Raw genomic sequence first — 57,671 nt, 5'->3', positions numbered from 1 at the left:
AGATTGATTTTTGCAGAAGGAAATCCTTGTGGAATTAAAGTGATTTTAACAGAAAAAGGAATCATCAAAAATTATTTGAGACTTCCTTTAGTTGCTGCTTCGGAAGGTCTTTATGCTAAGATCAAAGCGGAAATGGCGAAAATTTAAAAAGTCAATTGGGAAAATGTGAATGGTGAATTTTGCTTCGCAAGTGAATAGTCAATTTTTGAGACTTAATTAAAAATTCACCTTTGACCATTACCATTAAAATACCAAAGGTGAAAAGTTCCGGCTTTTCACTTTTTTTAATCATAAAAATTATGAAATTAATAGAAGCAACAGAAAAAGACATTCCCCTTATTCAGGATCTGGCGAGAAGATCCTGGGAAAATGCTTACGCAGATATTCTTTCCGGTGAGCAGATGGAATATATGCTTTCAGAAATGTATTCCGCAGCCGAAATCGGGAGCCATTTTCAGCATATGGATTATCATTATTATTTGATTCAGGATGAAAATACCGGGTCTTATGAGGGGTTTATAGGGTACCAGCATCATTATGAAGAGGGAACAACGAAACTTCACAGGATTTATTTAGTTCCTGAAAGTAAAGGAAAAGGTTTTGGAAAAGGGGCTTTACAGTTCCTGAATGAAAAAGTATCTGAAAACGACGACAGAAGAATTATCTTAAACGTCAATAAATACAATGCAGCCCGAAACTTCTACGAATCCCAGGGATACAGGGTTTATGATGAAGGTACTTTTGATGTTGGACGTGGTTTTGTCATGGATGATTACCTTATGGAATTCTTAATTCACAAATAATTGACTTAAAATTGTGTAACATTTAATTTTAATTCTATAACATGTGACGTTTCTTTTTGGTTCATCTTTGTATCAGAACCAAATCACTTTCAATAATACATTCATATGCTTGGTTTTGAGCTTTTGCAGCTTTTTATCAGTATATTTTTTTCATCCTTAGTGTTTAATTCCTGTATTCAATATGCAGGAGTTTTTTGTTTTTATACACTGTGTTAAAAATATTAATCGCTATTTCACTTTTAAATGAAATAAATTATTATATTTACTTCGAAATTTGACACACTTATATCAGGATGAAAATGTATGTAAAATTTGATTTCAATGCTCTCTGTAAGAAAGTGTTGGATGAAAAGCTAAAAGAGCATGGGCTGAAATACCGTCTGCTGAACTTTGGCGAAGTGGAATTCTATGAACCCATTACGCAGGAGCAGCACAATCTTTTTAAGAAGAATCTTGAAGATTACGGTATAGAGATTATTGAAAGCCAAAAGACGGCTTTAATACAGAAAATAAAAGATGCCATCGTAGAACTCGTTTTTTCTGAAAATGCTGTTCCCGTAAAAGCATCTATTTATATTGCTGAAAAACTGAACCATAGTTATGGGTATCTTTCCAATCTTTTTTCGGAGGTAGCATATACTTCGATAGAAAACTTTATTATCCAGCAGAAAATTGAGTACGCCAAGGAACTGATCTTAAATAATAAGCAGAGCCTGACAGAAATTGCCCATAAACTGAACTATTCCAGTGTGGCGCATTTGAGTACCCAGTTCAAAAATACGACAGGGATCACACCGTCCCAATTTCATAAGATCATTATAAAGAGGAGAAAGATTCAAACGTTGGCTGTAAATTCCAAAATGTTGTATGAATAAAGAGTATTTGAATGTAATAGCAGTAGATAATGACGAGGGCAATATACTATTTTTTAAAAATATTTTCAAGGATTTAAAGATAGGAGTGAAGTCTCAGTGTTTCCCGGATGGTGATAATCTTATGCAATATCTTACCAGCGACGGAGCGATCATTCCGGAAGTTGTTTTCATCAAATATGATATTCCCGGAAAAAACTGCATGGAATGTCTGGATGAGATAAAAGCAGATCCAAGGCTCAGTAATATAATAATTGTGGTATACATGGATCAGATTTCGGAAAACGAAATAGAAGAGATATTTGTTAATGGAGCTAATATTTTTATGAGAAAGCCGGACAGTTATGAAGGCTTAAAAAAATCACTTACAGAAATTATTACGATAAGCTGGCAGTATCATACTTCAGGACTCAATAAAGATAATTTTATTATGAAAGTATGATGAATAAAGACTTTTTTAGTTTTTATTCCTGAAACTAAAAATTGTATTTAACGCATACTATTCACAGAAAGGTGAAAATTGTATAACTAATAATTAAAATGATATAAGAGAGAATCCGCGTAATATCATCAATTTTGTAAATGTAAACATTGCAACACAAATTAGTCATATAAAAAGCAATGGATGATAGAGAATAGATTATTTCATTTTAGAAATCAAGATATAAGTCACAATGTTAGTTTTAACAAAATGAATTATGTTTATTTCCAGCTATAAAGCATAGAAGATCTTTAAACAAAACGGTACAATCATGAAAACTTAAAAAGTTGAAGGGTATTTATTCGTTTCATTCCCACTTCCTTCAACTTGAAACAGTTAGTTTTTATAATAAGCAAGTTGGAAAAATAATTCATTTTGTTTTTTTTAATTTATTTTAATAGTCAGGACTGAAGATTCAAATAATATATAAATATTTTCACACCAAATCACAAGATATTAAGTTCTGACTACTAGAATAAATTTTTTTAAACAGACCAAAAGTAATTTCTTCTAAATAACAGTTTTATAAGGGGGCCGCGGAAAGATTTTCTTTTCGCGGTTTTTTTTATGAAATTTTACTCCACTTATTCTTTCCTTTGTAGTATCTCAGGTAGTAGTTTTTGATGATCAGATTGTCCGGATTGGCCAGGAGAGGATCTACTTCCAGTATTTTATCAACTGTGTTTTTTGTCGTTTTAATAATGGCGGAATCATTGACAAGATCCAGTCTTTTAAAATCTACAACTCCGCTTTGCTGCGTTCCTAAAATATCTCCCGGGCCTCTGAGTTGCATATCCACCTCTGAAATTTTAAAACCGTCATTGGTCTCTGTCATCGTCTTGATACGGGTTCTGCTTTCCTTCGATAACTTATCAGAAGTCATAAGGATACAGTAGCTCTGCTCGGCGCCTCTTCCCACACGTCCCCGCAACTGATGAAGCTGCGAAAGCCCGAATCTTTCCGAACTTTCAATCACCATTACAGAAGCATTCGGTACGTTGACACCAACTTCGATCACGGTAGTTGCCACCATAATTTTCGCTTTCCCAGAGGCAAAATAATTCATAGCTGCATCTTTTTCTGCAGGCTTCATTTTTCCGTGAAGCATTGTGGTGTTATAGTCGGAGAATGCATCCATAACATGATCCAGACCTTCCATCAGGTTTTTATAATCCAACGTTTCAGATTCTTCGATCAGGGGATACACAAAGTAAACCTGTCTCCCTTTTTTGATCTCGTCCCTACAGAAATTGTACACATATGTCCTGTCTTTTTCACGTCTGTGGGCGGTAATGATCGGTTTTCTTCCTACCGGCATTTCATCAATCACAGAAACGTCAAGATCAGAATAAAAGCTCATGGCCAGCGTCCTTGGAATAGGCGTTGCTGTCATCACCAGAATATGCGGTGGGATTTTATTTTTCGCCCATAATTTAGCTCTCTGTGCCACACCAAATCTGTGCTGCTCATCAATGATAGCCAGCCCAAGGTTTTTAAACTTCACCTTATCTTCAAGAACAGCGTGTGTTCCTACCAATATAGATAACGTTCCGTTTTCAAGTTCTTCATGGATTATTTTTCTTTCCGAAGTTTTCGTGGAACCGGTCAGAAGGCGTACATTGATATCTGTGGCCTCTAAAAGCTCTTTAATGCCATTATAGTGTTGCTGCGCCAGAATTTCAGTCGGAGCCATAATACAGCTCTGAAAACCGTTATCCATAGCAATCAGCATGGTAAGCAAAGCCACCATTGTTTTTCCAGATCCTACATCGCCCTGCAGAAGTCTGTTCATCTGAACCGGTCTTTTCATATCCAGACGGATTTCCTTTAAAACCCGTTTCTGTGCACCGGTAAGATCAAAAGGAATATGATGATTATAAAAATTATTAAAATGATCACCCACAATAGGAAACGGATTTCCGGGGGAATGGCTTTTATGATGAAGCTTTTTAAGGGCATATCCCAGCTGAAAAAAGAAAGATTCTTCAAACTTCAGCCTGTTATCCGCCTTTTCATAGTGCTCCATGTCCTTTGGAAAATGGATATTTAAAAAGGTGTGTTGTCTTGATAAAAACTTAAAAGCCTTGGTTAAATAATCCGGAAAATTTTCCTCCACGACATTGGGAATCTCTTTGCAGATGTTCCTTAAAACAACCTGGAAAAACCTTTGATTCAATCCTCTTTTGGTTAGCTTTTCAGAGCTTGGATAAATCGGTTTCAAACGGTTTTCACCTTCTTTTTTTTCCTCAATTTCTATTTCAGGATGAGGCATAGAAAACTGACGGTTAAAAACATTGATCTTCCCGAAAATATAAACTTCCCGGTTAATCGGGAGCTGTTCTTTCAGCCATTTTGAATACTGGAACCATACCAGATCCATCGTTCCGGTATCATCATTGAATTTGGCCGAAAGCCTTTTCGTCTTTCCGGTCTGAACCTCCTGTACCTGAGTGATTCTTCCTTTAAGCTGTATTTCAATACTGCTCTCCTCAAGCTGAGAAATTTTAAATACTTTACTCTTATCCAGATAGCGGAGAGGATAGAAGTTCAGAAGATCATCAACGGTTGAAAGACCCAACACACTCTTGATGAGTTTAGCTCTGTCAGGACCAATTCCTTTGACGTATTCTATTGATGTGCTAAGTTCCAGATGATAATTTTACAAATGCGAATATCGTTAAAACTTAGTATAAATAAAAACCTCTTAAAAAAAATTAAGAGGTTTTTCGTTGGAATAATGGCTTTTTCACAAGAATGTTATTCCAGAAAAGCAGCGATTTTTATTTTTATGGCCATGCATAATTCCTTTTCTAAAATATATTTGTTAACCTTGAAATTACATCCTACAGTAGATGTATTTCCGTTTGAAGGCGATCCGCCGGGATTGAAACCTCCGCAATTACAGCCTGTAAGTTCATTTTGGGGACCATATTTTACAATGGAGCAGTCATTGGGACAGCCTATGATATTAATACAGGTAACAACATGCCCCGGACCGGGAACAAAGAAATAATCAGGAGAATTTCCGGTACTACCTAAAGGAAGAAAGATAGTGGCTTTTTCCATAGAATTGTTACCTGCTACAATCCCTAAATAGTAAGTGTCTATATTGGACTTTACAATTTTAATATCTTCTACCGTAATATTTGGATTGAATCCATTTACCGCTTCCTGTACTGCTGTTTGAAGCGCCTTTTTGGGTATTGAAAAAGCCATATTACCGTCCATGTATTTTGCAATGGGAACGTCTGTAAGTTGATTTTTTGATAACTTCATAGCTGTAGGTCTACTAACAGATGAAACGGTTTCTACTTTTTGTGCGATTGAAAATTGATACATAAAAATAAACAGAATCAATTTCAGGATGTTTGAATTTTTCATGATGTCTTTGTTTTTTAGTTAAGTGAATATTATTTGGAGTATTTTAACTCTTAACAAAGATTAAAATTTGTCAACACATGAGTTAGAGGGTTTCTATTGAATTTGCAGGGTGAAAACACTGTATTTAGAAGGTAAAGGAAAAAAGGCTTTCAGATGATTCTGAAAGCCTTATATTTTTAAGAAACCTGTGAGGTTTAAAGTTTAATCTTTTATTTTAGATTTGAATTTCTTCTGATAATCTTCCCATTGTTCTCTGGAACGGATCTTTTTGAAGAGATCTTTTGATATGAATTCTAAATAGGGTTCAAGTTCTTTTGCTGATAATTCTCCCTGAAGAATGGTGATAGGACCACCTTTCTCATCCAGAAACACGGTACTTGGAACAGCACCTACATTCATATATTGAGTGAATTCATGCAGAGAATTTTTACCTTTTTTATGTTCAGTGTTATCATTGGAAAATGTTCTCCCGAAAACCTCAATAGAATTTTTTTCTTCAGCATTAAACTTGACAGGGTAATAATTTTCATTTAAAATCTGGGCAATTACAGCGTGGCCATAAGTCTTTTTATCCATGATCTTACATGGGCCACACCAGTCAGCATAAAAATCGATCAGGATTTTTTTTGGATTTTCCTTTTGAGCTTTTAAAGCTTCTTCAATAGTCATCCATTTGACCTGGGCGAAACTAAAACTTACTAAAAGTAAAAGTATTATGCTTATAACTTTCTTCATAATTTGTTATTTTACGTAAAAATAAGCATAATCTCGCTTACCTTATTTTACATCTTGCATTAATTTTTTCACAAACGGAGATATCAAAATTAATACCACACCGGCAATTACCGCGTATAATCCCAATTGTTTATATCCATCAGTATAAGTGATTAAAACATCATAGTTGGTAGAACCTTTTTTTGCCGTGGCAAGTCCCGCTCCGATAATTCCAGCCACATACTGTCCGTAAGCCGAGGCCAGGAACCACATTCCCATCATCATTCCCTGAAGATTCTTGGTGGAAAGTTTCGTCATAATCGATAATCCGATCGGTGACAGACACAATTCTCCAAGAGTGATGATCAATAATGCCAGCGTGAAAAAGTTCAGAGATGTAATTCCCTGAAGGTCTGCAAAAAGTCTGGTTGCAAATAAGACATAATATCCAATACCCAGGAAGATAAATCCTAAACCGAATTTAACGATGGTATTTGGCTCAATTTTTCTTTTGTTCAGCCAAATCCATAGAAGACCAATAATTGGGGCAAGGAAAATAATAAAAAATGCACCTCCGGAGTTATTTACCCCATTCGGATCTAATCCGAGAAGATCTTTATTGAGGTTTTTAGCCGCGAAAATACTTAAAGAACCTCCGCTCTGTTCGTAAATCCCCCAGAACACAATAGAGAAAATGATAAAAACTAAAGCAGCCCAAAGTTTTTTACGTTCTGATGCGGTTACTTTTGACATTTCATAGAACAGATAAATCAGTGTTAATGGCCCGATGGTCCACATAAAATAGTCTGTGTATTCTGTTTTGGCTACCATTTTCATGATAATTGGAACGAAAATAAGAGATAAAACATATACTCCGTATTCTTTCCATTTTGGAATCGGTGCAGCTTTTACTTCCGCCAAAGGATGCCCCGGCTGAAGACCGATAGTTCCCATTCTTTTCTGTGTAAAAATGAAATTGATAAGACTTATTACCATAACCACAGAAGCCAGACCAAAGGCGACATTCCATCTCATGGCTTCTGAAATAACACTGCCTAGAATTTCTCCTTTACCGATCGCAATACATAGATACCCACCCAGTAAAGCACCCAGATTGATCCCTGCGTAGAAAAGAGAAAAGCCCGCATCTGCTCTTGAGTCGTTTGGTTTATAAAGCTGCCCTACCATAGATGAGATATTAGGTTTAAAGAAACCTGTTCCCACTACGGTAAATGCTATTCCTAAGAAGAAGAATTTATGCGGATCGGCTGCCAGGATTAAACTTCCCACAATCATCAGAAGTCCACCCCAAAAGAGTGATTTTCTGAATCCAAGGATTTTATCGGCAAAAAGACCGCCGACAAATGTAAAGGCATATACGAATGCTTGGGTAGCGCCATATTGAAGATTAGCTTCTTTTTCATGGAAATTCAGCTGTGAGATCATGAAGAAAACTAGCATTCCGCGCATTCCGTAGAAACAGAAACGTTCCCACATTTCAGAGAAAAACAGGCTCCAGATCTGTCTGGGATATTTTCCTTTGAAATTTTGTATTTCATCTAGAGTTAAGCTCATAATTGTATATGATTGATTTTATTAGGGTTGTTTATTGTTGTTTTGGTCCAGTTCAAAACGGATTCTGTCCTGATCAATGATTTCTTTTAATTCTTCTTCTTTTGGAAGGTAAAGGAGGTACTTGCTGGCAAAGAGATTGTTTTTGTCATTCAGAACGGAATACTTTACAATGGTCTCATCTTTTTCGGAACAGAGTAAAATTCCTATCGTTGGATTATCTCCTTCTCCGCGTTTCAGATCATCATACATCCGTACATACATATCGATCTGCCCGATGTCCTGATGGGAGAGTTCTCCTGTTTTAAGGTCTATAATGACAAAGCACTTTAGGATATAATTGTAAAAAACCAGGTCAATATAAAAATCTGAAGTATCCGTGGAAATATGCTGCTGTCTTGCCACAAAAGCAAATCCTTTTCCGAATTCCAGAAGAAATTTTTGAATATGGTCGATGATGGCTGTTTCAATTTCCTTTTCAGAAAACTTTTGATCCGGTGTTAAACCTAAGAATTCAAAAATGTAAGGATCTTTTAAGATGCTGTGAATATTTTCTGCCGGAGATTTTTTGTGTTCCAACACTCCTCTTTCGTAAGCGAGTGAATTGATCTGTCTTTTCAAGTCTCTGTAATTCCAGTTATTTTGGACGGCTTCATTGATGTAATAGTTCATTTTATCAATGTGATCAAGTCTTATCAGTAATCTGTAATGGGTCCAACTCAATTCGTGACGCAATGCGTCGCAAATTGGAAATGCCTGATAAAAAGACCGCATATTTCTTAAATTACTTTCATCAAAACCTTTTCCAAATTCCAGAGAAAGTTTTTTAGAAAGATTTTTTAATGTTTGCTTTCCGTATTCAGCGCGTTCTTTTCCCTGTTGCTCATCTTCTACGATCAGTTGTCCGATCTGCCAGTAAGTAAGCAGTAAAGTAGAATTCGCTATCCGAAACACTTTTTCGCGCGACTGCCTAATAATTTCCTTTACGGATTGAAATAAAGAATCTTCGGAAATTTCCATCATACGAAAATAAAAAAAACCTCCGACTTAGCAGAGGTTTTATTGTATTTTATTGATGTGGTTATTTTACACCGTGCATCATTTTCTTTAAGATTGGAGAAAGTAACGCCAAAATGACAGCTGCGATACCACAAAGTACTACGAATACCATAAAGAATTCGAATAGGTTGTGGATCTCAAATCCTGCAAATGTAGGATTTTGCAATGGTAACTGAGCTTTCTCAAATGCTGCTGCCTGATCAGCAGTCAATGTTACTTTTTTATCTAAAACATCCTGAAGATTAACTCCTATTTCTTGTGCTTTAGTGAATTTATCACCTGTAGCCGGAATAAGTGCTCCTAATGAACCTGCCAAAGCATAACCTGCAGCATTGGAAATAAAGAAGACACCATATAATAAAGAGGCAAATCTCTTTGGTGCAAGCTTACCTACCAATGATAAACCGATTGGAGATAAACATAGTTCACCACAAGTCTGGATGAAATAAAGAAGCATTAACCATTTGATGGCCAATAATCCTGAATTTCCAAGATCTTTTACGTTGTGTGCAATGATGAAATAAGAAAGAGCAATCAATGCTAATCCCATTGCCTGCTTGAAAGGAGACACGGGCTCTCTTCCTTTTGTTCTCAATTTATCCCATGTTAAACTGAATGGAACTGCTAATAAAACAACGAAAATACCGTTGAAGATCTGAACCATTGAAGGCGGCATATTCCATCCGAAAATATTTCTGTCTGTTTGATTATCTGCGATAAAGGTTAATGAAGATCCTGCCTGCTCGAAAGCTGCCCAGAAGAAAATGATAAAGAAGGATACAATATAGATTACCCAGATTCTTTGTCTTTCAATCTTGTTTTCTGCAGAACTCATGATAAGGAAGGCTAAAGAAATACCAGCCGCATAGATGAAAGGATAAATGATTCCCTTGATCATTTGCCCCATTTCAACTGCTTTAAATCCAAATTCTCCTACCAGCAGGTATCTGAAGACAAAGAATAAAACGACAAATAAAAATCCGGTAATCCCTAAAGATGTTCCTGAGAATTTTGCTGTCTGAGTTTCACCTTCTTCAAAGTCTGCACTTGTATTATTCTTAGGCAACCCACCGATAGGTCTTCCTTCCGGTGTTACCACATATTTATTTTTAAGAATAAAGAATGTTATCGTTCCAATTATCATTGCAATTGAAGCCGCTAAGAATCCCCATTTAAAAGCAAAAATATCTCTTACTCCAGTGGCTGCATCTTTCACATCTCCCACGTAAGGGCAGATGAACTGTCCCAGGAATGCTCCGATGTTGATCCCCATATAGAAAATCGTAAAAGCTGAGTCTAATTTAGATTTCTCCTGCTTAGGATAAAGACTTCCCACCATTGAGGAAATGTTAGGCTTGAAAAATCCATTACCGAAAATGATAACGAATAAAGCCAGCCACATGATCATTTTAGAACTGCCCAGATCGGCAGAGAAAGTAGAGGCACTGATAAATAGGAGAAACTGGCCGATAGCCATTAAAGATCCACCGATTAAGATGGCATTTCTGTTTCCGATATATTTATCCGCAATAAATCCTCCTAAAAGAGGAGTTAAATAACATAAAGCTAAAAATCCACCGTAAATGATTGCCGCATCAGCTTCTTTTATTAATAAGGAATTTACCATAAAGAGCGTCAAAAGGGCTCTCATCCCATAAAAGTTGAAACGCTCCCACATTTCTGTTCCAAAAAGAACCCACAATCCCTTTGGATGCCTTGAATTCTTATTCTCTACAAATTCATCCGGTTTCGGACTTAATGCTTCAATATTATCCATTCTATTGTTAATTTTTGTTAAGACTGACAAATATAGTTTTTTTTGAGTTTTTGGCAAGGTTTTAATTTTATATTTAAATAAAAAAGCTGCAGAGTGATTCTGCAGCTTGCTATTCTTTATGATAATTAAGGATTAGTGTCCTTTTTCCTTCATAATCTTGTTTAATCTTTTTAACATAGACAGTCCTAAAAGGGTTGCAAATATTAACAAAGCGAAGTTGACCAGGAAGTAATTCATTTTGTTGTCGTAATTGTACCATGTACTTGCCAGAATTCCCGAAAGCTTGTTTCCAACCGAGTTGGCCAGGAAGAAACCTCCCATCATCAATGCTGTAATTCTCGCCGGTGAAAGCTTGGAAACAAAAGAAAGTCCCATTGGAGAAAGGCATAATTCCCCGACCGTAATGACTCCATAGCCGGCAACGAGCCACAACGGAGAAACTTTTACAGCACCGTTGTTCCCAGCCATAACGGCAAGAACCATGACCAGGCATGATAATCCGGAGATGAATAATCCCAATACAATTTTTGTAGGGGTTAACGGTTCTTTTCCTTTCCTTCTTAATAAAGCCCAGAATCCTACCACCAGTGGAGTAAGAGCGATTACCCAGAATGGATTGATAGACTGGAATAATTCTGTATTGTATAAATAGACTTTAGTTTCAGGATTTTTCTCTAAAACGGCACGTTGCTCAGGAGAAATATTTCTGAAGTAGATATCTTTTCCGGTTTCCTTAATACTTTTTCCATCTTTGTCTTTTTGAGACTGGAACTGTTTATCATACACAGAAACTTCTTTGTCTTCGTAGCCCTTTCCTTCCACCATATAAATATCTTCAAGAGGTTTTTCCAAAGAAGCAGGAACACTTCTGTCCGTATAATAATTAGCCCATCTTGTAAGAGCTGTACCGTTCTGTTTGAAAACAGCCCAGAAAAACATACTGATCAGAAATACTGAAAGTAAAGCTCCGATAGAAGGCTTTTCTTCCGGCTTAGCTTTAAAGTAAAGAGAGGCATAAAAATAAATTACAGGGACACACGCAAAAATAAAGGCGTCTGTACTGTCACTTCCGAAAATGTTTCCGGGAATGAACCATCCTATAGCTCCAACTGCAATGGCAGGGACAAAAACCTTCATTAAAATTTCAGAAAGTTTGGTGTCTCCTTCTTCTACAGGTTTCATCTGTGCCGCATGGATATAGTGTTTTCTTCCGATGGTAAAGATAACAAGACCTACCAACATTCCTACTCCTGCCGTGATGAACGCTTCACCCCATCCGAATTTATTACGCATGAAAGCAGCAATAATATTACAAATGAATGCCCCGATATTGATTCCCATATAGAAAATATTGTATCCGGAGTCTTTATTGGCTTTATAAGGTTCCTCAGAATAGAGGTTTCCTAAAAGTGTAGATATGGTAGGTTTAAAGAAACCATTTCCAATGATGATCAATGCCAGGGAACCATAGAAAAGAGGAAGTTCTTTGAAAACGCCCATTCCTATATATCCGGCAGCCATTAAAATTCCACCCAGATAAATAGATTTAATATATCCTAAAACTCTGTCAGCCAAAAATCCTCCAAGGAATGGCGTTAAGTAGGTCAAAGCGATATATGTTCCGAAAATATCATCAGCTGTTTTGTCCGGAAGTCCAAGACCTCCTTTTAGTCCGGTGGGCTCAATGACATAAAGAACAAAGATTCCAAGAATCAGATAGTACCCAAAACGCTCCCACATTTCTGTGAAAAAGAGAAAGGGTAGGCCTTTAGGATGTTTAGTCTTCATATATTCAAATTTCAAATTTCCCAAAAATAAGTTTTTAATTTTAATTGATAAAATAAATAATACGCTCAAAAATGATTAATGAAATGAATATAAAAACCTCTCAAATCGAATTGAGAGGTTTTAAGAGTTTTATTTAAAAAAGGATTATAAATTATTCAAAATAAAATCCGTCATTTTCTGATACAGCTGCGGCCTTGTCTGGCCACCATAAATTCCGTGGTTTTTATCAGGATAAGCCATGAAATCAAACTGTTTTTTATTCTGGATCAATGCTTCAGAGAATTCCATAGAATTCTGGAAATGTACGTTATCATCAGCTGTTCCATGGATCAACAGGAATTTACCTTTTAGTAGGTTTGCATATTCCGTTGGAGAGTTTTTATCATAGCCATCAGGGTTTTCCTGCGGTGTTCTCATGAATCTTTCCGTGTATACAGAATCATAATATCTCCAGTTGGTTACCGGTGCCACAGCGATTCCTGCTTTGAAGACATCAGCTCCTTTGGTCATTGCAAGACTGGTCATATACCCACCGAAACTCCATCCGAACATTCCGATTCTTGTTTTGTCGATATAAGACTGGTTTCCAAACCATTTTGCAGCGGTGATCTGATCTTCAATCTCGTATTTACCTAAGTTCATATACGTCACTTTCTTGAACTTAGTGCCTTTGTATCCTGTTCCACGACCATCTACACAGGCCACGATGTAACCTTTCTGAACCAAATGATTAAACCACAAAGTATTCCCCGTGTCCCAGGAATTGGCCACCTGCTGCGATCCCGGTCCGGAGTATTGGAACATAAACAGCGGGTATTTCTTATTGGGATCAAAATTCTTTGGTTTTATGATCCATGCGTTCATCTGATCGCCTGCACCGTTTGGAATGGTGATGAATTCTTTATCTGAAAAGTTATCTGCTTTTAATTTCTGAAGCTGATCATTATTATTCTGAAGTTCTTTTACCATTTTACCGTTCCCGTCCTTTAATACAAACGTATAAGGTTTTGAAGCAGTGGAAGACGTTTCGATGAAATAATTATAGTTTTTGCTGAAGTTGGCAGAATTGTTTCCTTCCGCATTAGAGATCAACTGGGATTTTCCGTTTTCAATATTCACCTTAGAAACCACTTTGTTGATGCTTCCTTTTTCAGTGGTTTGAACGTAAATTTCCTTAGATTTTGGATTAAATCCGTAAAAGTCAGTTACTTCCCAATTTCCTTTTGTAATCTGCTTTTTAAGCTTTCCATCCTTGTCGTACCAATATAAATGACGGTTTCCATCTCTTTCTGAAGCCCAAAGGAAAGAATCATCCTCAAGGAATTCAAGAGTCGGGCTATCCGTATCGATCCATTGATCATCCGTTTCTGTGAATAATTTCTGAATAGCTCCCGTTTTGGTGTTGACTTTCAGAATATCAGAAGCATTCTGAATTCTTTCAGAAGTAACCAAAACAATTTCGTCCGGTTTTGCGGTCTGAATAACATTGGGAATATAATAGTTTTTGAATGAGCTTAAATTAAGCGGCATTGTTTTTCCGGAATCAAGACGGTACAATTGGGCAGAAACGATAGAGTTTTTTTCTCCCGCTTTAGGATATTTGTAACGCATTTCCGCAGGGTAAAGTTTTTTTCCGTAGATAGGAATGTAAATTTCCGGAACCTGGCTTTCATCAGATTTTACAAATACAACTGCATCTGAGTTTTTTGTCCACTCAAACTGTCTTGCATGCCCGAATTCCTCTTCATATACCCAGTCCGCAAGTCCGTTGATAATGGCATTTTTCTTACCGTCATTCGTAATCTGAGTGATTTTTCCTGAGCTCAGATCCTGATAGAACAAATTATTTTCTGCGATAAATGCTACTTTGGTGGCATCAGGCGAGAATCTTGGTTCCTGAAGTGTTTTTCCATTATTTAAACTGATTGTTTTTCCTGATTTCAGATCTTTTACGTCAAATTTCCCAAGGAAAGAATGTCTGTAGATCGGTTGGCTTTCTGTTAAGAGAAGAATTTTTGACTCATCATCGGAGAATTCATAGCTCTCAAATTTACCGTCTACAATATTTCCTTCTTTTTGTGAAGTTTTGTAAGAATACTTGGCAATTCCCGTTGGTTCTATAACCAAATAGTTCTCTCCGTTTTTCATGGATGCAATACCAGCAATGCCTTTGCCGCGGTAATATCCCGAATATATTTTATCTAAAGTGATTTCCTGTGCAGATACATTATGGAATGCCACAGCTACAATAAGAGTTAAAAATATTTTTTTCATTTCTAATTTTAATGGATCTCAAAGATAATAATTTTATTAAATGCATAAAAAAGCTTTTTTAATACGAGTTTTGGCAAAAAAATTGAATGTATTAGTATACAATCAAATTAAATAATAATTATGGAAACGAATGCATACAACCAGAAACTGAATCGCTATGTTTTAGCTGATCAGATTGTTTATACTGGATTTTCAAGTTTTAAGGATGCTGAAGAATATGCAAGCAAAAAAGGCGGAACTTTAGTAGAGGTGAGTTTTAAAGACGGAAATGATAATCCGCAGATCACGGATGAAGCCGGACTTATTGAGAAAAAACTTCATTATTATGTGTATGCGGGAGATGAATATAAATTTATCCACTCATCGGATCCTGGATTTAGAAAATATGCTGATGAACTTCAGAAAATTAAAGCCAACAATGATAAAACAAGCCCGGACGAAAGGTATTTTGCCAATTTTGAAATCGAAAATATAGAAGACCCGATCATTGTGATCAAAAACGACCATTTTGAATCGGTAACTTCCAGAGAACGCTCAAAATATCTGAAGCATGCTGAAGTTTATGAATTAGGGGTATCCCTGCCAAAATCTTAAAATTTTTTATCATGAGCAAGACCAAATATTCAGAAAAAGCTCAGGACAAAGTAGGAAAGGTCATGCACGAATTCAAGGAGGGGAAGCTGAAATCCTCTTCAGGCGAAAAAGTGACCAACAGAAAGCAAGCGATAGCCATCGGGATTTCCGAAGCCAAAGAAAAAGGCTTAAAAGTTCCGAACAAGAAAAAAGAATAATTGGCAAAAAAAATTCCGTGAAAACTTTTCACGGAATTTTTTTTAGAGAAGTCTCTCATCTATTTATAGAGTACTTTATAGTATTCATCTGCCATTCTATCACTGTTGAAGTGTTCCTGAACATCATTCATCGCATTATATTGAATCTTTCTCCATTGATCCGGATGATCGTAATAGGTTGGAAGAATTTCGTTTTCTAGGATCTCATACAGCTTATTCAGGTCATAAGTATCCTGCTCGTAGATACTCATATTCATATAATCTGTTTTCGGAACTACAAATGAATTTTCTCCTGGTTTAGCAAATTCCGGAATCCATCCGTCATCGGTAGAAAGATTGACAGAACCATTCATTGCTGCCGTCATTCCGGAAGTTCCCGATGCTTCCCGCGGTACCCTTGGATTGTTGAGCCATAAATCTGAACCCTGTTTCATCGACTTACTTAAAGCAAGTTCGTAACCTGTAAGAACTGCCATATTTTTATGATTCTTACTTTCTTCAACCAGTGTATTAAAAGTAGAAATTGCAGAATAGTCCATGGGATAAGGTTTCCCAGACCATATGATCTGTACCGGATATTTTGGATTATTCAATAATCTATAGAATCTTTCTTTATCATGCAGCAATAAGTCTGCACGTTTATAGCCTGCAAACCTTCTGGCCCAAACAATGGTGAAAATATTGGGATTGAACAGATTTCCTGTCTGATCGGCAACGATCGTGAAAAGTCTTTTCTTTAAATGTTTTTTGCGGAAATCGAAAACGGTGTCGTCATTTTCATCTTTGGCATTGTAAAGCGGTTTGTCTGCCCAGTATTTGAATTCCTGAGCATTGGTAATGGAAGTAATTTCACATATTCCCGGATATTTGCTCCACATCGCTCTGGAAACTACGCCATGCAGCTGGGAAACGCCATTGGCCATTCTTGCCATTTTCAAAGCACATAAAGAATGATTGAAACGGTCGTCATCCGATCCTTCAATGCTTTTTACGTCCTGCATGCTGAATCCGGAAAAATAAGACATATCATAACACAGTTTCAGATTGTGTTTTTCATTTCCTGCTTCTTCGGGAGTATGGGTGGTGAAAACCAATTTTTCTTTTACCCTGTTCAGGTCTCCGTTGTATTTTTTCAGAAGGTAGAATGCTGCCGGAAGTCCGTGAGCTTCATTAAGATGGTAAACATCTCTTTCGGCGTTCATTTCATCCAGTAATTTGGCGCCTCCTTTTCCTAAGAGAATATATTGGGCCAGCTTTGTAGATTCGTTGGCATCATATAGTTTATGACAGATGGTTTTGGAAACATGATCGTTCTCAGGAACATCTGTTGAAAGGAAAAACATCGGTGCTGTATTGAAAATTTCAGGATCAAGGTACCAAACCTTTACCCATACCGGGGCACTATGGATCTCGATCTGGAATTTTATTCCGGTGTCTTCAAGAAAGCTGTACATTTTTTTTGTCCATACGGGCTGAAGGGTCTGGTCATGGTTTCTGGCCTGATCATAATAGCCAAATTTCCAAAGAATTCCGATCCCGATAAGATCCTGTTTCAAATTGTAAGCACTTCTCATATGAGATCCTGCCAGGAATCCCAAGCCTCCCGAATATATTTTTAAAACCTGTTCGATAGCAAATTCCATCGAAAAATAGGCGGCTTTTTTAGAATATTGTGGATTGATGCTGTAAGGTATTTTAAAATTTTTAAAATCCATAAATCGCAGTTTTATAGTTAAGGGGCTAAAGGTATTGATTATGAAAATAAACTTTACATTAATTATTTGATAAATTAATTTAAAAGTATCTTATGAATAGTTTTTTTACCTACCTTTAATAGGTAAATTTTTGAAAATCAAAAACTTCTAACGGTGAGAACCATTATGGCATGTGTTCTTTGGTCACATAAAAAAATCACCCATGAAAAAGACATTTTCTGATGAAGATTTAATAAAGAATCTAAGCCTCTACTATATGAACCGGCATTTGAAAAAAAAGCCGATGGAGAAGTATCACCGTAAAATAGACGAATCTCTGCTTCATGACCGCGAAAAATACAGAAAAAAGTCTGAGATTCTACTGCTTAATTCTTTCATGCATCATTTTCCAGATGTCAAATTTGAAGACCTTACCTGCGAAAGTCCGGACTTTATCGCCAAACTCAACGACAAAAAGATCGGAATAGAGCTTACCGAGGTAATTAATCATCTTGAAATGAAAAAGGTAGAAAGTACCTTGAATAAGATGTTCCGTCAGGCAGAAATACTATTAGAACAGGAAGACACCGCGAAATACCGTGGTGTTTATTTTTTAGAATTTCACCCATATATCAAGTTTGACAATATAGAAGAGCAGGAGGAAAATATCATCAGCATCTATAAAAGCATCAAAAAAAACAAAGCGGTAGGCTGTGTAAAGGGAATGAGAAAATCTTTTCACCGCAGGAATGTTTTTATTACTCATGAATACAGTATGAATCTTTTTGATGAGCTCTGTTCTGAAAAGATCCTTGAACTCATCGATAAGAAAAATGAAAAGTTCCCCTATTATGATACTTCCGTAGATGAATGTTGGCTGGTGATTGTTTCTGATATGAATTCCATAGCCTCAAGATATACGTTTATTCAGGATAAAGAGCATCTTCAGGAAGTGAAAAGCCCGTTTCATAAGATTTTTCATCTTGAAAACCTCTGTGGGAATATTACAAGCATAAAATAGTTGCTATTTGTTGGGGTATATCGTAATTATTTTACGTTTTTAATTAAAATAATTTAAGATTTTTAAAAATCCATTGTTTGTGATTAAAATATAGGTATATTTGTTGTATGTGTTGTAAATCAACATATACCATGTGGTTTTCAAATCATATTCACCAAAAACTATATATCTATGAAAAAACTTTTACTTCTTATTTTTTTCGGTATATCCCAGACTTTTTTTGCTCAGGCAGATTGTGCAACAGCCCTTGCAGTCTGTGGAAACTCAAATATTACTTACAGTCCCACTGGATACGGTGATATCCGTGAATTAGTCAATTCAGGAAGTTGCATCGATGCGACCGGCGAGCACAATTCGATTTGGTACAAAATTACAATTGCTACAGGAGGAACACTGACTTTTAATCTGGTTCCGAATAATGCAGATGCCGACTATGACTGGGCTATTTTTGGTCCTAATGTTACCTGTGGAAGTTTGGGAGCACCCATTCGTTGTAATGCGGCAACAGTTATTGGTGTTGGACCATCTACAGGATTGAATATGACAAGCACTATTACCAATGCACTTGGAGGTTCACTCACGCCTTACTGCAAGTATATGGATGTTCTGCCGGGTCAAACTTATTATTTATTTATCGACAATTGGGTGAGCAGCACCAGTACTACAACAGCACCATTTTCTTTAACCTGGGGAGGAACTGCAACATTAGCGTCTCCGTTTACGGATCCTGCTACACAGCCTTATCCGTTTAATCCTCCGGGGGTTCCCGCTGCCAATCCGGCAGATCCCAGAGAAGTGATTATATGTGTTAATCCTGCTGTATTTGATTTTAGTACTTTATCTACAGGAATTCTAAACGGAAATCCTAATTTTAGTGTAAGCTATCATACAAGTCAGAATGATGCATTAACAGGAAATAATGCCATTACTGTTCCTACAATTGTAAATACTACTTCCACGTATTACTACAGCATAGGGTATACAGACCCAGCCAATCCAAATAGTCCGCTCAATAAATGTAAACAGATTGGAACCTTTAAGTTTAAGGATGGTAAAATCACCGCGAAAAATGCAACATTAACTCAATGCAACAACAATAATGCGGGAACAGCGGTATATGATCTGACAACCGCAGATGTGTTTGCAGATCCAACAGCGACCAAGAAATATTACAACACGCTTTCTGATCTTAATGCAGGAATCAACGAAATCACAAATCCATTAGCATTTACTTCTGCTGAAGCAACGATCTATGTGAAAGTGACCTCTTCATTTGGGTGTACTTCTATAGCGCAGATTATGTTGAAATTTCACCCGGTTGTGGTGGTAAATGATACGACGTTACGAGCCTGTTCTATTGAGAGCAGTCCGTCTACCGCTTCTTTTAATCTTTCCGGAGCCATTGTAACTTCACAGAATGGCGTTGTAAAAAAATATTATCCTTCAGCAACAGATGCTGCGAATCAGACCAATGAAATTTTAACAACGGCAGCTTATGTCGCTCCTAGTGGAGTGGTTTACGTAAGGGTTTCCAATGCACAAGGCTGTTTTAACATCGCTAAAATTACTTTAGTGGTAATTCCACCGGTTTATTCCAGTATCCTTAAAGATAAAACGATCTGCGTAGAAGATAAAACAACCCTGGATGCAGGACCAGGCTTCAACGGTTACGAATGGAGTACCGGAGCAACGACCCAGACCATTACGAATGTAGGAGTGGGTACCTATTGGGTAAAACTTAAAACAGGAGATTGTACCGTAGTACAGAATGTGAAAGTATATCCATCTGAGCAACCTGTTGTCTCCAATATCGAAATTTCAAACACTACCGTTACAGTATTTGTGATAGGAGGTACACCAGCTTACAAATATTCTATGGATAATGTAGTCTGGCAGGATTCCAATGTATTTAATAATGTCAAAAGAGGGGATGCTACTATATTTGTAAAAGATGCCTATGACTGTGATCCGATAGACATCAGCATAGTCGTTCCTAATCTTGTGAATGTAATCACGCCAAACGGTGACGGTTACAATGATATTATCGATTATTCTGCCTTAGCGAATAAGAAAAATTTAGTGATGAATATTTTCGACCGTTACGGAAATATGATCTTCCAGGTAGATAAATCTACTGGCTATAAGTGGGATGGAACAAGCAGAAATGGAGCAAAAGTACCTACCGGAAACTATTGGTATTCCGTAGGCTGGAATGAAAATGATAAAATGAGCACACCAATCAAGTATTCAGGTTGGATTGTGGTCAAAAACAGAGATTAAGCTTTTTAATAATAAACTATTGAGATAAAACCATTTCGAAAGAAGTGGTTTTATTTTTAATGTTAGTGAAGATAGCATATAGCAATTTATCTTTTATATACTGGAAAATTACTAACTTGATTTTTATTTTAAATATCATGAAAGACCTTTTTATAAAACGCTTTAAGTACTATAAATCTCTCGGTGACAAATCATTCGGACAGCTTTCTGATGAACAGATTTTCTGGCAGTATAATGATGAAAGTAACTCAATTGCTATTCTTGTGAAACACATCGCCGGAAATATGCTGTCGAGATGGACCAATTTTCTAACGGAAGATGGTGAAAAGCCTTGGCGGAACCGTGACGATGAATTTGTGAACACCTTTAAAACAAAACAGGAAGTTATTGAGTATTGGGAAACGGGCTGGAAATGTCTTTTTGAAGGATTGGATCAGATTAATGATGAAAATTTACATCATACAGTTTATTTAAGAGGCGAGGCACATTCAGTTATTGATGCAGTCTGCCGCCAGCTGGCCCATTATCCGTATCATATAGGACAGATCGTTTATATTGCGAAAATGGTGAAGAATGATGACTGGAAAACACTTTCTATTGAAAGAAATAAGTCTCAGGAATTTAATAATGAAATGAAAAATAAATTCTCAGAAGAAAAATTAGGTGAATAAAATAAAGACTTTTAAAATAGATGAAAATAAAGGGGTAATTTCAAAAAAATTGGTTGAAATAAATATTTCTCAATTTCATATTGCGTGTGAATTTATATCTGAATTGCCTTATAAAAGAAATTTAGATAAAAATAATATAAAATGTGTGTTTGAAGATAATGGCGGAACTTGTAGTACAAAGCATGCGGTCTTAAGAAAATTGGCACTTGAAAATAATCAGGAAAATGTAAAATTAATTCTTGGAATTTTCAAGATGGATCCCGAGTATGCCCTTTCAATAAAGGATACATTGAATAGATATCAACTTAAATATATTCCTGAAGCACATAATTATTTAAAAATTGAAAATCAATATTGTGATTTTACAACTCCTGGCTCAAATTATGAACAATTCGAAAATAACATTTTGCAGGAGATTGAAATTGAATTTAACCAAATAAATTCTGAAAAAATCTCATTTCACAAGAAATTTCTTGAAAAATGGATAATTGAAGAGAATATTGAATATAATTTAGAAGAAATATGGAGTATTCGTGAACAATGTATCGAGGATTTACAAAAGTCGAACCAAGAACAAATATGTACAAATTACTCAGAAGAAGATGTAGATTCCAATTCCTCACCCATTTGTTATCAAAACAGCCCTGAAGTAAGGGATGAATATAAATAATAGACTGAATCGATTTAGAATTCTTATTAAAATTACTATCTTTGCACCCAGAAAATTCAGGAGTAATAAAATGTCTACTTTTCACGGAACTGCCGCATTTCATACACTTGGCTGCAAATTAAATTTTGCGGAAACATCTACTATTGCCCGTCAATTGACAGATGCAGGTTATGATAAAGTAAGTTTTGATGATAAAGCAGACGTCTATGTAATCAACACCTGTTCAGTAACTGAAAACGCTGACCGTGAGTGTAAGCTCCACGTGAAGAGAGCCATGAAGGCTAATCCGGAAGGATTGGTCGTTATTGTGGGATGTTACGCACAGCTGAAACCTGAAGAAATTTCACAGATCGATGGGGTAGATCTTGTCCTGGGAGCCAAAGAAAAATTCAATATCTTAAGCTACCTGGACGACCTGGAAAAAACAGACAATGAAGGAATTGTTCATTCATGCGAAATTGAAGAAACCGATTTCTTTATCGGAAGCTACTCAATCGGCGACAGAACAAGAGCTTTCCTGAAAGTACAGGACGGATGTGACTATAAATGTACCTATTGTACCATTCCATTGGCAAGAGGAATTTCCCGTTCAGATACCATTGAAAATGTTCTTAGAAATGCCAAAGAAATTGCCGGAAGAGACATCAAAGAAATTGTTCTTACAGGGGTTAATATCGGTGATTATGGTAAAGGCGAATTCGGAAATAAAAGACACGAACATACTTTCTTGGATTTAATTTCAGAGCTTGATAAAGTAGACGGCATTGAAAGAATACGTATTTCTTCCATTGAACCGAATCTTTTGAAAGACGAAAGTATTGATCTCGTTTCCAAAAGCAAAAGCTTTGTTCCCCATTTTCACATTCCGCTACAGTCGGGATGCGATGATCTGCTGAAAAAAATGAAGCGCCGTTACCTGACGAAACTCTATAACGACAGAGTAAATAAAATCCGCAAGGTAATGCCCGATGCTGCTATCGGTGTAGACGTTATCGTAGGATTTCCCGGTGAAACAGAAGAGAAATTTATGGAGACCTATAACTTCCTGAATGAGCTTCCGATCACTTACCTTCACGTATTTACCTATTCTGAAAGAGAAAATACGGAAGCTGCCGATATGGATGGAATTGTTCCTATCCCGGAAAGAAAAAAGCGCAATAAAATGTTGAGAATACTTTCTGAAAAGAAAAAAATGGCATTTTATCAGACCCAGCTTGGGAAAACACTTCCTGTACTTTGGGAGCACGAAAATAAAGACGGCAAAATGTATGGCTTCACGGAGAACTATGTGAGAGTCCAGAAAGATTTTGATCCCGCATTCGTTAATCAGATTGAATTTCTAAATTTAGAAAAAATCCTGTCAGATGGCACGGTTTCTGTGCAGTCATCATTCGAAAGTTTTTTAGCAAAAGCATAGTCTCTTTGCAAAATTTCTACTAAATTTATTTTAACTTTAAATAACTACATTCATGAGAGATAAGTTTTTATCTTGGGGAATTGTATTAGTAACTGCTACATGGATCGTCGCATTACTGATCAGAGCGCATTATTGGATACCCATCCTGTTATCCGCCATCTATGCACTGGGTGTTTACAATGCTTACCAGTCCAAACACGCTATTTTGAGGAACTTCCCGGTATTGGGGTACTTCAGATACTTTTTCGAAAGTATTTCACCTGAAATGCAGCAGTATTTCATCGAAAGAGAGACAGATGGGAAACCATTTCCCAGAAACCAGCGTTCAGCAGTATACAGACGTGCCAAAAACCTAAGCGATACCGTCGCTTTTGGAACACAGTTAGAAGTTAATCACAGAAAATATGAAGGGATCAAGCATTCTATTTATGCAAAATCGCCTGTAGAAGAACTTCCGAGAGTATGGGTAGGAGGAGAACAATGTACACAGCCTTACCACGCATCTTTATTCAATATTTCGGCAATGAGTTTTGGAGCATTAAGCGACAGAGCCCAGATTTCATTAAATCGAGGCGCTAAAAAAGGAAATTTTTATCACAATACAGGAGAGGGAGGTATTTCTCCTTATCACTTGGAAGGAGGAGATCTTTGCTGGCAAATCGGAACCGGTTATTTCGGATGTCGTAACGAGGAAGGTAAATTTAACCGGGAACTTTTTGAAAAGTATTCTACCCTTCCCAATGTAAAGATGATCGAAATTAAGCTATCTCAGGGAGCAAAACCAGGACATGGAGGTGTTCTTCCGGGTGTAAAGAATACACCGGAGATCGCAAAAATCCGTCACGTCACCCCGGGAATGACTGTTATTTCACCACCTTCTCACAGTTCATTTTCTGATGCTTCAGGTTTGTTGAGGTTCGTACAGCAGCTGAGAGAACTTTCAGGAGGCAAGCCTGTAGGTTTTAAGCTTTGTATCGGGGATACCAAAGAATTTGAGGATATCTGCGTTCAGATGAACGTGATGAAGATCTATCCGGATTTCATCACCATAGATGGAGCAGAAGGAGGGACTGGAGCAGCACCACCGGAATTTTCAGATGGAGTGGGGATGCCTTTGGAACCGGCTCTTATTTTCGTGAACAGAACGCTTAATAATTATAATGTAAGAAGCAAATTAAGAGTTATCGCCAGCGGAAAAGTACTGACAAGCTTGGATATTCTGAGAGCTGTAGCCATGGGAGCCGATATGTGTAATAATGCGAGAGGATTTATGTTCTCGTTAGGATGTATTCAGGCTTTAAGATGCAACAGTAATAATTGTCCTACCGGAGTTGCTACTCAGGACAAAATGCTTGTTAAAGGACTTGATGTTACCGATAAAAGCGAAAGAGTATATCATTTCCATAAAAATACACTTCATACCTGCAATGAACTGATTGCAGCAGCAGGAAGAAGCTCTTACGAAGAAGTGGATGCCACCATGTTTATGAGAGGAGATGAGTTCGATCATCTGGCAGATCTTTATTTTCCAGATATTTTAGGAAATGTAAGGGAGAAAGCAAAATACTAAAGAACAATAAAAACAAAAACCGCCTTCAGTAGAGGGCGGTTTCTTTATATATAGTTTTTGATTTATTTCTCATTTTCAGGTCTGTCTGCTCTTTTGTACACCTGGAAATTAAATACAAAAGAATAGTTTCTTAGAGAATAAGAGGTGTTATATGGGAAATGGGGATCTCTTGCGAAAGCAGCTCTTGATGGAACTAAAATAACGCCTTGAAGATTGTAAGGATCTCCACTTGGAAGATTGTTAAATGCTTTGAACTTCTGCAGGGCCTCATTGAAACCTTCAATTTCATAATAACTTCTTTGTTGGGCTACCCCGGCTGTTGCAGCTTCCCGGATACTCTTTTTAGCAAAGTAGAACATAGGGTCAATTATTGGAAGTCCGTTACCATTAATTGTATTGGTAATTGCCAGAGTTGAAGCGAAAGCAACATTTCCGTCACTATTAACCGCTAAATGAGCATTGGCTCTTACCATGAGCGTAAGAATATCATCAGATTTTATAGTCTGAGCATCAGTATCAGCTGGCTGTGCACCTGCTCTCATAATGTATATGGTTCCGGAAGGAAGCGTTTCATACGGAAGGTCTGATAATTTTTTTTCGTTATCATCACTGGTATCCGTGGTGCTGAAAGCTTTTATATTTCCCTGAGCATCCAGATAATTGTCGTTCATAAATTTCTTAATAGCCTGATCGTCATAACTGTTTTGAACGGCAATGTCTTCCGGTTCTTTATAAGTTTCAACTTCATCATCTTTCTTACATGCAGAAAAACCTAAAGATCCCGCAAGGATATATAAAAATATTTTTTTCATTTCAAAAAACTTTAATTACTTTACAAATAATATAACGGCAAAAGTATAAAAAATTATGAGAATAGATAAATTTTTATGGTGCATTCGTTTTTATAAGACGAGAAGTATTGCAACAGAGGAAATTAAAAAGAACAGAGTTTCATTGGGAACGTCTGCCGTAAAGTCATCTAAGGAGGTAAAAGAAGGAGATGTTATCAAGATTCGGAAAAATCAGATCGACTATAAAATAAAAGTAATTCAGATCCCCAAAAGCAGATTAGGAGCGAAACTGGTTCCCCTTCATATACAGGATGTGACAGACAAGGAGCAGTATGAACTGTTGAAACTCCGAAAAATGTCACAGGATTATTACAGAATTAAAGGAGAAGGCAGACCTACTAAAAGAGACAGAAGAGATATGGATGAATATGTAGGAAACGATATTGCCTCAGACTTTACAGACTGGGACGATTTCTTTGGAGAAACACCAGACGCTACCGAAAACGAAGATTAAAAATGGAAAAGCTCTAGAGATAGAGCTTTTCTATTATTTCCTGGACAATGTCTTCAGGCTCCCTCGCATCCGTATTGACACTGAATTGTGCTTTGCTGTAAAATGCATTTCTTTCAAATAAATGCTTGGCAATAAACTCAGGAAGATTCTCATCAGAAATAGTAGCAATGATTGGCCTTTTTTCTTTCTGTTTTGAAATCCTTTCGTATAAAGTGTTTACGGAGGCTTTTAAAAATATACTTTTAGAACTGTGGTTGATAATTTCCATATTGTTATAATAAACCGGAGTACCTCCTCCCAGGCTTAAAACCGTATTTTCTTCCGAAGCAAGTATTTCTTCCAATGCCTCTCTTTCAAGCTTTCTAAAGTGAATTTCTCCCTTTTTTTCGAAAATCTCAGGAATGGTTAATTTATTTCGTCTAGAAATCTCTTTATCGAGGTCAATTAGCCTGAAATTTATTTTGTCGCTTAATATTTTGGAAATGTGAGATTTGCCAGATCCCATGTATCCGATGAGTGAAATAACCATGAATTTTTTTTAAACAAATTTGCAAAAAAGTTTTGAGATAAAGAAAAAACTTATATCTTTGCACCACTGAAAACGAGGGACATTATTCAAATGTAAATCGTTGACAAAGTGACCGACTCGGTAGCTCAGCTGGTAGAGCAATACACTTTTAATGTATGGGTCCTGGGTTCGAATCCCAGCCGGGTCACAAGCGAAAAAGATTACTAGATTTTTGTAATTTTATAGCCTGCGTGGTGGAATTGGTAGACACGCCATCTTGAGGGGGTGGTTTCCTAAGGATGTGCTGGTTCGAGTCCAGTCGCAGGCACTGCAAAGAAAAATTTAATGATTACTAATGAATTGATTTCATTTTTAATTGTGGCCGACTCGGTAGCTCAGCTGGTAGAGCAATACACTTTTAATGTATGGGTCCTGGGTTCGAATCCCAGCCGGGTCACAAGTTTACTGAAAAGTAAATTTTTTTCATATTAATATTTTGTGATTTGGTGTTTCAAAGGTCTCCGCAAGAGACCTTTGATTTTTTTAAAAATAAAAACACTTTAAATTTTAAAAAAAATATATTGCGGGATTGAAAAAAAAATCATATCTTTGCACCTCTTAAAACGAGAGTCATTGTATAAATGCAAATCGTTAACAAGTGACCGACTCGGTAGCTCAGCTGGTAGAGCAATACACTTTTAATGTATGGGTCCTGGGTTCGAATCCCAGCCGGGTCACAAGTTTACTGAAAAGTAAATTTTTTTCATATTAATATTTTGTGATTTGGTGTATCAAAGGTTTCCTCAAGAGACCTTTGATTTTTTTTATATACTATGATCACTCAAAAAATAAAAAAACTCTGATAATATTGATCAGAGTTTTAATTTTTTATAAGATTATTGGGGAATTTCTGTTGAACAGGTGTTTAATATTTAATCCAAATGCATATTGTCAATAAGCCTTACCCCATCTACTACAACTACGATGAATGCTCTGTAATTTCTGTCCTTGTAAAAGAAATCAGTTTCTTTCAGGGTTTCTTCATCAGCGATCAGGAAATATTCTAATTTCATTCCCTGCTCATGATCAAAAATGTCTGTCACTCTTTCGTTTATTTCAGGGATCGTAAGGATCCTAAACCAGTCGTTTACTTTGTTTAAGGTATGATAAATAACTTTTGATGCCTCTCTTCGGTCCTCGTGAAGTCTTTGGTTTCTGGAGCTTAATGCCAGACCGTTGTCAGCTCTGTAAATAGAAACACCAGTAATTTTTACAGGAAGATGTTTCTTTTCAACCATTTTTTTGATAATGGCAAGCTGTTGAAAATCTTTTTCTCCAAAATAAGCATTGTCCGGCTGGATCTGTCTGAAAAGCTCTTCTACCACAGTTCCTACACCGTCGAAATGCCCCGGTCTTGATTTTCCTTCCATTTCATTTTCCAGTCCATCAAAATCATAATGCTGGCTTTCTGTTTTTTCAGGATAGATATCGGCGACTTCAGGGATATAAACCGCATCCACCAATCCTGAATTTTTCAGAATAAGAATATCTCTGTTAATATCTCTTGGGTACTTTTCAAGGTCTTCCGGATTGTTAAATTGGGTGGGATTTACAAAAATTGAAGAAATAACCAGATCATTATCTTTTCTGGCTTCTTCATACAGAGAAAGATGTCCCTTATGAAGGGCTCCCATAGTAGGAGCGAAGCCTATCTTTTTACCCATTTCTTTCTGTCTTTCAATGAAATCCTGAAGGGTTTTCTTGTTCTTTATAACTTCCATAGTTTATTTTAATACTAATTCAAAAATACTAAAAATATCACATAATTATATGTGTTTTTAATAATTTGAAAATGGGAATTATCGTAAAATAATGTTAATTAAAATAATGTTGGATGTTTTTTTGTAATTTTGCACATTAAAGCATTTTTACAAAAATATAGATAGAAATTTATGCCGAATCAAAAAATACTGTACATTACTACAGAGATGTATCCATATCAAGAAGACACAAATATGGCTGCAGTGGTAAACAAAATGGCACTTAAGATGCACAATGAAGGCAATGATGTAAGAGTTTTTATGCCAAGATTTGGACAAATAAGTGAAAGAAAATTCCAACTTCATGAGGTGATCCGTCTTTCGGGGATGAACATTATTATTAATGACCTGGATCAGCCGTTAATCATTAAAGTAGCGTCTCTTCCGGGGGAAAGACTTCAGGTTTACTTTATTGACAACGAAGAATACTTCAAAAGAAAGCAATACTACGTTGATGATGAAGGAAAACCTTTTGATGATAACGACGAAAGAGCTATTTTCTTTGCAAGAGGTGTAATTGAAACCATCAAAAAACTAAACTGGGTTCCGGATGTAATCCACTTGAATGGATGGATGTCTTCTTTTGTTCCAATTTACCTTAAAACATATTACGAATCTGACACTTACTTCAAAGATGCCAAAATCGTTCTTTCCCTTTACAATGAGAAAGACGCTGATCTGGATAAAAACATCGCTGAAAAATTGACATTCGATAATATTTCCGGATTAAAAGCGTTAGATAATCCGACAATCAAAAATTTTGTTATTGAAAGTATGAATTACGTTGACATGGTAGTAAAAGGAGATGAGTTTCTTGATGAAGACCTGGACAAAGGTTTCAATGAAACAACTACTCCAAAATCAGAATACGTTGATGTAGATTCTATAAACCAAATTTATTAAACACATTTTTAATGACTCATACTGTTAAAAGAACTTTAGCCATGCTTTTTGTGGCGGTTTTTGGGAGTGCCCTTCTTTATAATTGCGAACCGGAAGCGGATTCGCTGGGTGAACAGCTTTTTATAGATGGTGCTGCCGAAGGTAATGTAACTTCTTACGACCTTATTGCCTACAATGTTAATAATAATGATTCTATCAGAAGTGATGCTGGGAGACTTGTTAATTTGATTAATACATCAGGGATATCTCCATCCTATGCTGTACTTGGAGCTTTTTCTGAGGGACAGTTCGGTATGCAGAAAGCATCCTTTCTTACCCAGCTAAGAATGAGCACTGATAATTTTAGTTTTGGAACTACTCCAAAAGTGGATTCTGTAGTTTTAGTATTGAGACCTAATTCTGTTGCTGATTCAGTAGTTACACGTCCTCTTAAAGACGAAAGCTTATTGGTAGGAACTGAAATGGTACCTGTTTCCACAGAAATAAAATCGTACCCTACTAATTTTATTAATAAATACGGTAAAACAAAACTAGGTCCGGGAGGCTCACATACTTTAATGCATATTAATGTAGATGAAATCACGACATTCTTAGATAGTAATACGGATGCTTTTAAGTATTCCAACGTGGTTGTGAATACCGGAGAATCATTGGGATCTGCTGTATTTGATGGGAATGTAACTTCTAAAACAATTACCAAAAAGTCAGATAATTCGGCTCTGTTTACCTCAGATGCGGGGCTTAGAATTCGCTTGAATAAAGATTTTTTCCAAACAAAAATTCTTGATAAAAATGGAAAGCCAGAACTAATGGACGCGGCTAACTTTACAAGATACTTCAAAGGGATAAAACTGTCTGTGACTGATACAGACGGATATCTTTTGCAGCTTCCTACGGAAAGTATGGAAGTAATTATGTATTATACCAATGAGAAAAACGATAACGGTACGATCACAAGACCACAGTCTACTTTCAAATTACTTCTTACCGGAGGTATCGGTAATGCACGTATAGGACAGTATGAATATGACAGAACAAACTCTGCATGGGCAACGGCCAGGCAGTCTATCAACACGACTGACGGGGATGACAAACTTTATTTACAGGGAATGGGAGGACCTTCTGTACGTGTGAAAATTCCTGACGAAACGATTACCAAGCTTAAAACATTATATAAAGATAATAAGGCAGCTATCATGAGTGCTAGTATCAGAATCTTTACAGATGCTGCAACATGGAGTAATAATTATAAGAGGAAAGCAAATAATTTTACTTTGCTTCCCTATACAACTAACAAAACAACCGGAGCGCTTGAACTTAAATCCTTTACTGCAGATGTTACAGCAGGCTTTGGGCTGATGAGATCATATGACTTGGATAAGAATCCATCATATTATGATTTTATTGTTACAAAAACGGTGAAAGACATCGTAGAAGCTAAAGAAGGAGAAGAAAAAGAAAACAGTATTTTGCTTGTCAATATGGGCGAATTTGTTCCAACTACGACGGGGGCAGCTGCTGGTTATAAATTTACAACCAGAGCATTTGCAACGGAAAGAGGCGTTTTTGTTGGAACAGATAAAACGAATGCCAACAGAATTCAGTTAAAAATTACTTACGGGACAAAAAAATAAAAAAACACTAGAAAAGATATGTGCGGAATTGTAGGATATACAGGATTTCAGGATGCGTATGATATTGTCATCAACGGTCTTAGAAGATTAGAATATAGAGGGTATGACAGTGCAGGAATTGTTTTGGAAGGCTCAAATAAAAAATTTGAAGTAGAAAAAACAAAAGGGAAGGTAGATGATTTGGTGAGTATTTCAGAACAGCTGAAAGGAACAGCCAAAATAGGAATGGGACATACCAGATGGGCTACACATGGAGTTCCAAGCGACAGAAATTCACATCCACATTTATCAAATAACGGAAAAATAGCAGTTGTACATAATGGTATTATAGAAAACTATGACACTATTAAAACAATGCTTACGGAAAAAGGATTTACTTTTAAATCTGAAACCGATACAGAAGTACTGGTAAATCTTATCCAGTATTTTATGGATTTAAAATCAGAAACAGATTTTCCTACTGCTGTAAGATATGCTTTGAATGAAGTATACGGAGCATATGCTATCACGGTACTTCATGAAGATTATCCAGGAGTATTGGTTGTAGCGAGATTAGGTTCTCCGCTAGCCATAGGAATCGGTGAGAAAGAGTACTTTATTGCTTCTGATGCATCTCCTTTCGTAGAATTTACAAAAGAGGCGATCTATCTTGAAGAAGGACACATGGCTACTATTTCATTAGAGAATGGTGTAGACATCAGAACAATTAATGATAATTCTAAGATTGAACCAGAGATTCAGGAGCTTAAATTAAGCTTAGAGCAGATTGAAAAAGGAGGATACGAGCATTTTATGCTTAAAGAGATCTTTGAACAGCCTAAGTCTATCCATGACACAATGAGAGGAAGACTTCTTGTAGATGAAGGAATTATAAAAATGGCTGGGATCTGGGATCATTTAGAAAGATTCAAGAATGCCAACAGAATTATCATCATTGCATGTGGTACTTCATGGCATGCAGGTCTTATCGGCGAATACCTTATCGAAGAATATGCAAGAATTCCTGTAGAGGTAGAATATGCATCAGAATTCAGATACAGAAATCCGATTATTACTGATAAAGACGTTGTTATTGCTATTTCCCAATCCGGAGAAACAGCTGATACTATGGCTGCCTTGAAATTAGCAAAAGAAAGAGGAGCATTTATATATGGTATATGTAATGTAGTGGATTCTTCCATCGCAAGAATTACAGATGCCGGTTCATATACACATGCTGGTCCTGAGATCGGAGTAGCTTCTACAAAAGCTTTTACGGCACAGCTTACCATTCTTACTCTAATTGCATTTAAATTAGGAAAACATAACGGTAATTTAGGAAACGCTGAATTCATGAGCTTAATTTCTGAATTGGATGCTCTTCCTAAAAAGATAGAAGAAGTTTTAAGTACGACTCATGAGCTAACTCAAAATATTGCCAAAGACTTTATAAACACAACCAATTTCCTTTATTTGGGAAGAGGGTACAATTATCCTGCGGCATTAGAAGGTGCGCTAAAACTGAAAGAGATCTCTTATATTCACGCAGAAGGATATCCGGCAGCAGAAATGAAACACGGACCTATTGCCCTTATTGATGAGAATATGCCAATCGTTATCATTGCTCCTAAAAAAGGACATTATGATAAGATTGTGAGTAATGTTCAGGAAATTAAGGCAAGAAAAGGGAAAGTTATTGCTGTGGTTAACAAAGGAGATAAACAGGTAAGTGCAATGGCAGATTATGTGATTGAAATTCCTGAGACTTCAGAATGTTTCTCACCAATTGTTGCGTCAGTGCCTTTACAGCTATTAGCTTACTACATTGCAGTATACCGAGGAGCAAATGTAGATCAGCCAAGAAACCTGGCAAAATCTGTAACTGTAGAGTAAAAAGTAGTTGTAAATAAAATAAATTTAGATTTCTTCCGTTATTTCAAAAAAAATCTTAAAAGTTTCTTAAAAAAATTATATATTTACGGCTTAATTATAAAAATTAACATGAAAAGGATATTTCTTTTATTATTGTCTGCGTCGGTAGCATCAGTATCTTGTTCAGGTGGTGGCAGTTCTTCTGTAGGGAAGCCTGGAACAAAAGGAGAATTGATACCAAGAGAAAAAACGAAATCATTTGTTGCGGAAAGACCATATGGAATGGTGGCTATTCCTGCAGGTTCATTTGTTGCTGGTCTGGCCGATCAGGATCCAACAAATACTCCTGAAAAAGCATCACTGAAAACTGTTACAGTCTCTTCTTTCTTCATGGATGAAGCAGAAACTACCAATGCCGAATACAGGGTATTTATCAATTATGTGAGAGATTCCATTGCGAGAACTCTATTAGCTGAAGCCGCTGGGGAAGGCGGTGAAGAAGGTGGACGTAAAGGAGCAAGCATAGGTGATTATGCATACCTTGCTAAAAAAGAAGAAAACTTAACACCTTATCAGGAGTATTTAGAAGGCCAGGGAGGAAGAGAAGACGGAGGTTATGATGCAAGTAAAAAACTAGACTGGAAAATCCCTTTACATTGGAGCACTGGAAAGTATCCTGATGTAGAATACGCGGAAGTTCTTGAATCTATGTATCTGCCTGCTTCTTCTAGAATCGGAAACGAAAGAATTTTAGACGTTAGTAAACTAAAATACAACTATCAGTGGGGAGATATGGATGCAGCACTTGCTGACAACGAAAGAGGGGCTAACTACCTTAAGAGTTCAAGCATTGCGATCTATCCTGATACAACGGTTTGGATAAATGATTTCCACTTTACCTATAACGAACCGTTGTTCGAACAATATTTCTGGCACAAAGCCTACAAAGATTATCCTGTAGTAGGGGTAACCTGGGATCAGGCAAGAGCTTACTGTAACTTCAGATCTAAACTGAAAACAGACTACAACGAAAGCTTAAAAAGAAAAAAACAAAGACCAATGCTGTTCCGTCTTCCTACAGAAATCGAATGGGAATATGCTGCAAGAGGCGGAATGCAAAATGCTACTTATCCTTGGGGTGGTCCATATTTAATGGATGACAGAGGTTGCTACTTAGCTAACTTCAAACCAAAGAGAGGTAATTACATGGAAGACGAGAAAAAAGGTACTTATACATATACAGCTCCAGTAAAGAAATTTAAGAAAAATGGATTTGGGTTATTTGATATGGCTGGAAACGTTTCTGAATGGACAGAATCTGCGTATAACAACTCTTCTTATGGATTCTCATCTACTTTAAATCCTTCTACTAAAGATAAAAAGGATACAAAGAGATCTGTAAGAGGTGGTTCTTGGAAAGATATAGGATATGCCCTGATGACAGGTGCTAGAGATTGGGAAAGAAAAGATTCCGCAAGAAGCTATATCGGATTCAGAACTGTACAGGATATTCCTGAAGCAGCTGTTAAACCAAGAAGAGTTAACAGATAATTAACCAGACAATTATTTTCAATAACAATTTTATTTAACATTAAAAAAACTAACTTAATATGTTTAAGACTAAAGATGCTTGGATGAATTTCTTTTATTCATTCGGTGCTGCAATTGTAATTCTTGGAGCTTGGCTTAAAATTACTCACATTACCTTGGGACCAATTAATGGTAATATCGCTCTTACAGTGGGACTTATTACGGAGGCTATTATCTTTATTATTTTCGCATTTGACCCTCCAAAATCAGAAGAATCTTATGCATGGGAGAATGTTTATCCTGAATTATTAGATAAGCATGCACACCCAAACCCTTTACATTCTAATGTATCATCTAAAAACAATGCACAGCAGTTTGCAGAATTAGAAAATTCTCTTTCAAATAAATTAGACAAAATGCTTCAGGATGCAAAGCTGGATGTTCAATTATTTGACAGACTAAGAACAGGTATCGATAAATTCTCTAACTCTGTTGATCAGATCAACCAAACTGTAGACGTATCTGCTTCTACACATAAATATAATGATCAGCTTAACAAAGCTGCTCAGCATATGGAAAGTATGAATGCTTTATATACAATGCAGCTTGAAAGCGGTAAAAGACAGTCTGAATTTGCTAATAAATACGTAGCAGATATGCAGAAGTCTGCAGAGCAGTCTGAAAAATTCAATCAAGAGTTACTAGGTTTAACAACTAATCTTAACAGCTTAAATAGAGTTTATGGTGGTATGCTTACTGCTATGAAGTCTTAATTCCTAACCATTTCTAAATTAACTACTTAATCAAAAACTAAAAGAAAAGAGAATGGCACAAGGAAAACAGACACCTCGTCAGAAGATGATCAACCTAATGTATCTGGTGTTCATCGCTATGATGGCCCTAAATATTGATGCAGAAATCATCAGATCATACTACGACTCTACGAGAGCATTGAATGAAACAAGAACTTTAACAGAGAATAAAAACGAAAAGATTTTCGAAAAAACGCTTGAGGCGAAAGCACAGCAGGTTCCAGATACCTACGCACAGCCTTGGGGACAGTATAAAGTTTTAAAAGGTAAAATTGATGTTTTAGTAGCTTCTGCGCAAAGTATCAAAGATGCTTTAAAAAAGACATCGGATTTTCATGATAAAGACCTTAAAACCGGAAAAGAAATTGATGTAAGCGAAAATTTCGCAGCGCTTAATAATAATGAAGCAACTACAGAATATTTTTTCAAGGAAGGAGAAGAAAATACCCCTTCAAAAGGAGCTTTAGATTTAAAAGCTAAAATTGACGACGTAAGAAATTATATCAATGCAACTTTTGGAAGCAATGCACAGTTAAAAGATTTAGTAGACAGAGCTAATAAATCTTTGATCGCTGAATATCCAAAAGGAAAATCTCCGAATGACAAGACCTGGTTTCAGAACAAATTCTATCATCAGCCGTTAATCGCGGCGATCTCTAACCTAGAGATCATTCAGAATGATGCTAGAAACGTACAATCTGATGCATTGGCATTGTTACTTCAGGAGAAAGTAGATGCAAATATCAAATTCTCAAGTTACGAGCCTATCGTTTCTGGTCCGGTAGATATCCAGGCAGGAAAACAGGCTGAAGTAAAAGTAATGTTAGGTACTTATTCTACAAGCAACAAAATTAGTATTTCTGGTGTTGGTAGAGTAGAAAATGGAAAAGGGATCACCTCTATTTCAGGTTCTGGTATCGGAGAACACAAACTTGGAGGAACAATTACTCTAACGGATGCTTCAGGAAAACCTCAAAGTTTCCCATGGACGCATACATATAATGTAATTGCAGGACCAAGAGAAGTAAAACTTGAAAAAGGATTATTGCTTTCTGCTGATAAAATGAATGTAATGTATAGAGGACTTGAGAACCCTGTTTCAGGATCTATCTTAGGTGCCGACAATTCTAAACTTTCATTATCTGCTCCGGGAGCATCGGTAAGAAATACAGGTCCAGGAAAATGGAGTGTGAAACCTTCTTCAGGTAATACAGTTAAACTGACATTATCAGGAATAGATCCTTACGGAAAATCTGTATCACAGGTATTTGAATATAGAATTAAGAATGTACCACCACCACAAGGACAGATCAGAGGACAAAGTATTGTAGCGATGCCTCCAACATCTATCCAGAATCAAACGGTACAGGCAGCGATTCCTGATTTCGACTTCCCAGTTTCATTTACTGTAACGCAATTTATGGTAAGAGTTCCTGGAAGAGCAGCACTATTAATTCACGGAAATTCATTGAATGATGCCGCTGGATTAGTGAAAAATCTTAGATCTGGAGACGTAGTTTCTATCTTCGATATTAAAGTTACTGCTCAGGGACTAGACGGTCAGGTAATTAAAAACATTACTCCTATAATCATTAATATTCCATAGGACTAAAATTGTAATTTATTATGAAAAAATATATTAGCACCCTTTTAGTATTAGTTTCGGGATTCGCTTTATCCCAAACTATTCTGAACGCAGCTTCTCCGGAAGAGTTCAGACAGATGAGAGAGGAAAACAAACAAAAAGTTGGTGATACTATTATTGATAAAACAGTAAAACCTCTTGAATATGGTTTTGTAGAAGATAAAGATATCCTTAAGAGTATGTTTGTATGGGAGATCATTGATATGAATGATAAGATCAACCAGCCTTTCTACTATGACAATCCGGATGGACTTCTTTCTACACCTACAAGATCGCTATATCAGTTATTATTGGATGCTGCTTTAAGCGGAAAGATCGAGCAGGTTTACGATGATGAAAACTTTACGGTGAAACTTTCACCGGAAGGGATCCAAAAGAGATTGGAAAAAGTAATTATCAATGATGCTGCTATTGATATCCTTAACTCTGGAAGACAATTAACAGAGCAGGAGAAAAAAGAATATACCGACGTTTTCAAGACAACTACTGAAAAAGTAAAAGTTCTTAAGATCATGGGTATGTGGTTTATCGATAAGAGAGACGGACAGATGAAATACAGACCTCTTGGTATTGCAGCAATGGGTCCAGATCCAGCTGTACAGGGAGTTATTGGACCAGATGGTAAGCCAATTGCAAGTAATGACGAGCTTATCGACCTATTCTGGATCTACTATCCGAATGCAAGAGATGTGTTGGCAAATAATTTTATTTACAACAGAAAGAACTCTTCTGCGGACCTGTCTTTCGATGATATCATCAATGCGAGAAGATTCTCTTCAATCATTTATAAATCATCTGGCGGTTTAGGTGACGGTACAATCAAGGACTATATCCCTAAAGATGCTGACGATCAGCTAGCTGAAAGCGAAAGAATCAAAAATCAGATCCTTAATATGGAAAATGATATGTGGAATTACTAAGATTTCACTTGATATTTATACAAAACCTGAGTACTTTTACTCAGGTTTTTTTTATTATGAAACATATAGACTATATCATCGTTGGAGACGGGTATGCGGGGTTGTTTTTCGCTCATCAGTTAATTAAGAATAACAAATCTTTTGTATTGTTTTCTGAATGCAGGAAAAGCGCTTCACAGGTTTCTGCTGGAATTATCAATCCTGTGGTCCTTAAGAAATTCACTACATTCTGGAAAGCACAGGAACAAATCGACTTTCTTAAAGACACTTTGATCGAAATAGAATCCTACACCGGAAAAAATTATCTGATCGATTCACCGATACACAGAATTTTTCATGACAAAAATGAACAGAATCTTTGGGTAAAGAAATCGAAAAATGAAGAACTTTCCAGCTTCCTTGATGAAAATTTCGATCATTTAGAGGTCGTAAAAAATGACTTTAATACCGGAAAGGTCAATCAGTCTGCCAGACTGAAAGTAAGCGGATTTTTCATGGATCTATTTGATTTTTTGGCAAAAAAGGAATTTCTAATCAAAGAAAAATTTGATTATGACAAATTAGACGCTTCTACAGGTTCCTATAAAGATTTCCAATCTCAAAATATTATATTCTGTGAAGGAATGGGAGTGAAAGAAAATCCTTTCTTTTCAGATATTGCCGTTACCCCAAATAAAGGGCATCATATTAAAGTGAAACTTTCCGAACCCATTCCAAAAGATATTACCATTAAAAAGAAACATTTCTTATTCCCTACAGATAACGGACTTCATTTCTATGGTGGAACCTATGATCGGGAACAACTTCATCATCACGTAGACGAATCTGCTGTTACTCAGCTCGTCAATGGCTTGTCTGAAATTTATCCATATGATTTTGAAGTGGAAGAAGTGAACTTTGGTTTCAGGCCAACGGTAAAAGACAGAAGACCGATTATCGGAAGGCATGAATCATTTAAAAACCTGTATGTTTTCAATGGCCTTGGAGCAAGAGGAATTTTAAACGGTTGCTACTTCTCCAAGAGCTTGTACCAATTGATTGAAGAAAATATTCCATTGCATGAAGAAGTTTCCAGCGACAGATTTAAATAATTTCCGGTTGATCAAAATATAGCGTAGAAATTCATATCTTCAGAAGAGAATTTAAACTATGAATGAAAATGTTTTGGGTATAATAGCCGGAGTCCTCACCTCCATTTCCATGATTCCCCAACTGATCAAGGTCATCAAAGAGAAGAATGTAGACGATATTTCTCTGGTCATGCTAGTGGTCCTTATATCTGGACTTTCACTGTGGGCATGGTATGGATTTATGAAAAACGAACTGCCTATTATTGTGTCAAATGCATTTGCCGTTCTGGTCAATATAAGCCTTCTGATCTGTTATATGATCTATAAGAAGTAGGAAGAAATGACATGAATAAAAAAGACGCTTTACCAATCGTAAAGCGTCTTTTTGTATCGTGAAATTTTAAATTCAATATTGATTATTAAGGCTGAAGAACAAATTTAGCCAAAGGTGCCATTCTAGCTTTGTTTAAGGTCAGTGTATTGCCGTTTACAGAATAATTATCTGCGGCAAGCAAAGCTTTTGTAAATAACTGTTCGGTTTCAAGATCTTCACAGGCCATCATCGTAGACATTCCTTGATTGAACTTGATTCTCATGATATCAGGCTTGATTTCGAAAGTACCTCCAACTCCGTTGCATCCTGCATGACCTTCATATCTCATCCCTTCTGTATTAAGCTTGAAATAAGGGTTGTTTTTAACGTTTTTAAGCTTGATAGGTTGTCCGTTCAGTTCCGTAAGTTTCCATGTTTTCCCCATAATATCAGTGGTCTTTTGTGTTGGAGGAGTTTTACATGCGGTAAGAAATACCAGTAAAAAAAGAGCGGATAAATAGTAATACAAGTTTTTCATAGTTATTATTTTGTAAGGTTGGCGTAATGTTTGGACTTTTAAATTAATAAGAAGCCATCTTTGCAGATCCTGATCCCTTTGTTTCACGCTTAGCATGGAACAGAACCATATCTACATTTTTTTTCAGTAAAGTGATATTTCCTTTGATATCGGAATACTGATATTCTTCATTGCTAGCCGTATATTCAGGAAGAGCATCGCTTTTCTTAAGATCATACGTTTTGCCTTCAAGATGAACGGTTGCTATGCTTTTTGTATGATTGATGGTGACTTCAATTTTTTCCCCATAACTGTCAGTGAAAACATCTTTAGATATCTCATCTTTGTTTTCAGATACAGCCTCAGTAAGTGCTTCCGTTTCTTTGCCCGGATGCTTACACGCTGTTGAGGAAAGGACTGCCAGGCCCATAAGAACCAATGTAAATAAATTTTTCATAATGATAAGTGATTTGAAAGTGTGTCATGAATTTTGATATTAATACTACATAAATTTACGAATATTTTTAACAAATATATGTTAAATTTACATAAATTAATCTAATGTTTTTATCCATTGAGCCCGGGGGCTCCTTTACAGTGCTTTTGTATAAATCATAAAAAAACTTTCTGTTCTATAAAGATTTGCTGAACTGGGAACCGTTGGAATACTGCTTTAGACAGCCGGTTTTAAGAATAAAAAAGTATAGTTTTTTCTCATGTTACATGTGTTGTTTTAATTTGGTGCAAAAGTATTGAAATTATATGATGTTGATACACAGTTAAAAATGATTTTAATCATGCTCTTGACCGAATTTTTTTGAGATTTAACAAAAAAAAGAGAACTGACTTTTTCAGTTCTCTTTAAAGGTGGATTTAATTAATATTTTTAATTGAATTTAAGGCGCTTTGATTTGATCAATCGTAAAAAAAGCTTTAGTGGTGTTACAGTTACCACCTGGGCAGTTGGTTGAATTTCCGGCACTGCCAGAAGTTGAAGAACCCATCATGAATTACATTTTATAAAAAAGGAATAAAGCAACGTACAGAAAACCTGCCATCTGGATTGTAATAGAAATAGCATATCCTTTATTCGTTGCATTCTGTTTAGTGTTTATAATTTATCATATTAACAGATTGTATGTTATTTATGTTTGTTAATGTTAAAATTATGTAGTTATTTAATAATGATTTTATAAGAAAAAATGAATGTTTTCTTATTCAGCTTATTTAAAGGAGAGTTAAATTTTGTTAATCTATTATGAGCGTATACCTTTCTAGGTGTACATTTGCCACTTCAAAATGAGAAACCTAATAGTATATTTTTTGACCGGTCTTTTTCTGCTCTTTGTAGTAGAAAGCAAACTTGATGTCAAAACATTACGCAATGACTATTCCGGTCATGTTTCTCATCATTTGCCCAAAAAGGCCAACCGCCTGAACCAGACTTTCGAGAAACTTTCGGTTCAGCAAATGGCAGATCATATTGATAATTCTACTTTAGAACTTACTGAAGACGACTTTCAGCTGTCTGATACTATCCAGATTATTGCTGTGTTTGCCAGTGTTTTCAGTCTTGTCTATATTTTTGGCTTACCTTCTTTTAAAAGCAGAAAACCAGGTTTCAATGGTTTTCTTTCGCTGTATTCCCATGTTAAAACATTCATTCTGATTCGTTCTATCAGAATTTAAAAATTCATTTTTCCTGATCTATTTTCTGTCCACAGTCCGGATGGGAGATATACTGCGTTGTTTATGCCGGTAATCACCATGACGCAGGATTTCTTATTACCGTTTTATTTTTCATTCAAAACATTAACGATTTATATTAAACTCTAGAATTATGATCAAAAGAGTTGCCTCAGGCATTGCGATAAGCACACTTTTATTGACTGTTGGCTGCAGTCAGAAGAAAGAAGAAAAAGAAGAAGCCGTAGTATATCCCGTCACCAGCCCTGTAAAAATGGATACGGTGATCAACAAAGAATATGTAGCCCAGATCCAGTCGGTGAAAAACATCGAAGTTCGTGCACAGGAAAAAGGATTTCTTGAAAAAATTTATGTTGATGAAGGACAGTATGTACAGGCAGGACAAACCCTGTTCAGAATTATGCCTCAGCTGTATCAGGCAGAATTATTGAAAGCCAAAGCAGAAGTAGAACAGGCTACCATAGAGCTTAAAAATGCCAGCACCCTTGCCAGCAACAACATTGTTTCTAAAAACGAAAGAGCGATGGCTAAAGCGAAGCTCGATGCAGCCAATGCTGAAATGAAACTGGCTCAGATCCATTTATCTTTTACTGACATTAAAGCACCGTTTTCAGGGGTAATCAACAGAATTCCTTTAAAACTGGGAAGCCTGGTGGATGAAGGAGATCTGCTGACCTCTTTATCAGACAATACCAATGTCTACAGTTATTTTAACGTTTCAGAACCTGAATATCTAAGCTATCAGACCCATGCGGCCGACAGAGGAAGCAATCAGGTGTCTTTGATTATGGCGAACGGAGAAATGCTCCCTCAGAAAGGGGAGATCCAGACCATAGAAGGAGAATTTGATAATGAAACCGGAAATATTGCCTTCAGAGCAAAATTCCCAAACCCGGATAAACTGCTAAGAAACGGCGAAACCGGAAAAGTACAGATGACCATGCCGGTTCACAATGCGCTTATCATTCCGCAGAAAGCTACTTATGAAATTCAGGATCAGAAATATGTTTTCATCATTGATAAAAACGGAACTGCAAAATCAAGAAATATAAAAGTGGCTTACGAGCTGCCGGATCTTTATGTAGTAGGTTCAGGACTTGCAGAGGGAGATAAGATCCTTTTAGAAGGAGTACAGAAGGTAAAAGATGACCAGAAAATACAGTCCAAATTCCAGGATCCTAAGAAAGTTCTTCAGTCATTGAAACTAAAAGCAGAGTAGTCTACTCTTAAAACGAAGCAGTATGTTTAAGAAATTCATCCGCAGACCCGTTCTGTCTATCGTGATCTCACTGATCATCGTATTTATGGGAGTCCTGTCGCTGGTAAAACTTCCAGTGACCCAGTTTCCCTCTATTTCACCACCTAAAGTAAATATAACCGCAGAATATCCGGGAGCCAACAACGAACTATTGATCAAATCAGTGGTTATTCCCCTCGAAAGAGGTTTGAATGGAGTTCCGGGTATGAAATATATGACCTCCGATGCCGGTAACGACGGGGAAGCTTCCATTCAGATTGTATTTGATCTCGGAACAGATCCCAATGTAGCCGCAGTAAACGTTCAAAACCGTGTGTCTTCCGTTGTTAACAAGCTTCCGCCTCTGGTAGTGCGCGAAGGGGTAAAAATTACCCGTGAAGAACCGAACATGTTGATGTACATTAACCTGTACAGTGACGACCCTAAAGCTGACCAGAAATTCCTTTTCAACTATGCTGATATCAACGTAATGTCTGAATTGAGAAGGGTAAGTGGGGTAGGTTTCGCAGATATCCTCGGAACCCGTGAATATGCCATGCGTATCTGGCTTAAACCGGACAGGCTTACGGCCTATAATATTTCCGCAGATGAAGTGATGGAGTCCCTGAACCAGCAGAGTTTAGAAGCTTCTCCAGGTAAAACAGGGGAGAGTTCAGGAAAACGTTCTCAGTCATTTGAATATATCCTGAAATATTCCGGACGTTTCAACAATGAAAAAGATTATGGAAATATTATCTTAAAAGCGAAACCAGGCGGGGAGTTTGTAAGATTAAAAGATGTTGCAGATATAGAATTCGGTTCCTCAATGTATGATATTTATTCTACACTGAACGGAAAACCGTCTGCAGCGATTACCGTAAAACAATCCTACGGTTCCAATGCAAGTGACGTTATCAAAAATGTGAAAACTTTGATGAAAGATCTTGAGAAAAATAATTTTCCGAAAGGAATGCACTATGACATCAGTTATGATGTTTCCAGATTCCTGGATGCATCCATGGAAAAGGTTATTCATACTCTTTTTGAAGCCTTTATTCTGGTGGCCATTGTGGTATTCCTGTTCCTTGGTGACTGGCGTTCAACCTTAATTCCTGCTTTAGCTGTTCCGGTTTCACTGGTCGGTACATTTGCTGTCATGTCTGCATTTGGAATTACCCTGAACATGATCTCGCTCTTTGCATTGGTAATGGCCATCGGGGTCGTCGTCGATGATGCGATCGTGGTGATTGAAGCGGTGCATGCCAAGATGGAAGAAAAAGGACTTTCTCCACTAAAAGCTACGGAAGAAGCGATGCATGAAATCAGTGGGGCGATTATCGCGATTACTTTGGTAATGGCATCCGTATTCATTCCGATTGCATTTATGTCCGGTCCGGTTGGAGTATTTTACCGTCAGTTCTCTATTACAATGGCTTCTGCGATCATCCTTTCAGGGGTTGTAGCCTTGACACTGACTCCGGCTTTGTGTGCTTTGATCTTAAGAAACAATCATGGAAAAGCTAAAAAGAGAACCCCAATAACTATTTTCTTAGATAAATTCAACAATTTATTCACGAAAGGAGCCGGAAGATATGAGAAAATGCTTAACAAAACAGTTAAGAAAAAATCGATTACACTTCCTTTATTACTCGCATTTTGTGCCTGTACATTCTTCCTGAGCAACTCACTTCCTTCAGGATTTATTCCGGCGGAAGATCAGGGGATGATCTATGCCATTATCCAGACACCTCCAGGATCTACTCTTGAAAGAACCAACCAGATCGCCAAAGAATTATTAAGAGAATCTGAAGATATTGATGGGGTACAGTCTGTTTCTTCATTAGCAGGATATGAAATTCTGACGGAAGGTACAGGATCCAACTCAGGAACCTGTCTGATTAACCTTAAAAGCTGGGAAGAACGTAAAGAATCTGCTGCCGAGATCATTGAAAAACTTGAAGAAAAAGCCAAGAATATTCCTGGTGCCAATATAGAATTCTTCCAGCCGCCTTCCATTCCGGGCTACGGTGCTGCAGGAGGTTTTGAACTCCGTTTGCTGGATAAAGCAGGAAGTGGAGATTATCATAAAATGGAGCAGGTAAGTAACGATTTTGTTAAAGAATTAAAGAAACGCCCTGAGCTTGGATCTGCATTTACATTCTATTCTGCAAGTTTCCCTCAGTACATGCTGAAAGTAGATAATGATCTTGCCGAGCAGAAAGGGGTAACGATACAAAGTGCGATGGATAATCTATCTACATTGATCGGTTCCAACTACGAGACCAGCTTTATCCGTTTCGACAGACCTTATAAAGTAATTGTGCAGGCTGGTCCTCAATACCGTGCACTGCCTACGGATCTGCTGAAACTCTATGTGAAAAATGATAAGGAGCAGATGGTTCCGTACTCGGATTTTATGAGAATGGAAAAGGTATATGGATTATCAGAGATCACAAGACACAATATGTACAATTCCGCGGAGGTAAGTGGTACTCCTGCTCCGGGATACAGTAGTGGACAGGCCATTAAAGCGATTCAGGAAGTTGCGGATAAAACACTTCCTAGAGGTTTCGGTATCGACTGGGCCGGTATTTCCAAGGACGAGGTGAGCAGAGGAAACGAAGCTGTCTTTATCTTCCTTGTTTGTCTGGGGTTTGTATATCTGATCCTTGCCGCGCAGTATGAAAGCTTTATTCTTCCGTTGCCGGTGATCTTATCTCTTCCGACAGGTATTTTCGGAGCATTCTTATGCTTGAAATTATTAGGATTGGAAAACAACATTTATGCTCAGGTGGCGATGGTCATGTTGATTGGTCTTTTGGGTAAAAATGCTGTATTGATCGTAGAATTTGCCGTTCAGAAGAAAGCAGAAGAAGGAATTCCGGTAGCTCAGGCAGCGATTGAAGGAGCAGCCATCCGTTTCCGTCCAATCCTGATGACTTCATTTGCATTCATCGCAGGTCTTATTCCGTTGGTAATGGCAACCGGACCGGGAGCTGTAGGTAACAGAACGATTGGTACTGCCGCCGCAGGAGGGATGCTGATAGGAACTATTTTCGGGCTGATGATTATTCCTGGACTGTATTACATTTTCGGAACCATTGCAGAGAAATCGAAACTGGCAAAATATGAAGAAGAGAATCCTTTAACAGAACAAACTGAACCTTATCAACACGATAACAAACATGAAGATTTATAATAAGTATATAGTAGCCAGTGCTTTATTGCTTGTTCTCACAGGCTGTAGAGCTCCAATGGCGACCGTGATAAAAGATGAAGTAAAAGAAAACCTGCCTCAGAATTTCAATCAGGAAGAGCAGCAGGATGCTAATGCAAACAGCGGAACAACGCCGTGGAGACAGTTTTTTACAGATCCTAATTTGGTTAGCTTAATAGAAATTTCCTTGAAAAACAATCAGGAATTACTGATTACGCTTCAGGAAATTGAAATAGCAAAAAGTGGTGTTCTCGCTAAAAAAGGAAAACTGACTCCTACTGTTTCAGCAGGAATAGGAGCAGGTCTGAAAAAAGCCGGGCGCTATACAAATGAGGGAGCTGGTGATGCCACTACAGAAATAGAACCGGGAAGAGAAATGCCGGATCCGCTGGGCAATTTTGAAGGGGGACTGATGGCGAACTGGGAGATTGATATCTGGAAGAAACTCAGAACTGAAAAGGAAGCGGCTGTTGCTCACTACCTTTCTACAGTGGAAGGTAAAAACTTCGTATTGTCCAATCTTATTGAAGAAGTAGCGGATAATTATTATGAATTGCTGGCGCTTGATAATCAATTGGACATCATTCAGCAGTACATTCAGTTGCAGCAAAGAGCCTTGGAGATTTCTAAAATTCAAAAGGAAGCAGCTGCTGCTACGGAGTTGGCTGTGAAGAAATTTGAAGCGGAGCTGGCAAAATCCAAAGCTGCGGAATACACTGTCCGTCAGAATATTTCTGAGAAAGAGAATCAGATCAATGCTCTTTTGGGAAGATATCCACAGCCTATCGTGAGAACGAAAGAAAGCTTTATGTCTACGATGCCGCAAACGGTTTATACGGGAATACCTTCTCAGTTATTGGCCAACCGTCCGGATATCAAACAGGCGGAATTGGAATTAAAAGCCGCAAAACTGGATGTACAGGCAGCGAGAAAGGAGTTTTATCCGTCACTTGAAATTTCTGCAACATTAGGATTGGAAGCTTTCAAACCTTCTTATCTGGTTAAATTGCCGGAATCCATTGCTTATAATTTAGCAGGAGAACTTGCTGGTCCGCTGATTAATAAAAGCGCGATCAAAGCGAACTTCCAGACTGCTGATGCAAAACAGATCCAGTCGCTGTATGAATATGATAAAACAATCCTGCATGCATATCTGGATGTAGCGAATTTAATGTCAAAGGTCAAAAATATAGACCAGTACTACCAGATGAAATCTCAGGAAACAAAAGCTTTGGATCAGTCTATAGATATAGCCAACCAATTGTTCCGAAATTCAAGAGCTGATTACCTTGAGGTTCTTCTGAATCAAAGAGACGCTCTGGATGCTAAGATGGAGCTGATTGAAGCTAAACAGAAACAGCTGAGTACCGTTGTAGATATTTACAAAAGTTTAGGCGGTGGCTGGAAATAAGAAATCATAATTCTATCTATATAAACAGTTAATGTTTTGGGCTGATCCTTTCGGGGATCAGCTCTTTTTGTTTTTATGCGACAGGTTTTGGCGTGTCATGTAGTTAATTTTGTTCATCAATTAATGACAAAGTGTTAATAATAAATTACTTAATTAAAATTCACATTAAATCTCAGTAGAGAGATTTGAAATGCGTTAAAAAGTGTTAAATTTACCGCCAAAATTATAAAAGCTAATCTTAAACTAAAAATACACAAAAGATGAAGAAATTCTACTCCGGTGCATTTACTCTATGCACTCTTCTGGGGCTATCTGCCCAGGAGGTATTGTGGCAGAAAGATATCAAATCCTCTACTCAGGATTTCTTAAGCCAGGTGACGACCACTATTGATCAACAGTATTTGATCACGGGAAGCTCAATTCAGAGCAGTAAACTTCAAGCAGGAGACAGTAAGCAAAATAACGGCTACGATTTTCATCTGGTAAAATTAAACCAGCAAGGCGAACAGGTTTGGGAAAAATATTTCTCAGGGCAGAATCATGATTATCTATCTGCAACCGTTTCTACACAGGAAGGAGGAAGTCTTCTGGCAGGCACAAGCTATTCCAACAAAGGTCTGGATAAAAAAGAAGATTCTAAAGGAGGTTCTGATATTTGGTTGATCAGGTTAAATGAATTTGGAGATGAACTTTGGCAGAAAACTTTAGGGTCGGCATCCGATGAAGAAGCAAGATCTGTAATTCAGACTACTGATCTGGGATTCTTTGTAGCAGGCAATGTTCAGAATTCAGCTAAAGGTTATGGATCAAAAGATGTTTTAATTATAAAACTCGATAAGAACGGAAAAGAACTGTCACAATCGATTTTAGGAGGAAAAGGTCTTGATGAAGTTGAGAGAATGATTCCGACTAAAGATGGAGGTGCATTGTTGGGAATCTATTCAAGGAGCAACACTGGAGGATCAAAGAAAACTGAAAACTTTGGCGAAGGCGACTACTATATTATCAAACTTTCAAAAGATGGAAAAGTAGAATGGGAAAAGAACTTCGGAGGAAAAGGAGATGATCATCTAAGAACCCTGGCTTTAACTTCAAATGGATATATCATTGGTGGAGAATCCAGATCTGAAAGATCAGGCAATAAAACGGTTGGGATTGAGGAAGGAACGGATCTATGGTTAATCTCGCTTAACGAAAGAGGAGAAGAGATCTGGCAGAAGTCTTATAGCTTCAAAAACAGAGATATCCTGATGGGAATGAGTGTACTTCATTCAGCAGATGACAAAGCTTCAAAAGGAATTTTAATTGGAGGCTACACGCAAACTGAGGGAAGAATCGAAGCCGATGATGAGAAGTTTTGGATGTTGTATTTGGATCAGGGTGGCAATGAACTATGGCGCAAATACATCAAAGGCGAGTCAAGTAAGCGTGAGGAAAGACTTTCAGATATAAAGCTGAACAGAGATGGCTCAATTATTCTGGCAGGAACCAGTGCCGAAGAATTAGGGAAGGAGAACTGGAAGATCGTTAAGTTGGGAGACAAACAACTTGATCAGCTGATCGAAAAACAGGATATTAAGATTTATCCAAATCCAGTATCAGAGTATGCGTATGTAGAAATAGGCTTTGAATTCAAAGAAGCAGATATTATCCTGTATGATATGGGTGGAAGACAGCTGCAGACTTTGAAAACGAAGAATAAAGTGACGAAGATTAATACTCAGAATTTAATTCAGGGAGCTTATCTGGTTACCATAAAGACGGATAATAATAAAACAGCAAACGCAAAACTGATAAAAAAATAACAATGAAAAAAATATTTAAATTAACGATAATCAGTATTATGATACTTGGCTGTAGTCTTATCTATGCCCAGATTAATAGTATAGACAATAGCACACAGAAAAAAAATATCGTAGCTTTTCCTACTTCCGCGAATGCCTATGCGATGGACAAAGTTGGGAAACTCCCGGTCGATATGTTCAGAGGAAAGGTGAATATCAATATTCCTTTTTATAGTGTGAATGTAGATGGGGTTAATATCCCTATTTCTTTATCTTACAATACTGGAGGAATAAAATTAAACGAAGTAGCAAGTATAGCAGGTTTAGGATGGGCTCTAAATATTCCTAACAGTATCAACCAGAATATTGTGGATAAAGATGATAAATCTTCTTCAATGTATACCAAAAATATCAATACTGTATTTTCTAATATCATCAATGTAGGGATGTATGATAATGATGTCCGGCAGATTGTCGACGATCACTATGAAGGGATATATGATACAAGACCTGATCTATTTAATTACTCGCTGCCTTTAGGTGGTGGAAGTTTTATTTTTAATAATGATACAGGGCATACGATTCCTCATCAAGATTTGCTGATTACAGCCACAAATAATAAAAAGAGTATTAAAATTGTAAGTACTGACGGAGCGATTTATTTTTTAAGTACTAAGAATTTCACCATGGCCAACTCGGGTGTACCTGGTGATACCGGATCTTTTTCGCAAACACTGTATCAAATAGACAGTATAAGAACTGTAAATAATAAGAAAATTTTATTTGAGTACGCAAAATCGTATGTCTATGAGGAAAAAAGTATTACTGAGAAAGTAAATATTGATATTACTAAAAACGTAATGACAGACGTAAATCTGCCACTTAGTTTACCTGATTATGAAAGATACATGGGGGTAGTATCCAATATGGAGCAATTAATTACAAAAATTACTTTTCCTGACGGAGCTGTCTATTTCAATTATTCTAATGATGGATTGCCTTTTTCTGATGGGACGAGTATAAGAAAAGACATTGCTGGAAATGGTGTAGCATTACGCCAGGTCCTTGTGAAAGATAAGTATGGAAAGATCATCAAGAATTATCACCTGAATTTTTCTTACTTTACTTCAAACATCGGCACTGATTTTCAAAATCACAGGCTTAAATTATTAAACGTTTATGATGATTTGCAGAATAATTATCATAAGTTCTATTATAATGAAAGCATACCTTTTCCTGCCCGTAATTCTAATAATGATGATTATTGGGGGTATATTAACTCTACTATGTACGATGAAGGGTCTCATAATATTCCTAACCAGGTCTATACAGACTATATATCTGCAGGTGAAAATATAGCGGTAAACCCAGGGTATACAAGAGATCGCAATACCAATCCGGCCTATACTCAGATTGGTATTTTAAACAAAATTGAATACCCTACAGGTGGAAGTAAAAATCTGTATTATGAAAATGCTAATAAGTTTTTTAACAAAACAAATTATCAGTGGGATATCTGGATAATTTTGCTATGGTCCTTAGTGCACCGACAGGCGCAGGAGGATTTACCGACGATTTCGGAAACGTCAATCAGACTGTTACTATTCCGCAAAGTTTCTTTGATGGAAAACTAGCCCCTCAAATAAGATTAACATTCGGTAATACTTGCGAAAATAATGTAGATGATGATACAAATCAAATTCACGAAACATCCTGTTATGGCAATGCAATTGCTGGAGGCCAGCACTATGGAACCAATGGAAAGCCTGTAGTGTTTGAAGTTTCTCCTACCAATAATTCATTTAATATATCTTTATCCCGACAGGGTAAATGTCAGTGTGGATATGCTATAGATGTGGTGTACGGAAAAAACAATACCATCAATACAAACGTTCCGATTGGAGGACTTAGAATTAAAAGAATTGAAGATAAAAATGAAAATAGTATTGTTAATGCTTACAATTATAAATACGATATCTTCGATTCGGTTACCAATACCAATAAAAGCAGTGGCGTTCTGAATATGCCTTTTCAGTATACAAGATTACTGAATAGATATGCTGGATTTACCAATGAAGGAGTTGAAATATATCCTCCATATGTACAAAAATATCTTGTTGTTAACAATTCAAGTAGCAGCCATAATACCTATGGTTCTTCAGATGTTGTTACCTATAAACAGGTGACAGAATATAATGATCTGGGACAGAATGTTAATGTTTTTTCACAGGTAAATAATTCAGACAGCGACAGAATGTATACCCATATATATTCCAACTATGATGACTGGAAAAATGGATTACTGGAAAAAAATATCATCTTAAATAAATTGGGAGATACTTTGAAGGTTGAAACTAATAAATATATCTTTAATCCATTAAAAAATCCAAAAGCAGGGTTTATTACAGGAGATCCAAATCAGATAGGATTTGCCTTAAATCTGGATATAACGAAATTTCCCAAGAGACTTACGAGTAGTCCGCATGAGACCATATTTGTACAAACATACGTATTAAACAAAGAGATTATATCGATCAATTCTGGAAAAATAGAAAATACTGAATCTGAAACTTTAGAATTTTTTCCGGGAAATAAAGTCATAAAAACAGTGACGAAATCTGACTATGATGACACTGATATTAATAAACCAATAAACGTGAAAACCGTATCTGTAAAAACCTCCGACAATACCGTTACAGAAACCTCTTACCAGTACGCCCACGAAAAAGGCAACCAGTTGATGATTGATAAAAATATGATTGGTATTCCTTTAGAAACTTCTACAACTCAAACCCTTGGAACCAGCACAAAAGCACTATCAAGAACTGAGACTATTTATCCAAAAACTGTTGCGGAAATTACCAACAACAGTTCCTCTCTGGTTCTTCCTTTATCCGTTCTTTCCTATGATCTTCAGAACAGTGCTCCGTCTACTGAAGTTACCTATGACAGATATGATTCCAAAGGTAATTTACAGCAGTATACGACAAAAGATGGCACTTCAACGACTATCATCTGGGGGTATAACCAAACCCAGCCTATAGCTAAAATAGGGGGTGCTAAGCTTGCTGATATTCCGCAGGCACTCATCGATAATATTGTCAATGCGTCTATTAATGATGGTCAGTTTAGTACCGACGCCTCAGAACAATCACTCATGCTGACTTTAGATCTATTTAGAAACAATTCTGCATTATCAGCTTATCAAATCAGTACGTACAGTTATGATCCGTTGGTTGGGGTAAAAAGTATTAGCCCACCATCAGGCATCAGAGAGGTTTACATTTATGATACTGCAAACAGACTGAAAGAGGTAAGAGAAAATAGCACCACTGGAAAAATCCTTAAAGAATTCAAATACAATTACAAACAATAAAAAACTCAAATTATGAAAAAAACAATATTCATTATCGGCATTTTAGCCGCTCAATTTATTTCAGCACAGTTATATACTTCTGGAGGTGTTGTGAGCCCAGCATCTACTCCTGTATCCAACAATGTTGGAATAGGAACTCATGAGCCTCATTCCAATTTAGAAGTAGCAGACCAGAACGGTGGTAAAATAACAATTTCCACAGCTGGATGGAGTGCCTCTTCTGCTAATCCCAAATATCCTACTTTGGAATTTGCGGGATATTTAAATTTTCCTAAAGCACGAATAATAGCTACTGAAGAATCAGGAAATACGAACGGATCAAAATTTTCTATTTTGGTTAATGACAACACAAATACCACAAACTTGGTTGAAAGATTTTCAATCCTCCAGAACGGAAATATTGGAGTGGGAAATACACAACCTAGAGAAAAACTGGATGTTTTCGGTAACATTTTAGCAGGATCTACTCATGCTACAGAGGGAATTAATGCGCTTGCAATAAGATATGAGAATGGGTCATTAAATAACTGGGGTTCTTTAAGAAGTTCGGCAGCTACCTATATGAGTTTTGGTGTTAAGGCAGACCCTAATACTGCAAACGGATGGTTGTCTTCCAACGAAACCTTGAATTTCTCTAAGGTTGCTATGGTAATGGATAATGACGGGATGAGGCTTTTGAGTTCTCCATCACAAACTATTGCTTTAAACTCTCCAGTGGCAATGAATGAAATACTGAAGATTTCCTCCAATGGAAATGCTCTGCTAAATGGTAAACTTGAAACCAAAGAACTGAAAGTTACCCTTACTCCGACAGCCGATTTCGTATTTGAAGAAAATTATGACCTTCCAAAATTGGAAGAAGTGGCCAAACATATTAAAGAGAAAAAACATTTACCGGAAATAGCTTCTGCAAGTGTAATGGAAAAAGAAGGAGTTAATGTGGGAGAGTTTCAAATTAAGTTATTGCAGAAGATTGAAGAATTAACACTGTATGCCATTGAACAGAACAGACAGCTAAGGGATCAGCAGGAGAAAATTCAGAAATTAGAAAAAGAAAATACGGATTTAGGGAATGCAGTTTTAGAAATTCGAGAACTGAAAGAACAGTTTCTTAAGATGAAATCCAGTACCACCCATTAATTTAAAAGTATGTATAAAAAAATATATATAAGCATAGGATTACTATGGGGTATTCATCACTATGGACAGGTCGTATTAAATTCTCCCCCTGCTCCCAATACTGAAGTGGCAGATCCCCAAAGTATACGTATGCTTCCCGGTTTCAGGTTTAATTCTGTCAATGGGAGCTTTCGGGCCTATATTGGGACAACATCTCCCGGTAATTCAGGGAATACTTATACGCCCATTACAGTTGATTATTCAGTTAATATTTCAAATACTGAAAATTATGTTTATACCAGACAGTATTTAGTACCGACCGAAGTTTCGGATGGATCTCTGCAGCAGATACAGAGTGTTCAGTTTTTCGACGGTCTCGGAAGACCAAAGCAGTCAGTAAGTATTAAATCTACTCCTACCGGAAAAGATCTGGTAACCCATATTCCTTATGATGGTTTTGGGAGACAGGTAGACGGTTGGCTTCCGGTTCCTATGTCCTCACAAAATGGAAATATTCAAACCGGAGTAGAAAGTAGTGCTAATTCTTATTATCAGTCAAACGGTATTAATGATTCTTATCCTTTCAGTCATAAAAGTTTAGAAAATTCTCCGCTTGACAGAGTTTTGAGTCAGAAAAACCCTGGAGCTGACTGGCAGAACAAACCTGTTAGTTTCGGTTATGAGACCAATATAGCAGGCGAGGTGAAAAAATATACCACGGTCACTGGTTGGGTTGATGGAGCTACTTCTTCCGAATTAAGTGTATCCGGAACTTACGGAGAAGCCCAACTGTATAAAAATACCATTACGGATGAAGACAACAATAAAACCATAGAATTCAAGAATGGTCAGGGACAAACGATATTGGTCAGAAAAGTCATCAGTGCCTCAGAAAATGCAGATACTTATTATGTGTATAATGAGTATGACCAGTTAGCGGTTGTGATTCCACCGTTGGCTTCTGCTTCCACATCAGTATCTGCTTCCGCTTTGGAACATCTGTGTTATCAGTATAAATATGATGGAAGAAACAGGCTTGTAGAAAAGAAACTTCCCGGAAAAGGCTGGGAACAGATGGTATACAATAAAAAAGACCAGGTGATCCTATATCGGGATACTGTTCTGAAAAATGGAATCGCTAATTTTACAGCTGACCAGTCGTGGAATTTTACCAAATACGATCAGTTTGGAAGAGTTACCTATACAGGGATTTCAAGGGACGGTACTCCAAGACAGAACATCCAGAATTATATTGATAATCAGGCTGCGAATGTTTCTTACGAAGCCCGTGGAGGCAGTTTTGCCTTGAGTGGAATGAATATAGAATACGGAAACGTTTCTTATCCTACGAGTATTGATAAAATTCTTACAGTCAGTTATTATGATACCTATCCTCAGGGGGCACCGACGGCTTCCGGGACCATTTTAGGTCAGGAAGTACTGCCTCAGTCTACCCAGTCCTCGAATGTCAGCACCAAAAGCTTTCCTACAGCCTCTTATGTGAGAAATGTAGAAAATGAAAGCTGGACGAAAACGTATACCTACTACGACAAAAAAGGGAGGGGAATTGCGACTCATTCTCTGAATCATCTCGGAGGATACACCAAAACAGAAAGTTTACTGAAATTTTCAGGGGTTCCGGAATATACGCTTACAGAGCATAAAAGAGCTGCAGATGCAACTAAAGTAAACATCAAAGAAACTTTTGAGTACGATCATCAGGAAAGGCTGGTTAGACATTGGAATGAGGTCAACGGTGGAGCTAAGGAACTTCTTGCTGAAAATCTGTACAATGATCTAGGTCAGTTACAAACCAAAAATGTAGGAAATACAACCGGCAGTCCGCTGCAAAGTGTCAAATATGCATACAATATCAGAGGATGGCTTACAAAACTTAATGAACCTTCCAATCTACAGAATAAACTCTTTGCTTACGAGCTGAGGTACAACAAACCGGACAGCCAGTTTTCCGGTTCTGCAAAATATAACGGAAATATCTCACAGATGTCATGGATTACCCAAAGCGATGCGGTCCTGAGAAATTACTCTTATGAATATGATGGTATTAACCGTCTTAAAGAAGGACGTTTTTGGGATGCCATGAATTTAGACAGAGGAGAATACCATGAGAAGCTTACTTACGACCTGAACGGAAATATTAAATCCCTACTCAGAAGAGGAAGACAGCTTCCCGGCTATACTGCTCCTGAAGTAATGGATGACCTGGAATATCACTATGAAAATGGTGAACAGAGTAATAAATTAGCCTACCTTAAAGAGGTGGGAACGGGGAATGCCTTAAGCGGTTATCCGCTTTCATCAGGAAGTACCGGAAGTACGATCAGCTATGATTTTAACGGAAATGTGACTGTTCAACAGGATAAAGGTATTTCCATTCAATATAATTATTTAAATTTACCGGGAAAAGTTATCCAGAATGCCAAAGTAACAGATTATACGTATAGGGCAGATGGGGTAAAAGTAAAAAAGATCTTCGGTACAGAAACCACAGATTATTTAGATGGTTTTCAGTATGAAAACGGTACATTGAAATTCTTCCCTACCACAGAAGGCTATTTTAATTTTGAAACCGGGAAGTATGTATATAATTACACTGATCATCTTGGAAATACAAGACTGAGCTACTTTAAGAACGGCTCGGGAGCAGAGATCATTGAGGAGAATAATTATTATCCGTTTGGATTAAAGCATGAGGGATATAATGTTTTATCTGGGAATCCTGTGTACAAGTATAAGTACAATGGGAAAGAGCTCCAAGGGAGTGGGATGTATGATTATGGAGCGAGATTCTATATGCCTGATCTGGGAAGATGGGGTGTGGTAGATACGCTGGCGGAGAAATATAGAAGGCATTCGCCGTATAATTATGTAGTAAATAATCCTTTAAGATTTATTGATCCGGACGGAATGCAAGTTTGGCCACCTGAAGGTGGAACCGATGGACAAACTTGGAGCGATAGTGATGGTGATTTTGTTAATCAAAATGGAACTTGGTATAAGGATGACGGTGCTTTGATAGGTTTTCTGTCAGGTTCTCAATATCAATCTGTAAATACAAAAAATACCGGAGGAACTCCAGGCTATGATGGAAAAACCATGCTTCCTGATTCTTCGTATGATTATACATATGATTTGATGCCGGGAAAACAAGCTGATGATATAAATTACTGGAAGAACGGAGAAAGTGGAGTGATGGTTTCAAGAGCTTTAGAAACAACTGGTAGAGATGCTACTGCTATTGAAAACAGAACTACTACTATTGATGCTGTAATTTTAGTTGCTACAACTCCGAGAGGTGGTGGCGGAAGAGGCGCAAATAAACTAGAACCTAATCGCGACGCTGTAGGAGATCATACAACTTTTCAACGAGGTACAAATGGAAAGATACACAAATATGAGACATATGAAAAAACAAATTCAGGACATTTTAATCCTACTAAAAGATATGATGGTGGAAAACCTGACGGTAGCCCTGGTGCACCACACGTAAATAAGAAAACAGGTGAATCTATACCTACACCTCACGTTCAAGGGAAAAATGTTCCTGGAGGAGCTAGAGCTGCAGAGCCGAATGAGCTGCCAAGATAAAACAGCAAAGTATAAGATATGGATATAATTAAATGGTTAGAAAGTTGGTATAAACTTAATTGTGATGGAGATTGGGAACATTCTTATGGTGTAAAAATTGAAACTATAGATAATCCTGGATGGAGTGTCAAAATAGATTTGGTAGATACTTTACTAGAAAATGTTCATATTGAGTATTCTTTAATAGAGTCCTCAGAAACAGATTGGTATGGTTATTCTATAAAGAATAGTATATTTAGTGCGGCTGGAGATCCAACAAAACTTCTTTTTTTAATTGAACTTTTTAAAAGTATAGTTGAAGAATATGATACTGTTGATGTATCAAAATTATTGGAATAATAATTTTGGAGTTACTATCTTTTTGAGACAAAAAGTTTATACATTATAAATAGATAAATACCCCTCCCGCTGGAGCGAGCGTCCAATGTCATTAAGTTATGGATTTAATACGTTGATTATCAGTTATTTTAATTGTTTTTTTGGTTTGTTTTTTGTATATTTAACAGTGAATCAAGCAGTTAAATCGAGAAGAAAAAAAGTAAATGATA

Annotated in this window: 45 protein-coding genes and 4 tRNA genes (1 of these 49 running past the window's edge); 35 read left to right on the top strand and 14 right to left on the bottom strand. The window is 36.9% G+C overall.

The annotated features are described in order from the left end of the window. From dapA to HHL23_RS17705, 4 genes are all read left to right on the top strand, one after another. A protein-coding gene (gene dapA, locus HHL23_RS17720) for a 4-hydroxy-tetrahydrodipicolinate synthase (RefSeq protein ID WP_169236112.1) crosses the window boundary here: on the top strand, positions 1-147 show its 3' end. The gene continues 726 nt to the left of window position 1, outside the view; the window shows 147 of its 873 coding nt (coding positions 727-873); the start codon falls outside the window, past its left edge; the stop codon is at positions 145-147. Positions 148-299: 152 nt separating this feature from the next. Then, entirely contained in the window at positions 300-803 is a 504-nt protein-coding gene (locus HHL23_RS17715) for a GNAT family N-acetyltransferase (protein WP_169236111.1), read from the top strand. Between the two features lie 293 nt (positions 804-1,096). Then, positions 1,097-1,678 (top strand): helix-turn-helix domain-containing protein, encoded by a 582-nt coding sequence (locus HHL23_RS17710; RefSeq protein ID WP_169236110.1) that lies wholly within the window; start codon positions 1,097-1,099, stop codon positions 1,676-1,678. After that, on the top strand, positions 1,671-2,117 hold the full coding sequence (locus HHL23_RS17705) for a response regulator (RefSeq protein WP_169236109.1): 447 nt from the start codon (positions 1,671-1,673) through the stop codon (positions 2,115-2,117). Before HHL23_RS17710 ends, HHL23_RS17705 begins: the two co-directional genes overlap by 8 nt. A gap of 604 nt (positions 2,118-2,721) precedes the next feature. Here the strand turns inward: HHL23_RS17705 and recG are convergent. The 8 genes from recG to HHL23_RS17665 all read right to left on the bottom strand — a co-directional run bounded on the left by recG (position 2,722) and on the right by HHL23_RS17665 (position 14,721). Beyond that, a complete protein-coding gene (gene recG / locus HHL23_RS17700) occupies positions 2,722-4,806 on the bottom strand; it encodes an ATP-dependent DNA helicase RecG (protein WP_169236121.1) in 2,085 nt (694 codons plus the stop codon). A 107-nt stretch (positions 4,807-4,913) separates the two neighbouring features. Further along, on the bottom strand, positions 4,914-5,537 hold the full coding sequence (locus HHL23_RS17695; RefSeq protein WP_169236108.1) for a hypothetical protein: 624 nt from the start codon (positions 5,535-5,537) through the stop codon (positions 4,914-4,916). 201 nt (positions 5,538-5,738) lie between these two features. After that, a complete protein-coding gene (locus HHL23_RS17690; RefSeq protein ID WP_169236107.1) occupies positions 5,739-6,272 on the bottom strand; it encodes a thioredoxin family protein in 534 nt (177 codons plus the stop codon). Between the two features lie 42 nt (positions 6,273-6,314). Further along, a complete protein-coding gene (locus HHL23_RS17685; RefSeq protein ID WP_169236106.1) occupies positions 6,315-7,826 on the bottom strand; it encodes a peptide MFS transporter in 1,512 nt (503 codons plus the stop codon). A gap of 21 nt (positions 7,827-7,847) precedes the next feature. Then, complete coding sequence (locus HHL23_RS17680) at positions 7,848-8,846, bottom strand: PDDEXK nuclease domain-containing protein (RefSeq protein ID WP_169236105.1); 999 nt, start codon at positions 8,844-8,846, stop codon at positions 7,848-7,850. Positions 8,847-8,904: 58 nt separating this feature from the next. Beyond that, complete coding sequence (locus HHL23_RS17675) at positions 8,905-10,659, bottom strand: peptide MFS transporter (RefSeq protein ID WP_169236104.1); 1,755 nt, start codon at positions 10,657-10,659, stop codon at positions 8,905-8,907. A 132-nt stretch (positions 10,660-10,791) separates the two neighbouring features. Further along, the gene (locus HHL23_RS17670; RefSeq protein WP_169236103.1) at positions 10,792-12,447 is read right to left on the bottom strand and encodes a peptide MFS transporter; all 1,656 of its coding nucleotides are present in this window, start codon (positions 12,445-12,447) and stop codon (positions 10,792-10,794) included. Positions 12,448-12,591: 144 nt separating this feature from the next. Next, positions 12,592-14,721 carry a S9 family peptidase gene (locus HHL23_RS17665; protein WP_169236102.1) on the bottom strand — a complete coding sequence of 710 codons (2,130 nt, stop codon included), beginning with the start codon at positions 14,719-14,721 and terminating at the stop codon, positions 12,592-12,594. 120 nt (positions 14,722-14,841) lie between these two features. Here HHL23_RS17665 and HHL23_RS17660 point away from each other — a divergent pair, with 120 nt between their 5' ends. Continuing rightward, positions 14,842-15,315: a hypothetical protein gene (locus HHL23_RS17660; RefSeq protein ID WP_169236101.1), complete on the top strand. Its 474-nt coding sequence runs from the start codon at positions 14,842-14,844 to the stop codon at positions 15,313-15,315. An 11-nt stretch (positions 15,316-15,326) separates the two neighbouring features. Next, positions 15,327-15,512 (top strand): DUF6496 domain-containing protein, encoded by a 186-nt coding sequence (locus tag HHL23_RS17655; RefSeq protein ID WP_169236100.1) that lies wholly within the window; start codon positions 15,327-15,329, stop codon positions 15,510-15,512. Positions 15,513-15,571: 59 nt separating this feature from the next. Here HHL23_RS17655 and glgP read toward each other — a convergent pair whose 3' ends face one another. After that, complete coding sequence (gene glgP, locus HHL23_RS17650; RefSeq protein WP_169236099.1) at positions 15,572-17,227, bottom strand: alpha-glucan family phosphorylase; 1,656 nt, start codon at positions 17,225-17,227, stop codon at positions 15,572-15,574. 202 nt (positions 17,228-17,429) lie between these two features. On the opposite strand from glgP, the gene HHL23_RS17645 reads away from it, so the two are divergent. The 6 genes from HHL23_RS17645 to HHL23_RS17620 all read left to right on the top strand — a co-directional run bounded on the left by HHL23_RS17645 (position 17,430) and on the right by HHL23_RS17620 (position 24,835). Next, positions 17,430-18,227 carry a hypothetical protein gene (locus HHL23_RS17645; RefSeq protein ID WP_169236098.1) on the top strand — a complete coding sequence of 266 codons (798 nt, stop codon included), beginning with the start codon at positions 17,430-17,432 and terminating at the stop codon, positions 18,225-18,227. Positions 18,228-18,398: 171 nt separating this feature from the next. Then, the gene (locus tag HHL23_RS17640) at positions 18,399-20,507 is read left to right on the top strand and encodes a T9SS type B sorting domain-containing protein (RefSeq protein WP_169236097.1); all 2,109 of its coding nucleotides are present in this window, start codon (positions 18,399-18,401) and stop codon (positions 20,505-20,507) included. Positions 20,508-20,644: 137 nt separating this feature from the next. Continuing rightward, entirely contained in the window at positions 20,645-21,178 is a 534-nt protein-coding gene (locus HHL23_RS17635) for a DUF1572 family protein (protein WP_169236096.1), read from the top strand. After that, positions 21,171-21,848, top strand: coding sequence for a hypothetical protein (locus tag HHL23_RS17630; RefSeq protein ID WP_228464823.1), 678 nt, complete (start codon positions 21,171-21,173; stop codon positions 21,846-21,848). Before HHL23_RS17635 ends, HHL23_RS17630 begins: the two co-directional genes overlap by 8 nt. Before the next feature lie 70 nt (positions 21,849-21,918). Beyond that, positions 21,919-23,265 (top strand): tRNA (N(6)-L-threonylcarbamoyladenosine(37)-C(2))-methylthiotransferase MtaB, encoded by a 1,347-nt coding sequence (gene mtaB, locus HHL23_RS17625; RefSeq protein WP_169236095.1) that lies wholly within the window; start codon positions 21,919-21,921, stop codon positions 23,263-23,265. A 52-nt stretch (positions 23,266-23,317) separates the two neighbouring features. Then, positions 23,318-24,835, top strand: coding sequence for an FMN-binding glutamate synthase family protein (locus HHL23_RS17620; RefSeq protein WP_169236094.1), 1,518 nt, complete (start codon positions 23,318-23,320; stop codon positions 24,833-24,835). 62 nt (positions 24,836-24,897) lie between these two features. On the opposite strand, the gene HHL23_RS17615 is transcribed toward HHL23_RS17620, so the two are convergent. Further along, entirely contained in the window at positions 24,898-25,647 is a 750-nt protein-coding gene (locus HHL23_RS17615) for a hypothetical protein (RefSeq protein ID WP_169236093.1), read from the bottom strand. Positions 25,648-25,702: 55 nt separating this feature from the next. Here HHL23_RS17615 and HHL23_RS17610 point away from each other — a divergent pair, with 55 nt between their 5' ends. Then, entirely contained in the window at positions 25,703-26,140 is a 438-nt protein-coding gene (locus tag HHL23_RS17610; RefSeq protein ID WP_169236092.1) for an RNA-binding S4 domain-containing protein, read from the top strand. Positions 26,141-26,153: 13 nt separating this feature from the next. Here the strand turns inward: HHL23_RS17610 and HHL23_RS17605 are convergent, their stop codons facing one another. Then, complete coding sequence (locus tag HHL23_RS17605; RefSeq protein WP_169236091.1) at positions 26,154-26,669, bottom strand: shikimate kinase; 516 nt, start codon at positions 26,667-26,669, stop codon at positions 26,154-26,156. A gap of 114 nt (positions 26,670-26,783) precedes the next feature. Here HHL23_RS17605 and HHL23_RS17600 point away from each other — a divergent pair. The 4 genes from HHL23_RS17600 to HHL23_RS17585 all read left to right on the top strand — a co-directional run bounded on the left by HHL23_RS17600 (position 26,784) and on the right by HHL23_RS17585 (position 27,385). Next, positions 26,784-26,856: transfer RNA gene (locus tag HHL23_RS17600), tRNA-Lys, on the top strand. A gap of 37 nt (positions 26,857-26,893) precedes the next feature. Then, positions 26,894-26,976 (top strand) — tRNA-Leu (locus HHL23_RS17595). A 56-nt stretch (positions 26,977-27,032) separates the two neighbouring features. Beyond that, a tRNA-Lys gene (locus tag HHL23_RS17590) sits at positions 27,033-27,105 on the top strand. Between the two features lie 207 nt (positions 27,106-27,312). Further along, a tRNA-Lys gene (locus HHL23_RS17585) sits at positions 27,313-27,385 on the top strand. A gap of 195 nt (positions 27,386-27,580) precedes the next feature. Here the strand turns inward: HHL23_RS17585 and panC are convergent. After that, a complete protein-coding gene (gene panC / locus HHL23_RS17580) occupies positions 27,581-28,429 on the bottom strand; it encodes a pantoate--beta-alanine ligase (RefSeq protein WP_169236090.1) in 849 nt (282 codons plus the stop codon). Between the two features lie 171 nt (positions 28,430-28,600). Between panC and HHL23_RS17575 the strand changes: the two genes are divergently transcribed. From HHL23_RS17575 to HHL23_RS17535, 9 genes are all read left to right on the top strand, one after another. Continuing rightward, positions 28,601-29,371, top strand: coding sequence for a glycogen/starch synthase (locus HHL23_RS17575; protein ID WP_169236089.1), 771 nt, complete (start codon positions 28,601-28,603; stop codon positions 29,369-29,371). Between the two features lie 11 nt (positions 29,372-29,382). Then, positions 29,383-31,005, top strand: coding sequence for a DUF4270 family protein (locus tag HHL23_RS17570; protein ID WP_169236088.1), 1,623 nt, complete (start codon positions 29,383-29,385; stop codon positions 31,003-31,005). 18 nt (positions 31,006-31,023) lie between these two features. After that, positions 31,024-32,877: a glutamine--fructose-6-phosphate transaminase (isomerizing) gene (gene glmS / locus HHL23_RS17565; protein WP_169236087.1), complete on the top strand. Its 1,854-nt coding sequence runs from the start codon at positions 31,024-31,026 to the stop codon at positions 32,875-32,877. Between the two features lie 108 nt (positions 32,878-32,985). After that, a complete protein-coding gene (gene porK / locus HHL23_RS17560) occupies positions 32,986-34,407 on the top strand; it encodes a T9SS ring complex lipoprotein PorK/GldK (protein WP_169236086.1) in 1,422 nt (473 codons plus the stop codon). A 59-nt stretch (positions 34,408-34,466) separates the two neighbouring features. Next, positions 34,467-35,159: a type IX secretion system motor protein PorL/GldL gene (gene porL, locus HHL23_RS17555; RefSeq protein ID WP_169236085.1), complete on the top strand. Its 693-nt coding sequence runs from the start codon at positions 34,467-34,469 to the stop codon at positions 35,157-35,159. Between the two features lie 52 nt (positions 35,160-35,211). Beyond that, entirely contained in the window at positions 35,212-36,804 is a 1,593-nt protein-coding gene (porM, locus tag HHL23_RS17550; protein WP_169236084.1) for a type IX secretion system motor protein PorM/GldM, read from the top strand. A gap of 20 nt (positions 36,805-36,824) precedes the next feature. Then, the gene (gene porN / locus HHL23_RS17545; protein ID WP_169236083.1) at positions 36,825-37,763 is read left to right on the top strand and encodes a type IX secretion system ring subunit PorN/GldN; all 939 of its coding nucleotides are present in this window, start codon (positions 36,825-36,827) and stop codon (positions 37,761-37,763) included. Positions 37,764-37,819: 56 nt separating this feature from the next. Beyond that, complete coding sequence (locus tag HHL23_RS17540; RefSeq protein ID WP_169236082.1) at positions 37,820-38,854, top strand: NAD(P)/FAD-dependent oxidoreductase; 1,035 nt, start codon at positions 37,820-37,822, stop codon at positions 38,852-38,854. A gap of 58 nt (positions 38,855-38,912) precedes the next feature. Further along, the gene (locus tag HHL23_RS17535; RefSeq protein ID WP_169236081.1) at positions 38,913-39,167 is read left to right on the top strand and encodes a SemiSWEET transporter; all 255 of its coding nucleotides are present in this window, start codon (positions 38,913-38,915) and stop codon (positions 39,165-39,167) included. Positions 39,168-39,252: 85 nt separating this feature from the next. On the opposite strand, the gene HHL23_RS17530 is transcribed toward HHL23_RS17535, so the two are convergent. Together HHL23_RS17530 and HHL23_RS17525 are read right to left on the bottom strand one after the other, a co-directional pair. After that, on the bottom strand, positions 39,253-39,684 hold the full coding sequence (locus HHL23_RS17530; protein WP_169236080.1) for an META domain-containing protein: 432 nt from the start codon (positions 39,682-39,684) through the stop codon (positions 39,253-39,255). A 43-nt stretch (positions 39,685-39,727) separates the two neighbouring features. Then, positions 39,728-40,120, bottom strand: a complete 393-nt coding sequence (locus tag HHL23_RS17525; RefSeq protein WP_169236079.1) for a hypothetical protein — start codon at positions 40,118-40,120, stop codon at positions 39,728-39,730. A gap of 842 nt (positions 40,121-40,962) precedes the next feature. Between HHL23_RS17525 and HHL23_RS17520 the strand changes: the two genes are divergently transcribed. The 9 genes from HHL23_RS17520 (at position 40,963) to HHL23_RS17480 (ending at position 57,462) form a co-directional block, all read left to right on the top strand. After that, positions 40,963-41,352, top strand: a complete 390-nt coding sequence (locus HHL23_RS17520; protein WP_169236078.1) for a hypothetical protein — start codon at positions 40,963-40,965, stop codon at positions 41,350-41,352. A gap of 151 nt (positions 41,353-41,503) precedes the next feature. Next, the gene (locus HHL23_RS17515) at positions 41,504-42,589 is read left to right on the top strand and encodes an efflux RND transporter periplasmic adaptor subunit (protein ID WP_185194891.1); all 1,086 of its coding nucleotides are present in this window, start codon (positions 41,504-41,506) and stop codon (positions 42,587-42,589) included. Positions 42,590-42,611: 22 nt separating this feature from the next. Further along, positions 42,612-45,806 (top strand): efflux RND transporter permease subunit, encoded by a 3,195-nt coding sequence (locus HHL23_RS17510; protein WP_169236077.1) that lies wholly within the window; start codon positions 42,612-42,614, stop codon positions 45,804-45,806. After that, positions 45,793-47,235 carry a TolC family protein gene (locus HHL23_RS17505; RefSeq protein ID WP_169236076.1) on the top strand — a complete coding sequence of 481 codons (1,443 nt, stop codon included), beginning with the start codon at positions 45,793-45,795 and terminating at the stop codon, positions 47,233-47,235. Before HHL23_RS17510 ends, HHL23_RS17505 begins: the two co-directional genes overlap by 14 nt. Positions 47,236-47,495: 260 nt before the next feature. Beyond that, positions 47,496-49,040: a T9SS type A sorting domain-containing protein gene (locus tag HHL23_RS17500; protein ID WP_169236075.1), complete on the top strand. Its 1,545-nt coding sequence runs from the start codon at positions 47,496-47,498 to the stop codon at positions 49,038-49,040. A 1,486-nt stretch (positions 49,041-50,526) separates the two neighbouring features. Next, positions 50,527-52,395 carry a hypothetical protein gene (locus HHL23_RS17495; RefSeq protein WP_169236074.1) on the top strand — a complete coding sequence of 623 codons (1,869 nt, stop codon included), beginning with the start codon at positions 50,527-50,529 and terminating at the stop codon, positions 52,393-52,395. A gap of 12 nt (positions 52,396-52,407) precedes the next feature. Continuing rightward, positions 52,408-53,535: a hypothetical protein gene (locus tag HHL23_RS22575; protein ID WP_228464821.1), complete on the top strand. Its 1,128-nt coding sequence runs from the start codon at positions 52,408-52,410 to the stop codon at positions 53,533-53,535. Between the two features lie 9 nt (positions 53,536-53,544). Continuing rightward, positions 53,545-57,123: a DUF6443 domain-containing protein gene (locus tag HHL23_RS17485; RefSeq protein WP_169236073.1), complete on the top strand. Its 3,579-nt coding sequence runs from the start codon at positions 53,545-53,547 to the stop codon at positions 57,121-57,123. Between the two features lie 18 nt (positions 57,124-57,141). Next, the gene (locus tag HHL23_RS17480) at positions 57,142-57,462 is read left to right on the top strand and encodes an immunity 53 family protein (protein ID WP_169236072.1); all 321 of its coding nucleotides are present in this window, start codon (positions 57,142-57,144) and stop codon (positions 57,460-57,462) included. The last annotated feature ends 209 nt before the right edge of the window (positions 57,463-57,671 follow it).

The sequence above is a fragment of the Chryseobacterium antibioticum genome, from assembly GCF_012927325.1.
In the GTDB taxonomy this organism is placed as follows: Bacteria; Bacteroidota; Bacteroidia; order Flavobacteriales; family Weeksellaceae; genus Chryseobacterium; species Chryseobacterium antibioticum.
The sequence above is the reverse complement of the archived record's forward strand: the minus strand, read 5'-3'. Positions and strand labels throughout refer to the sequence as shown.

Coding starts and splice junctions, on each gene's coding strand:
- HHL23_RS17505 (WP_169236076.1), top strand. CDS start 45,793: ATGAAGATTTATAATAAGTATATAGTAGCCAGTGCTTTATTGCTTGTT.
- HHL23_RS17530 (WP_169236080.1), bottom strand. CDS start 39,684: ATGAAAAACTTGTATTACTATTTATCCGCTCTTTTTTTACTGGTATTT.
- HHL23_RS17570 (WP_169236088.1), top strand. CDS start 29,383: ATGACTCATACTGTTAAAAGAACTTTAGCCATGCTTTTTGTGGCGGTT.
- HHL23_RS17500 (WP_169236075.1), top strand. CDS start 47,496: ATGAAGAAATTCTACTCCGGTGCATTTACTCTATGCACTCTTCTGGGG.
- HHL23_RS17515 (WP_185194891.1), top strand. CDS start 41,504: ATGATCAAAAGAGTTGCCTCAGGCATTGCGATAAGCACACTTTTATTG.
- porM (WP_169236084.1), top strand. CDS start 35,212: ATGGCACAAGGAAAACAGACACCTCGTCAGAAGATGATCAACCTAATG.
- HHL23_RS17645 (WP_169236098.1), top strand. CDS start 17,430: ATGAAAAAGACATTTTCTGATGAAGATTTAATAAAGAATCTAAGCCTC.
- HHL23_RS17605 (WP_169236091.1), bottom strand. CDS start 26,669: ATGGTTATTTCACTCATCGGATACATGGGATCTGGCAAATCTCACATT.
- glmS (WP_169236087.1), top strand. CDS start 31,024: ATGTGCGGAATTGTAGGATATACAGGATTTCAGGATGCGTATGATATT.
- HHL23_RS17510 (WP_169236077.1), top strand. CDS start 42,612: ATGTTTAAGAAATTCATCCGCAGACCCGTTCTGTCTATCGTGATCTCA.
- HHL23_RS17680 (WP_169236105.1), bottom strand. CDS start 8,846: ATGATGGAAATTTCCGAAGATTCTTTATTTCAATCCGTAAAGGAAATT.
- HHL23_RS17715 (WP_169236111.1), top strand. CDS start 300: ATGAAATTAATAGAAGCAACAGAAAAAGACATTCCCCTTATTCAGGAT.
- porN (WP_169236083.1), top strand. CDS start 36,825: ATGAAAAAATATATTAGCACCCTTTTAGTATTAGTTTCGGGATTCGCT.
- HHL23_RS17640 (WP_169236097.1), top strand. CDS start 18,399: ATGAAAAAACTTTTACTTCTTATTTTTTTCGGTATATCCCAGACTTTT.
- HHL23_RS17675 (WP_169236104.1), bottom strand. CDS start 10,659: ATGGATAATATTGAAGCATTAAGTCCGAAACCGGATGAATTTGTAGAG.
- HHL23_RS17485 (WP_169236073.1), top strand. CDS start 53,545: ATGTATAAAAAAATATATATAAGCATAGGATTACTATGGGGTATTCAT.
- HHL23_RS17665 (WP_169236102.1), bottom strand. CDS start 14,721: ATGAAAAAAATATTTTTAACTCTTATTGTAGCTGTGGCATTCCATAAT.
- HHL23_RS17480 (WP_169236072.1), top strand. CDS start 57,142: ATGGATATAATTAAATGGTTAGAAAGTTGGTATAAACTTAATTGTGAT.
- HHL23_RS17705 (WP_169236109.1), top strand. CDS start 1,671: ATGAATAAAGAGTATTTGAATGTAATAGCAGTAGATAATGACGAGGGC.
- HHL23_RS17620 (WP_169236094.1), top strand. CDS start 23,318: ATGAGAGATAAGTTTTTATCTTGGGGAATTGTATTAGTAACTGCTACA.
- porL (WP_169236085.1), top strand. CDS start 34,467: ATGTTTAAGACTAAAGATGCTTGGATGAATTTCTTTTATTCATTCGGT.
- HHL23_RS17525 (WP_169236079.1), bottom strand. CDS start 40,120: ATGAAAAATTTATTTACATTGGTTCTTATGGGCCTGGCAGTCCTTTCC.
- HHL23_RS17710 (WP_169236110.1), top strand. CDS start 1,097: ATGAAAATGTATGTAAAATTTGATTTCAATGCTCTCTGTAAGAAAGTG.
- HHL23_RS22575 (WP_228464821.1), top strand. CDS start 52,408: ATGAAAAAAACAATATTCATTATCGGCATTTTAGCCGCTCAATTTATT.
- HHL23_RS17655 (WP_169236100.1), top strand. CDS start 15,327: ATGAGCAAGACCAAATATTCAGAAAAAGCTCAGGACAAAGTAGGAAAG.
- HHL23_RS17610 (WP_169236092.1), top strand. CDS start 25,703: ATGAGAATAGATAAATTTTTATGGTGCATTCGTTTTTATAAGACGAGA.
- HHL23_RS17685 (WP_169236106.1), bottom strand. CDS start 7,826: ATGAGCTTAACTCTAGATGAAATACAAAATTTCAAAGGAAAATATCCC.
- HHL23_RS17695 (WP_169236108.1), bottom strand. CDS start 5,537: ATGAAAAATTCAAACATCCTGAAATTGATTCTGTTTATTTTTATGTAT.
- HHL23_RS17660 (WP_169236101.1), top strand. CDS start 14,842: ATGGAAACGAATGCATACAACCAGAAACTGAATCGCTATGTTTTAGCT.
- HHL23_RS17575 (WP_169236089.1), top strand. CDS start 28,601: ATGCCGAATCAAAAAATACTGTACATTACTACAGAGATGTATCCATAT.
- HHL23_RS17535 (WP_169236081.1), top strand. CDS start 38,913: ATGAATGAAAATGTTTTGGGTATAATAGCCGGAGTCCTCACCTCCATT.
- HHL23_RS17690 (WP_169236107.1), bottom strand. CDS start 6,272: ATGAAGAAAGTTATAAGCATAATACTTTTACTTTTAGTAAGTTTTAGT.
- HHL23_RS17670 (WP_169236103.1), bottom strand. CDS start 12,447: ATGAAGACTAAACATCCTAAAGGCCTACCCTTTCTCTTTTTCACAGAA.
- glgP (WP_169236099.1), bottom strand. CDS start 17,227: ATGGATTTTAAAAATTTTAAAATACCTTACAGCATCAATCCACAATAT.
- porK (WP_169236086.1), top strand. CDS start 32,986: ATGAAAAGGATATTTCTTTTATTATTGTCTGCGTCGGTAGCATCAGTA.
- HHL23_RS17615 (WP_169236093.1), bottom strand. CDS start 25,647: ATGAAAAAAATATTTTTATATATCCTTGCGGGATCTTTAGGTTTTTCT.
- HHL23_RS17540 (WP_169236082.1), top strand. CDS start 37,820: ATGAAACATATAGACTATATCATCGTTGGAGACGGGTATGCGGGGTTG.
- HHL23_RS17520 (WP_169236078.1), top strand. CDS start 40,963: ATGAGAAACCTAATAGTATATTTTTTGACCGGTCTTTTTCTGCTCTTT.
- HHL23_RS17635 (WP_169236096.1), top strand. CDS start 20,645: ATGAAAGACCTTTTTATAAAACGCTTTAAGTACTATAAATCTCTCGGT.
- panC (WP_169236090.1), bottom strand. CDS start 28,429: ATGGAAGTTATAAAGAACAAGAAAACCCTTCAGGATTTCATTGAAAGA.
- mtaB (WP_169236095.1), top strand. CDS start 21,919: ATGTCTACTTTTCACGGAACTGCCGCATTTCATACACTTGGCTGCAAA.